Genomic DNA, 57,671 nt, shown 5'->3' with positions numbered 1-57,671 from the left:
TCGTCAAGTAAAGTTTCCTCCTAACTCCAAAGCCCTGCAGGTTTTCGCCTGTGGGGCTTTTTTCGTATAGAAGCCGCAAAACAAGCGCAAGATGGCCGCAGGTTCAGCTTTTTCGCGCTCGCCCGGTGTGGACAAATCCGGCGGTTTTTGTCAACACCCCGAGGCGAAAAATGTCCTTTTTGCGCCAGCGATTTATAGTTTTCGGGTAAACGCCTCCGAAGGGGCGTTTTGAGGAGTTATATGAAAAAATTGAGTTTTGCGGCTCTTTGCGGGGCCTTTTTGCTCAGTGGAACCGCTTTTGCGGCTCCGGGCCTCACGGTGAGCGGCACCGATTTGCTCTATAACGGCAAGAAAATCTTCTTTTCGGGCACAAACCTCGCCTGGAGCGACTACAATTCCGACGTGGGAGCTTCCCCGCTGAACGAGAACGCCTGGCGCAAGGCTGTGGAAGGCACGCGCGCCGCGGGCGGTAACGCTATCCGCTGGTGGCTTTTCAACAACATGAGCCAGAGCCCGGAAATCGACCAGACGACGCACCTGGTTTCGGGCCTCAAGGAAAACACCATCAACAACATGAAGAAGGCTCTGGACATCGCCGAGGAATACGGCGTGATGGTCTCGATGTGTCTCTTCAGCCACAACCTGATGGAACCCAACCAGTGGGGACTTTACGACGAAAAGCTCGACATCACCGCGAATACGAACCTGTTTGAGGACGAGGGCACGCAGGCGTTTATCGACAACGCGCTCATCCCGGTGGTGAAGGCGATTGGCAACCACAAGGCGCTCATGACCTGGGAAGTTTTCAACGAGCCCGAGGGCATGACGAGCGAATGCAGCGGCTGGACCTCCAAGAAGATGGCGCTTTCCAAGATCCAGGCATTTACGAACAAGGTAGCGGCAGCCATCCATACCGAAAACCCGGAACTGCTCGTTTCTACGGGTAGCGTGAACATTCAGTATCAGAAGCACTGGAACGACGCGGCCCTCGTGGCGGCGGGCGGCAAGGCGAACGGCACGCTCGACTTTTTCCAAACGCACTACTACCCGTACTGGCAAAACGATGCCGTGAGCCCGTTCGTGAATACGGCGGCCCAGATGGCAAGCAAGTACGGCTACGACAGCAAGCCGATGATTATCGGCGAGTTCCCCGCAAGCGGCTGGAAGGGCGATACCTATACCGCAAGCATGGCGGCAAAGACCCAGATTTCGACCGAGGAATGCTACCGCAAGGCGTTTGACGGCGGTTACGCAGGCGCACTCGCCTGGCAGTACATCGGCGACAAGACCGAATCGAACTTCGGCGGCTACACTTACACGATTGACCCCGCGCTTGACGCCATGAAGGCACTCGCCGCAACGGAAGAGGCGAGCATCAAGATCAAGGATGTAGCAATCAGCCAGGAAGGCGGCGACGGCAAGATGTCGGTGACCTACGGTGGCGACAATGCGCAGATTGAATACCAGAAGACGTGGGACCTGAGCAAGGCCAGCACGTTCACGTTCGAGGTGACGAACACGGGCGCCACCAATGCGCAACTGCACCTAATTTTCAAACTGACTAGCGCATGGACCTGGACTCCGGTGAACGACGATGCCGGCGCATGCGTTGTGCCCGCGGGCGAATCGACCGTCTGCTCCTTCGATATTTCCAGCTTTGCAGATCGCAACCAGACTCTGAGCGTCGTCATCGCGAACTACGCCGCAGGCTATACCGGCACGCTCCTTTATGACAATTTCAAGGCGGGCGACCAGGTTCTCTGGGACTTCAACGAAGACAAGTACGATGCCTTCAGCCGCGGTTTCGAGAACACCGAAGAGATGATCCCCGAAATCAAGATCGTATTCGGCACAACATCCATCGGGAAAGAACCGCATGTGGCCGCAGTCAAGGCGGGAGCATCTTTCAAAATTTCCGGCAGCACGATTTCGCTTGTGACCGCGAAGGCGGGCGACGTGAGCGTGGACGTTTACGGCATGAATGGCAGGCGCATCGCAACCCTCTTCCACGGCGCGCTTGCGCAGGGCAGCTACGCGTTTAGCCTCGAGAACATGCCCAAGGGAATGTACATCGTGCGAGCGAAGGGAGCAGGCATCACCGCGACGCAACCCGTACTTGTGAGATAACGGATTTCTGACTCCTCGCCCCTGCGGGTTCACGCCTGCGGGGGCATTTTTTTTTGACATTGTGCGCCACGCAACAGGTTTTCTTTCTTTTTTCTTGTAAAAAAACAACCAGCCCTTTTTTAGGATATATTTAGAGCATAAGATGTATGGAGTGCTTATGGAATTCAAGTCTTTTGTGGCAATAGCCGCATTCTCCGTGACGGCATCCGTTTTTGCCGCCCCCACTGTCTACGAAGCCGAAGCGCAGCCGGGCGTAAATGCCGGAGACGTCTCGGCGGATTCCACCGGAGCGAAGTTCGTGACGAAGTCCTCCGGTACCGAGTTCACCTTCACGGTGAATGTCGAAGAAACCGCGATGTACGACATCACGACCAAGGTGCTCATCAAGCAGTACGACTGGACGACCTCCAAGATCCTCGTGAACGGAGTCGAGGCGGGCTCGATGCTCACCACCCCGCGCAACTGCGATTCCAGCTACGTGGTGGCGGCATCCGCCAAGATGCGTGCCGGCGAAAACACGATTACCGTAGGGAACGGTGCCATCGGCGTGGACTACATTACCGTGGAACGCCATCCTGACCCCGTTTTCAACATCAGCGAATTGCCCGTATCGCCCAACGCGAGCGAAAGCGCCCAAAAAATATACACATTCCTCCGCAACAACTTCATGAAGAAGACCGTAAGCGGCATGATGATTAGCGACCAGAACTTCAACTACGACTACGGCAACATGAAGCTTTTGAAGGCAGGCGAATGCACTCCGGCGGATTCCTGCAAGTTTAGCGACGAGGAAGTCTCGTGGAAGGGTCAGACCGACATCGCCGAGTTCTACAAGCGCAGCGGCCACTACCCTGCCGTGGGCGGGTTCGACATGCTCTTTGCCGCGGGCGGGCATCACGAGGAAGGCTGGTTCCGGGGTTATACCGAGAACAACCTGGTGATGACCGAGCAGCTGTGGGAAATGGGCGGCATCCCGACCTACACATGGCACTGGAAAGTCGGGGAAGACACGATTTTCTACACGCAGCAAGAAGGCTACAGGAATGCGGGTTGCACCGAAGGCGTCACGAAGACGGCCGACAACAACACCTGCTTCAACTACACGAAGGCCTTCAAGGATTCCACCTGCAAGGAGATTGACTTGACTTCGCAGGTCTACAAGGACATCGTCGCCGACGTGGACATTGTCTCGGGCTATTTCAAGGAACTCGAGGGAAAGGGAATCTCCGTCGTGTGGCGCCCGCTGCACGAGGCCAGCGGTGGCTGGTTCTGGTGGGGCACGGCTAGCCCCAAGTGCTACGTGCAACTTTACCGACTCGTATTCGACCGCATGGTGAACACAAACAAACTCACAAACCTCATCTGGGTATGGAACATCAACACCGACCCGAAATTCGGTTACGACTACAGCGCGCTCAATGCGGAATGGTACCCGGGTGACGAGTACGTGGACATTGTCGCGGTCGATATCTACGACCCGCTTAACAACCACAATTCCGCCGCCAACTACTTCAACAAGATAGTGAGCGACGTCGGAACCAAGAAACTCATCGCCCTGAGCGAAAACGGCGCCATTCCGGATATCGACAGCATCGCCGAAGACAAGGCCTATTGGAGTTACTGGATGACCTGGAGCCAGACGTGGAGCGGAAACTTCCTTGAAAAGACTCCTACCGACATGTGGAAAAGGAACCTCGACGACGAACGCATCATCGCACTCGACGACATGCCCGGCTGGGACAAAGTAATCACCCCGGACGTCATCCGCGCAGGCCGAAACATTGTCAGAAAAGCAGAAATCTCCTTGCAGGGCAAAGACCTCGCCATTGCATTACCGCAAGCGGGCGTAACCGCCATCGCCATTTTCGACATTACGGGACACCGCATCAAGACGCTGAACATAGGCGTTCTCGATGCCGGCACGCACGCATTCTCGCTGCAGGGCCTTGCACAAGGCAGCTACATCGTGCAAGTCAAATCCGGCAACGAGAGATTCGCGCAGAAGATTCAGATAAAATAAGGAAGCCTTATTAGGCGCCGAGCTTCGCGCGAATCCAGTTGTTGGCGTTCGCAATGGCACCGGCAATCTTGTCGACTTCCTTGGTGCCGGCCTGAGCACGGTCCGGGCGTCCACCGCCGCGGCCACCGCAAGCAGCGGCAAGGTCCTTGACGAGGTCTCCGGCCTTGATGCCCTTGGCCTGAACGTCCTTGCCCACCATCACGGCGATGCTTCCGTTACCGTTCACCTTGTTCGCAATCACGGCAACGCTGTCGGTTGCAAGCTTGTTCTGGATGCCGTCGAGCAAGTCCTTGTACTTGTCTTCGGGCATGTTGAGTTCGCGCACAAACAGGTTCACGCCCATCACGTTGATGCCACCGTTCAACACTTCGGCCGCAATGAGGGTCGCAAGTTCGAGCTTCACGGACTGCAGGCTCTTCTCGAGGCTCTGCGTCTTGGAGAAGGTCTGCTGGATGCGGTCGAGAACTTCGACGTCCTTGCAGCGGAGCTGTTCGCGGAGAGCCGTCAAAATCTGCGTACCGGCACGGAGGAGCGAGAGAGCGCCTCGGCCAGAGACGGCTTCGATACGGCGCACGCCAGCAGACACGCTGGATTCGCTGATAATCTTCACGAGGCCGATGTTGCCGGTGTTCTGCACGTGCAAGCCACCGCAGAGTTCCTTGGAGAATTCTTCATTGGCGCAGCCCATCTTCACGACGCGGACTTCGTCGCCATACTTTTCGCCGAACAGAGCCATGGCACCACTTGCCTTTGCTTCGTCCACGCCCATCACCTGGGTGTTGACCGGCAGGCATTCCATCACCTTCGCGTTCACGATGTCTTCCACCTTCTGGATTTCTTCGGCAGTCATCGCGTTGAAGTGGCTGAAGTCAAAGCGGAGGAGTTCGTTCGAAACGAAGCTACCCTGCTGCTGCACGTGAGTGCCGAGCACCTGGCGGAGCGCAGCCTGCAGCAAGTGAGTCGCGGAGTGGTTCTTGCGGATGTCGTTACGGCGGTCGTTATCGACGGTCGCCATGAACACGGCACCCATCGTCGTTTCGTTGGCCGTACCCTTCTTCACCTTGCCGCGGCAGAGGGCGGTGTCGTTCACCTTCACGGTGTCGAACACGTCAATTTCCAAATCAGCAGAAACCAGCGTTCCCTTGTCGCCGACCTGGCCACCCATTTCGGCATAGAACGGAGAAGTTTCGAGCACGATGGAGAGGACTCCCTTGTCTTCACGCCAGCGAACAACCTTCGTTTCGCAAGCGGAAAGTTCATAGCCCACGAACTTGGTGCTTTCTTCGCTGTACTGCGTCCAGCCTTCGGTACCCATGGTGTTGATGCCCTGCTTCATGTTGGCGCGGGCACGGGCCTTCTGTTCTTCCATGCACTTGTTATAGCCTTCTTCGTCAATGGTCAGGCCCTTTTCTTCGGCAAGAATGCCGGTGAGGTCCGGCGGGAATCCGTAGGTATCGTAAAGCAGGAAGACTTTATCACCAGGAATTTTGTCGCCCTTCTTGAGTTCGGCGGAGATTGCGGCAAAGCGTTCGAGGCCGGCGTCGAGCGTGCGGATAAAGCTTTCTTCTTCGCTCTTGATCACAGAGGCAACAAATTCCTTGCGTTCGCGGATTTCCGGGAAGGCGTCGCCCATCGTGTCGGCAAGCACCTGCACGAGCTGGCAAATGAACGGCTTCTTCTGGCCAAGCAGGCGGGCAAAGCGGCTCGCGCGGCGCAAGATGCGGCGGAGCACGTAGCCACGGCCTTCGTTGCTCGGGAGAGCGCCGTCGGCAATAGCGAAAGAGATTGCGCGGATGTGGTCGGCAATCACGCGGTGCGGAGTACCGGCTTCGCCATCGTTGTACGGCACGCCACTAAGTTCAGCAACCTTTGCGATAATCGGGGTGAACACGTCGGTGTCGTAGTTGCTGGTCTTGCCCTGCAGAATAGCGCAGATACGTTCGAAGCCCATACCGGTATCGACGTTCTTAGCCTTCAGCGGAATGAGGCTGCCGTCGCTCACGCGTTCGTACTGCATGAACACGTTGTTCCAGATTTCGATGTAGCGGTCGTTTTCGCCGTTCACGCCCTTGATGGGATCCTTGAACGTTTCGGCCTGCGTAGCGAGGTCGCCGCGGTCGTAGTGGATTTCGGAGCAGGGGCCACACGGACCGGTGTCGCCCATTTCCCAGAAGTTGCTGTGGGCGTCAAAACGCATGATGCGGTCATCCGGGAGGCCGGACACGTCCTTCCAAATCTGCCAGGCTTCGTCATCGTCCTGATACACGGTTGCAAACAGGCGTTCCTTCGGGAGCTTCCACACTTCGGTCAAAAGTTCCCATGCCCAGGCGATGGCTTCTTTCTTGTAGTAGTCGCCGAAGCTCCAGTTGCCGAGCATTTCGAAGAAGGTGTGGTGGTAGTTGTCGCGGCCCACCACGTCGAGGTCGTTGTGCTTACCGGACACGCGGAGACACTTCTGGCTGTTGCATACGCGCTTCCAGCCCTTCGGATTGTCGCCCAGGAAGATGGCCTTGAACTGGTTCATGCCCGCATTCGTGAACATGAGCGTCGGGTCGTCATGCGGGACCACCGGCGAAGAACGCACAAAGAGGTGGCCCTTGGATTCAAAGAACTTGATGAAAGATTCGCGCACCTGCGCAGAAGTCATTGTAGGCATAATGTGTCCCTTTTATTTTTCGGGCGTAAAGATAGAAATTTCATCCAAAAAAAAGAAACCCCCGGACAAGTCCAGGGATTCCTTTAGGAGGAGAACATTTAGTATGCCTTAAAAATACACATTTTTTTTCCTCTCAACGTAAAAAAAACGTAAATTTCCAAACTAGACTGTATCAACAGTATCACATATCCAAAACTTCGCATTTCAATATATCATTATGGTTCAACAAGTTACAAAAAAAAGACATTTCCCGGTTGCAAATTTATAATTTATTGTTTATATTTGTAATAATTACAAAAACAAGAAAACCGAGAAGCAAGGCCCGTAACACCCCAGAACTGCCCTTTGTTTTTTGGTAAATTTGGAAAAAACAAGGACTTTTTGAATAAGGATGCAAAGAAGGTAAAGCATGATTGTCAAGGAAGAATGGGATGGCTTCGTAGGCCAGCGCTGGAAAGAGGACATCAACGTCCGCCTGTTTATCCAGAAGAACTACAAGCAATATGACGGGGACAAGTCGTTCCTCGTAGGGCCGACAGACGCTACAAACAAGCTCTGGAACAAGGTCCAAGACTTACAGAAGCAGGAGATTGCGAAGGGCGGCGTGCTCGACATGGACACCGACGTGGTTTCCAGCCTCACGAGCCACAAGGCAGGCTACATCGATGACGCCATGAAGGACCTCGAAAAGATCGTGGGCCTGCAGACGGACAAGCCCCTGAAGCGTGCGTTCATGCCGTTCGGCGGCATCAAGATGGCCGAAGAATCGTGCAAGAACTACGGCTACACGCCGAGCGAAGAACTGCACCACATCTTCACGGACTACCACAAGACGCACAACCAGGGCGTGTTCGACGCGTACACCCCGGCCATGCGCGCGGCCCGCAAGGCGCACATCATCACCGGGCTTCCGGACACCTACGGTCGCGGTCGAATCGTGGGCGATTACCGCCGAGTGGCACTCTACGGCATCGACTACCTCATCGAGAAGAAGATGGCCGACAAGGCCCTCACCGACGAGACCGACATGTCCGAAGAAGTCGTCCGCCAGCGCGAAGAACTCGCCGAACAGATCAAGGCGCTCCAGGGCATGAAAGAAATGGCAAAGATCTACGGCTACGACATCTCGCAGCCCGCGAAGACCGCCCGCGAAGCCGTGCAGTGGCTCTACTTCGGATACCTCGCCGCCATCAAGACACAGAACGGCGCCGCCATGAGCGTGGGTCGCGTTTCCACGTTCCTCGACATCTACATCAACCGCGACATGCAGAAGGGAATCCTCACCGAAGAGGAAGCCCAGGAACTCGTCGACCACTTCGTGATGAAGCTCCGCATGGTGAAGTTCGCCCGCATCACGAGCTACAACGAACTCTTCAGCGGTGACCCGGTGTGGGCGACCCTCGAAGTCGCAGGTATCGGCCAGGACGGCCGCCACATGGTAACGAAGACGGACTACCGATTCCTCCACACGCTCGTGAACATGGGCCCCTCGCCCGAGCCGAACCTCACCGTGCTCTACAGCCCGCGCCTGCCCGAGAACTTCAAGAAGTTCGCCGCCGAAATCTCGGTGAAGACAAGCGCTATCCAGTACGAGAACGACGACACGATGCGCCCCATCTGGGGCGACGACTACAGCATCTGCTGCTGCGTGTCCGCCACGCAGACCGGCAAGGAAATGCAGTTCTTCGGCGCCCGCGCGAACCTCGCGAAGACGCTCCTCTACGCCATCAACGGAGGCAAGGACGAAGCGATTTGCAAGGGGCAGCAGATTGGCCCCGAGTACCCGCCCATCACGAGCGAATACCTCGACTACGACGAGCTGGTGCACAAGTTCGACCTCTACCTCGACTGGCTTGCCCGCCTGTACGTGAACACGCTGAACCTCATCCACTACATGCACGACAAGTACTACTACGAGGCAGCCGAGATGGCACTCATCGATACCGACGTGCGCCGTACGTTCGCGACCGGCATTGCAGGTTTCAGCCACGTGGTCGACAGCCTCTGCGCCGTGAAGTATGCAAAGGTGAAGGTCATCCGCGACAAGGAAACGGGCCTCGCCCAGGATTTCCAGATCGAAGGCGATTTTCCGCGTTACGGAAACGACGACGACCGCGCCGACGATATCGCCGTGTGGTTGCTCAAGACGTTCATGGCGAAAATCCGCCAGAACCCCACGTACCGCAAGTCCGAGCCGACAACCAGCATCCTCACTATCACAAGCAACGTTGTCTATGGCAAGGCGACTGGTACGCTCCCAGACGGACGCAAGGCAGGCGAACCGCTCTCCCCGGGTGCGAACCCGAGCTACGGAGCCGAAAAGAACGGCCTGCTGGCAAGCCTCAACTCGGTGGCGAAACTCCCCTATGAATACGCCCTCGACGGCATCAGCAATACGCAGACCATCAACCCCGCCGCACTCGGAAGCAATGACACCGAACGCACGGAAAAGCTCATGCAGGTGCTCGACGGCTACTTCGGCAAGAGCAGCCACCACCTGAACGTGAACGTATTCGGCATCGAAAAGCTGAAGGACGCGATGGAACACCCGGAGAAGGAAGAATACCAGAACTTCACTATCCGCGTATCCGGCTATGCGGTGCGTTTCATCAAGCTTACGCGCGAACAGCAGCTCGACGTGATTGCCCGCCAGGCTCACGGCGTGCTGTAATAACGCTTATCGCAATTATCAGGAAGCCCCCGAAAGGGGGCTTTTTTCGTGCAAACAGATTCCGGTTTGCAAAAACGGGAAGGCAATCTCGCTACAGCTCTATCAGCACGCCAATCTGCAAGAAGGCGTACCCGTGCCCATCGTGGTTGAGAAATTCGTAACCGCCCATGACCAGGATGGAGGAATAGTCGCCGTTCTTGATATCAACGCCGCCGCCTGCCCGCCAGAACATCTGGTGGCGCTCGCCTATCATGTATCCGACATCGCCCGTCGCAACCGGCATCACCTGCCGCCCAAAAGGAAGGCGCATCCAGAGACTACCGGAAAGAGGGACATAGCCCACGTTATCAAGCTCCTGGTAACCGCCGCCAAAACCCACAAAGAGCATCTGGTCGATAGGATACCACAGGTGCCCGTAAAAGCTCATGTTGAACTTCGAGAGTTCACTCACATGGTTTACAACTCCACCCTGAACATCCATCGTGAAGGCGTTCGCCGGAATCGCGGCAAACGCAATCGCAAACAAAATAGCAGTCAGGAATTTTTTCATAAGCTACTCGTCGCTGCGGGCTTCACGAGCCCAGCCGCCGCTCTTTTCGCGGGAGAACGAAAGGAAGAACCCCTTGAGGAGAGCGAAATTCATCGACATGAAATAATAGGCGCTGGGTACGGCCTTAGTGACGCAAATGAGGAACGCGAGCACAAGGAGACCGAACGACACCTGGTAAAACAAGCCCAAGGGTAGCAGCAGTGCATTCAGCACGAACAGGAGGATAATGATATGCGGGGAGAACCAGCGCAGAATCTTGTGCGAAAAGAAGAGGTAGGCAAGCAGCGGTCTGAACGGGTTCAGGAGCGGCAGGTAAGAAAGCAGGTAGTTGAAGTTCGCCCGCCCAATACGCACCTTGCGGCGGAACTCGCCGCTCCCTTCCTTCGACGTCTGCTCCGTTCCGATGGCGCTCGCGACAAACGTGCAGAAATAACCTTTCTGGAGAATCTTCGTCGTAATGAAGAAGTCGTCCATGACGCTCTTCTTTACGGGCAGTTCCGTATAGAGTTCCCGGCGAATGGCGTAGAGGGCGCCGTTACCGCCGATGAGCCGATCCAGGATCCCCTCGAATTTCTTGATTTCGGATTCCAGGTCCCAGTACGAACTTTCGCCCTGTCCAAGCATGGTCCCGCTCTTGTCCGAAAGAATCAGGTGACCGCAGGTGCAACCGATTTTCTTGTCCTTGAAGGGTTCCACCAACTTGCGGACCACGTTCGGGAAAAACATCGTGTTCGCGTCACAGAATACAAGGATATCGCCCTTCGCAATTTTCTGCAGACGGTTGAGCATCGCCGCCTTGCCCGCGTTCTTCGGCGCCTTCACGAGGGTAATGCCCTTGTCGGCGTAGCGCGCGACAATCTCCGCGGTGCGGTCGGCAGAGCCATCGTCGCCAATCAGCACCTCGAGTTTTTCCTTGGGATAGTCGATTTCGAGGATATTCTGGATTTTCCTCTCGATGACGCCTTCCTCGTTGAACGCAGATATGAGGAGCGAGACATTCGGCAATTCGAAATGTTCGTCTATGTGGCGACGGCGGCGTTTGAACAGTTCACTCACGAACGGGAGCGTCACCGGGAATATCCCGTAACAAAGCGCAAGCAAGAAGAACAGCACCCAGTAGGCAACCTGTATGTAAAAAAGGACCTGTTCGTTCATCGCTTGCTCCATTCCTCTTCCTTCGCCAAAAACTGGTACAGGAGAGACTGCATTTCCTGCGGACTCATGGAATCCGTCACTGTCAATATAGAAAGCCCCTTGGGAGCGAGCAGCACGAACGACGGCAAAGTGCTCAATTCCCACACCTGGGTCATGCAATCCTTCACAATCTTATGCTCGCCGTCACACGCAATCTTTTCCTTGGATTCCACGTCAAGCTTCACCGCATAGAACTTGTCGTTCAGGAGAGAGGCGACCGTCGAGTCGGAATAGACGTTCGCATCCATGACTCGGCAAGGGAGACACCAGTCCGCATACAGGTCCACGAAGATGAGCTTCGGATTCTGTTTCGCCTTTTCGAGGGCCTTGGAATAGCTCATCCAATGGACTTGGGGCTTCTGCATGGGCACGGCCGACAATGCCGGAACCGAAGGGACCAGCAGAACCGCACAGACGAGGCCAGCGATGGAGAGGCGGCGCGGGCTCACTTTTTCTTCCCCTTTTTCTTGTCATCCTTGGGCTGTTTCGGAATCCCAAGCAGGGAATCGACATGTTCCACCACGGCCTGCTGGAACGGGACCCAGCTTTCGGGATTTTCAAGCACCTTGTCGCAGGCAGCCGCAAACGACTCCGTGTCGTAGCCGTATTTCTGAAGGATAGTCCGGCGCGCCAGTCTCACGTTCGGAGCCTCCTTGCCATAGGCCTGTTCGGCCATCCGCACCTCGACGAACGCCTTCACCAGTTTCTTATCGACCGAAGGGGCATCGTCGGAGCAGCCCGCCAGGAGCGCAAATGCGCAGCATAGAGGAACAAGGAATTTTCGCACCGGCAACGCCATCGCAATCCGCTCCGTCAGTTTTTCTCTTCCAGCGCGTTCTCGAAAAGGCCTTCCACGTATTCGGCCTTGCTGAAGGGCACCAGCTGGTCGATGCGCTCGCCCATGCCAATCCAGCGGATGGGAATCTGGAGCGAACTTGCGATGCTGAGCACGGCACCTCCACGCGCAGTCCCGTCGAGCTTGGTGACCACGAGGCCCGTCAGGGGGAAGCTCTGGTTGAAAATCTTCGTCTGGTTGATGGTATTCTGTCCGGTGTTCCCGTCTATCACGAGCCACATGTCGTGCGGAAAATCCGGGTTCACCTTTTTCACCACGCGGACTATCTTCTTGAGCTCTTCCATCAGGTAGTCCTTGTTGTGCAGGCGGCCGGCGGTATCAATCAGCACCACGTCGCACCCGCGGGCGACGGCGGCCTGGCACGCGTCAAACGCGACGGCTGCCGGGTCACTCCCTTCCTGGTGCTTCACGAATTCTGCACCGCTACGCTCGGCCCAAGTTTCCAGCTGTTCGATGGCCGCGGCGCGGAACGTGTCGCAGGCCGCAATCATCACCTTCTTGCCTTCGCCTATCCAGCGGGCGGCGAGCTTGCCAATCGTAGTCGTCTTGCCGGCGCCGTTCACGCCAATCACGAGAACCACGTGCGGCTTGCCCTTGAGTTCAAACAGCGGCGGGTCCTTCAATAAGCGCTCCGCCTCGCTCCGCATGATGTCGAGCACCTGCTCGGTGGTGAGCGACTTGCCCAGCGCCTGTTCACGGAGGGCATCCGTCAGCAGGAACGCGGCTTCCACGCCCACGTCTGCCTTGATCAGGTGTTCCTCGAGTTCCTCGAGCGTGTCGTCGGTAATCTTGCCCGCGCCGACAATGCCCTTGAGTTCGCCCATGAGGGCGTCGCGCGTCTTTGCAAGACCGCTCTTGATGGCAGAAAAAAGTCCCATTATACCAAGCTCTCGACCTTGTCGACCAGGCCGTAGGCCTTGGCCTCTTCGGCACTCATGAAGTTGTCGCGTTCGGTGTCGCGGTCGATTTCCTCGATCGTGTGGCCCGAGGTCTCGGCAAGGATCTTGCCCGTGATGCCGCGGATACGCAGCATTTCTTCGGCCTGGATCTGGATGTCGCTCGCGGGAGCCACAATCTCGCCGTGAATGAGCGGCTGGTGAATCATGATGCGGGCGTTCGGCCATGCGACGCGCTTGCCCTTCGCACCGGCAGTGAGGAGGACCGCCCCCATCGAGGCAGCCTGGCCGCAGCAGACCGTAACCACGTCGCTCTGGATGGCGTTCATGCAGTCGTAGATGGCGAGACCGCTAGAAATCACGCCGCCCGGGCTGTTGATGAAGAACACGATGTCTTCGTGGTTCAGGGAATCCAGGTACAGAAGCTGCTTCACGATGCGTTCGGCGCTCTCGTCATCGACACCGCCCCACAAGAAGATGCGGCGTTTGGAAGCGAGGAACTCTTCCGCCTTCTTCATCATTTCCGGAGTCTGGTTTTCTTTCTTTTCGTTGCAATCGGCCATAATAAATCCTTTTTGTTCGGGTATAATTTAGAAATTTCATTTTATTATCGTCCCGGAAGCACGGATTGTAAAGCGCCAAATTCCTATATTTAACGCATGCCCGCGAGCAACGAAAAAATCCTGGTCGGCCTCATCGGCCCCGAAGTCCTCTCCGCCATCGAAGAAGACTCCATGAACCCCGTGTTCCTGGACATCGAGGCATGCAACGCGCTCGAAATCCGCTACGACTTCTTTCCCGAAAAGGAATGGCCCGCGCTTTCAAGGCGCGTGAAGAAGATTGCCCCGGGCGCCATGCAGGTAGGCACCATCCGCCTGGAACGGGACGGCGGCAGGTTCCCCGACAAGGACGCGTACTCGCGCATCCCGCTCTGGTCAAAGATTCTTGCCGAAGGCGATGTGCCCGAATGGCTCGACCTGGAGCAGGACTGCCTGTACGACTTCAAGAACCTCAAGAATCTCGCCGACCTCCGCAAGACAAAGATTCTCGTATCGCAGCACAATTTTTTGCGCATTCCGAACCTGCAGGAACTGGACGACTTCGCCCGCGACTGCCTGCGCATGAAGGCCGACGGCCTGAAGATTGCCGCCATGAGCAACAGCGAAACCGACTGCGAGCGCCTGTACAAGTTCGCGCGCATCCATTCGCAGAATTTCGAGCTCTTCGCCGCGTTCGGGATGGGCGAAACGGGCAAGGCGAGCCGCATCTGGTCGCTCAAGGAGGGGGCGAACCTCACGTACGGGTCAATCGGGCAGGCGCAGGCCCCCGGCCAGGTGGACGTTGCGCACATGGAAAAGGCCATCAAGGCGCTCGAAGACCTGAATTCGCCTTTCGAAACTGCAGATTTGCTGTCAAAATTCTAATAATTCGACATTTCGGCCCCTCTTCGCAGGGTCCAAAAATTATTTTATGAATACAATCTCGAAATTTGTGTTAAATTTTTCTAAAATATAAGTTTGGTGGGATAGAATAAGGAAAAACAAAATGCGACTTTCTGAAAGATTCGTAGACAACTGCATCTTGATCAACTCCGCGAGCAAGACGAAGGAGGACATCCTCAACGAGCTCGTCGACACGCTCTGCAGCGCCTACAAACTTGAACACCGCGACGAGATTTTCGAAGCCGTCTGGAACCGCGAGCAGAGTCGCTCCACCGGTATCGGTTGCGGGCTGGCCGTCCCCCATGCAAAGATCGACTACGTAGACCGCATGTGCATGGTGGCCGCCACTGTCGAGAACGGTCTCGACTTCGCTTCCTTCGACGGCGAACCGGTCTACCTGCTCATCCTCATCGTGAGCCCGGGCAACACCGTGGGCCCCCACCTCAAGGCGCTGTCTTCCGTGAGCCGCCTCCTGGCCGACGGCAACGTGCGCAAGGACCTCATCGCCGCCAAGACCCCGGCCGAGTTCCTTACCATCCTCCGCGGCGCCGAAGACAAGTACCTGTAGTCACCCCTTGACAAGGTCAAGCACCTTTTTTATATTTGCGCTACCATTTTGGACGGTTAGCTCAGTTGGTTTAGAGCGCTGCTTTCACACGGCAGAGGTCACTGGTTCAAATCCAGTACCGTCCACTCGAAGAGGTCCGGCATCGTCCGGGCCTTTTCCGTTTCTGTTTTTTTTATCTTATACACCCCGGACACGCAACGCACCGTTGCATCCGCGCATCTAAATGGCATGAACAACAGAAAGGCTATCATTCTCGCGACCCTCATGACGGCAACCCTCGCCCAGGCCGACACCTGGACGCTTGACGCATGCCTCAAGCAGGCGAAGGAAAAGAGCCTCTCGCTCGAGACCGCGAAACTCCGCGAACAACAGGCCGAAATCAACATCAAGCAGGCAAGCATCGGCAACCGCCCCACCGTTTCGGCCAGCATCCAGAACACGCTCTACGACCACCCCTTCGTCCACAACGAAGACCACTACCGCCTGAGCCTCGGAATTTCGGGCTCGTACACGCTATGGGACGGCGGGGTGAGCGGCGCCACCGTCGAAGTGAACCAGCTCAAGAAGCAGTCCGCCGCACTCGCCACAAAGCAGACCGAACGCAGCATCCAGGAAGGCGTGCTGAACGCCTACATGAGCCTGCTCGCCGCACAGGAGAACCTTCGTACCGCAGACGCATCCGTGGAACTCTCGCAGGCGGAATTCGAGCACTACGGCAAGCTTTTCGAGGCGGGCTCCATCACCAAGAAGGACCTCACGCAGAGCCAGTCCAACGTGTTGCAGAAGCAGGTGGCGCAACTCTCGGCGCAGCTTGCGGTAAGTACCGCGAAAACATCGCTCCGGCAGCTGCTGGAACTGGGCGACGACGCCGAATTCGACATCTCCGCACCGGAATCTTCCATCGCCTCCCCCGATTCTCTCGAACCGCTACCCGCGCTCGCCGACCTCAAGAAGGCGGTCAGGGAGCAGCACCCGGGCCTCAAGTCCGACAGCATCTCGGTTCGCGCGGCGAAGAAGAACACCGAGGTCGCGGGCAAGGGAAGTTCCATCACGGTAACGCTCGGGGCAAACTCCAGCACGGGCCTCCAGGCTTGGGAGTCGGGCGCATACGGCGACCAGCTCAAGTACGGCTGGCAGAATTCCGTATCGCTCGGCATCAACATCCCCATTTACGACGGTGGGTCCACAAGCAACAAGGTGCTCCTCGCGCAGGTCAGCGAATCGGAAGCGCAGCTCGGCATGCAAGAGACCGCAAAGAACCTCGAGAACAACATCGAGAAGCTCTACCTGAACGCGGTGAGCGCCGACATGCAGTGGAAGGCGGCAATACTCCAGGTGGAAGCCGAGAACGAGGCGCTCCTGGTGGCCGAGGAACAGCGGAACGCTGGCGCCCTCACCTACACCGACTACCTCACCCAGAAGAACAACCTCGAGAAGGCGCAGGTGACGCTCGTGAACGCGAAATACACAAGCCTGCTCGCCCGTAAGGTGCTCGACCTGTACCAGGGCAAGCTGGACTAGTTCCAAGGCACCGAAAAAAGTTCAGGAACGCCGGAAAAAGCGGCGTTCTTTTTTTCATGTTTTTCTTTTTTTCGCGTTTCGATTCTCAAAATAGCGTGGACAATTTATCCATAAACTAAAATTTACATGCAGTGGATTTAAACATAAATATGGGTAGATTTGAGGGTGGAGTATTGGGATATTCTAAAAAAAGGAGAGTTGAAGATGAAGAATCTTCTGGTTATTGGAGTAGCCCTCGCGGTATCTGCCGCATCCGCATACACCCTAAGCGGCACCGTCACCGACGGTAGTATAAACGGCCCCGCCATCAGCGGAGCCAAGGTCCAGCTTCTCAAGGAGAACAAGACCGCGACAACAGATGCGGAAGGCAAGTTCACCATTCACGAAGACGAACAGGATACAATTACCCCGCCGCCCGACGCGCTGCACCCCATGCAGGCCCCCGGCTACATCAGCATCAATTCGGGAATCCTCTCTTACTCCCAGAACGGGGGCAACCCCATCCAGGTCAAGATTTTTGACGCCATGGGCAACAACGTGTTTGGCCAGACCCTCTATGGCGCAGGCCAGGTGGACCTTTCCTCCGGAGTGAAGGCGAAAGGAACCTACTTTGCGAAGGTTTCCATGGGCAGCGTGAAGCAGACCATCCGCTTCAGCGCAAACGGAACCTACACCAATTCCTTCGATAGCAAAGGCCGTGCCCTGCTGAAGGAAGTCCAACCGGGAGAAAAACTCATCATCTCCGCCGACGGCTACGACACGCTCTCCATGGCGCTCAGCACGCTCGACACGAATCTCAACATTTTCCTCAACAAGATAACCAGCGGCGAAGAACAGTTCACCTTCGGCTACGCCCTGAAGAACGAACCGCGTCCGAGTAAAGGTTGCGGCACGACGTCAAAGCTGCAGAAGACCAAGAGCGTCGAAAACGGCGACCGCTTCGAAATGAGAGTGGGCAGCGACAACCGCGAATACTTCATCACGCTACCGAAGAACTACGACAACAAGAAACCTTACAAGCTGCTCTTCGCCATGCACTGCATGGGCTCTAACGCCGAGGACTTCGTCCACCACTATCCGGACCAGGACCATCCGTCTCCGTACTACGGCCAGCAGAAGCTTGATACGGAAGGCAACTACATCTTTGTCGCCCCGCGTGGCGATACCGATGGCATGCCGTGGAGTGTCAGCAGCGACAAGGACCACAAGTTCATTGACCAGCTGATTACGACTCTCGAAGAGAATTACTGCATCGATACCACCCGTATCTTCATGACGGGCTTCAGTTTCGGCGCCATGGTCACCAACTCCATGGCCCAGGACATGCAGCACCGCCTGCGCGCCGTGGCCGTGTATGCAACGGCCGACTACAATATCTACCTGCCGCAGAACAAGGGCAAGCCTATCGCCTGGATGGCCGTGCACGGCAAGAACGACGGCACCTGCCAATACAACCGCGCTCGTGACAGTGCACTCAAGCGCATCCTCAAAAACAACGGTAAGGCCGATGCAGATGGCAACTTCACCGATGCCAGCGCAGAAAAGCCGAAGGAAGTCGGCGGCGCCGGCCACCTCTGCTATGATTTCACAACCGTCGACGAACGCTTCCCGGTCAAGTTCTGCAGCTGGAACGGTCAGCACCAGTGGACCGCCTACGACAACGGCAACTGGCAGAACACCTGGGTGCCCGAAGAAGTCCGCAAGTTCTTCGAACAGTTCTAAAGAGTACCTCCATAACCAACCCAAGCGGTCCCCCTTCATCGGGGGGCCGTTTCTTTATCCCTGTAAATTTGTTTTTGTAGACAATTCATCCATGAATAGGGCGGGCGAGCACACGACATTTCATATGTCACGATTTAGATTAGTTTATTGCAAGGTGTAGTTCCTAATAGTTTTTTGGGAAAAGGAGTGTTCATGACAATCAAGGGTTTCAGTCTTTTCACGGCAGCATGCCTCTTCGCATTCTGCGGGACCGTTTCTGCATATACCGTATCGGGAACCGTTTCCGATGACCAGGGCAAAGCCATCAAGGGCGCCACAGCGAGCCTCCTCAAGGAAGGCAAGACCGCTACGACCGACGACCAGGGCAAGTTTACCATCCACGAGGACGAGGAAACGGGAATCAGGCCGGTTACAGGCGCCACCGCCGGCTACATCGGCATAAGCAACGGAATCCTCTCTTATGCGCAGAGCGGCAGCAAGCCCGTCGAGGTCATGATTTTCAACTCGCTCGGAAACCGGGTGTTCGCCCAGACCCTCTATGGCGCAGGCCAGGTGGACCTCACCTCCGGCGTGAAGGCCAAGGGCACGTATTTCGCCAAGGTGACCCTGGGAAGCGCGACACAGACCCTCCGCTTCAACGCGAACGGCTCCTACACCAATTCCCTCGACAGCGAAGGCCGCGCCCTCCTGAAACAGGTGCAGCAGAGCGAATCCATCCGCTTCGTGGCCGAAGGCTTCGACACGCTCACGGTCCCCCTCGGCACTCTCGACACCACGCTCGATGTCAAGCTCGTAAAGACCGCACCCCAGTTCAAGTTCGGCTATGCAATCGGTAACGACCCCACGCCCAGCAAGGGCTGCGGCTCCAATTCCAAGCTGCAAAAGGTCAAGAGCGTCGAGAACGGCGACCAGTTCCAGATCCGGGTAGGCAGCGACAACCGCACCTACTTCGTCACCCTGCCCAAGAACTACGACAACAAGAAGCCGCACAAGGTGCTATTCGCGCTGCACTGCTACGGCAGCAAAGGCGAAGACTTTGTGCACCACGACCCCGACTACGACCACCCCACGCCCTACTACGGCCAGCAGGTGCTCGACAAGAACGGCGACTACATCTTCGTCTCTCTCGATGCGATTGGCGGCCTATGGAGCAAGGGCCAGGCCGACCATGACTTTTTCGCCCAGACACTCACCACCCTGAACGAGAACTACTGTATCGACACGAGCCGCGTGTTCATCACCGGGTTCAGCTACGGAGCCATGTTCAGCTACTCGCTGATGCAGGACATGCAGAGCCGGGTCCGCGCAGCGGCCACCTACGCCGTGGCCGACTACAATATTTGGCTGCCCGAGGGTAACGCGATGAAGAACCTGCCTATCGCCTGGATGAACGTGCACGGCGTGAACGACGACCGCTGCGACTACAACCGCGCCAAGAACAGCGCACTGCCGAGAATCCTGAAGAGGAACGGCAAGGCCGATGCGAACGGCGACTTCACCGACGCGAGCAGCGAAAAACCGCAGGAAATCAGTGGGAACACCGGCCACGTGTGCTACGATTTCAAGAAAGTGGACGAACGCTTCCCCGTCAAGTGGTGCAGCTGGCCCGGAAACCACCAGTGGACCGCCCACGACACGGGCAACATGAGCATCGGCTGGAACTGGGAACAAACCTGGGTGCCCGAAGAAGTCCGCAAGTTCTTCGAACAGTTCTAAAGAGTACCTCCATAACCAACCCAAGCGGTCCCCCTTCATCGGGGGGCCGTTTCTTTTTTACTTCTGCGACTTTTCAAAATGATAAATGCCGGCGTTTCGCACGTGAAACCGGCATGTTTTTTTATGAAATAGGCTGCCATGGTTTTGGCACGGCTTTAGCGCAAAACTGTCGATTTTCTTCGAAAAATGGCAGATTTTCGTTTCCGGATGCATCAGTCACCCGTTTTGGCACGGAGTTCGCTTATAGTAGTGCGAAGACAAAAAACAATGGGTTCCCGCCAAAAGGGCCCGCAACAAAAGAGGTAAAATTATGATCAACGCACAGATTCTCCCGACCGCATTCTATGGCATCCAGAACTTCCTTGACAACTTCAACGCCGAAGCCGCCAAGGGCGAATGCACCTACACGCCGAAGGCCGACTACTACGAGACCGAAAACGGGTTCGCATTGGAAGTCGAGCTCCCGGGCGTGAAGAAAGAAGACATGGACATCCAGGTCGAAAAGAACATCATCACCGTCAAGGCGACGCGTGTCCGCAGCAAGGACGAGAAGTTCACCTTCGAGCGCAGCTTCCGCTTGGCCGACGACATCGACACCGAGAACATCAAGGTATCGCTCGAAAACGGCATCTTGAAATTCGACTTGTCGAAGAAGGCCCAGGCCGCAGCCCGCAAGCTGACCGTCGGCTAATCGATTAAGAATGTACTCCAATCGTTGTTCTCCTTAGAGGGCTCCCGGTTTACGCCGGGAGTTCTTTTTTTGGACTTTCGCGCACGAATTTTGTATATTCACATGAGAAAATGGAGATGCCCTGTCATCCTGGAGGCCAAAGGCCGATAGGATCAAGGCGGGCATGACAAAATAATGCTTGATAAAGAAGTTCTAAAGACCGTGAGCCGCATCGAACTCAGCGTTCGCGGCACGCTCGACACCGTGATGACCGGCGCCTACCACAGTTCGTTCAAGGGAAACGGTATGGAGTTCAGCGAGGTCCGCGAGTACATGCCGGGCGACGACGTGCGTACCATCGACTGGAACGTGACCGCTCGTACCGGCACGCCCTACGTGAAGAAGTTTATCGAAGAGCGCGAAATGACCATGCTTTTGATGGTCGACGCCTCCAGTTCTTCGGAATTCGGTTCCGGCAAGCAAATGAAGGGCGAAGTCATGGCGACCCTCACAGCGCTCCTTGCCTTTGCCGCCATCAAGAACAACGACAAGGTCGGCCTGCTCATCTACACCGACCAGGTCGAACTGTTCATCCCGCCGGAGAAAGGCCGCAAGCACGTATTGCGCCTCATCCGAGAAATCCTTTATTTCAAGCCGCAGCATCACGGCACCAACACGCAGGTGGCGCTGGAATATGCCGGCAAGATTCTGAACCGCCGCGCCGTGGTCGTGGTGATGAGCGACTTTCTGGACGAAGGTTTCGAGAACGCGTTCAAGATTTTGCGCAAGCGCCACGACGTGCTTGCGGTATCGGTGGTGGACCCGCGCGAAATGGAACTGCCTCCCGCGGGACTCGTGGAACTCGAGGACCCCGAAACCGGCGAGACGCTCCTGATTGATACCGGCGATGCGGCATTTCGCGAGGCGTTCGCCCGCGAGGCAAAGCGCCAGGGCAAGGCGACCAAGGAACTGTTCCAGCGCATGTCGATTGACTTCGTGCGCATCGAGACGCACGACGACTTCAAGGAAACCGTCGCCCCGCTTATCGAGCACTTCAGGCGCCGCGCGAAAGCCGCGAGAATGTAGGACTTACACCATCCTTTTTTTCAACTCCCGCTTTACGGCCTCCAAATCGCCGTTCGTCAGCAAGGGAATCAACGCGTTGATTTCTTCAACGGGTTTGTTCCACCATTTGAACTTTAGCAGCAGCGAAGTCAATTCGCCGTCAAAGCGGTGACGGATTGTTTCAGCAGGATTCCCGACCACGACCGCGTAGGGTTCCACGTTGCTGCCGACGACGCTGTTTGCACCAATGATGGCACCGTCGCCAATATGCACGCCAGGCAAAATAGTCGCGTTCTGCCCAATCCACACGTCGTTCCCAATGACGGTATCGCCCTTGAACGGCATGTCGCCAGCGGCAGGCGGTTTCATGTTCCAGCCTTCTAGCGTGTAGAACGGGAATGTGGAAACGGCGTTCATCTGGTGGTTCGCCCCGTTCATTACAAATTCTACGCCCGCGGCAATCTGGCAGAACTTCCCGATAATGAGCTTGTCGCCGATAAAGTCGTAATGGTGCGTCACGTGGCTTTCAAATTCCGAGTCGGCGATGTAGGTAAAATCCCCGACGATGATGTTCGGGTTCTTGATGGTAGGCTTGACGTAGATTTCCTTGTCGTAGCCAGCAATCGGGTGGACTGTATTTGGATTGGGGATTTTATTGTTCATAGTCTAAATATATATCAAACCGTCGCAGGCTTGTAACCAAGCAGTTTCATGCTGTAGAGCGCAGTGCCCTTGCTGATGCTGCGCACGCCGGTAGCGTAACCGAAGATTTTCCGCAGCGGCACATCCGCCTTCAAGAAGTGTATCTTGCCATCACCGCCGATTTCCTTCACCTTGCCGTCGCGGGCCTGGATATCGCCGGTGACAAGACCCGCAAAGTTCACGGGGCATTCCAGCGAAAGTTCCATGATGGGCTCGTAAAGTTCCACATCGGCAGGCTTGATTAGCTTGGTCACTGCATCGGCACACGCCTTCTTGATCATGGGCGGCAAGGCCCCCTCGGTCCATGTAAATTCATGGACTTCGAAGCAAACACCGACAAGGGCTCCCTTGCCAAGGATTCCCACCTCGGTTGATTCCAGGAGAGCCGAACGGACGCCCGCCAGAATTTCGCGTGGAGCCGTCTCAAGGAACTCAGCAGAAAGTCGGATGTCATGAGCATCGCCATCAAGCGGGGAAGCGGAAAGCTTGATGGAAATCCTGTGGGGGCCAAGCTGGAAGGTATTTTCGACAGGGCCCACGTTACGGCACAGGCGCTCCTGCCAGCGGACTTCGGGGCTACCTGCTTTGACTTCGCAACCGAATTCGCGCTTGAGGCGGGCAAGCAACACATCGAGCTGCACCTCGCCCACAGTATGCAGGTACCAGAATCCGCCATCGTCCTTCTGCACGCGGAAACTGGGATCCATGCGGCCAAGCGTATTGAGGCTCTTTTCCACATGGTGGTAGTCTTCAGAGCCGAGGCATTCCACGCGCGTCTGCAAAAGCGGCTGGTACTTGTCGCGGATGGAGGTCGGCATGTCATCGTCGGACGCCGCTTCGGCCTGCGGCGAGGGCGAAGTGCCATCCGCATAGATGACCTGTCCGAGTTCTGTCTCGAACGGGGTGCGCATCGCGTAAATATCGCCCGAACGGATTTCGTCGACAGGCTGCAGCAAGTTCGCCTTGAGGCGCGAGAACTCAAAACCCGCGGGCCACTCCTTGCGTTCCATGTCCGTATGGCTGCGGAATAGCGAAATTTCGCCCACGCCCTTGAAATGGCGCAAGCGAATCACCTGTCCGAGTTCACCATCGGCAAACACGGGCGGTTCGGGCAAGAAGAAAGAAAGCGCTGTGACAAGGCTCCGCACGCCGTAGCCTTCCATTGCAGAACCCGCATAGCAGAGCGCAAAATCATCGCTATTGGCAAGCGCCTTGAGGCCTCGCAGCAGCGTCTTGGGCGGAACGCGTTTACCATCAACGGCAAGCTTCAGCACCTCGTCGTCGAAATTGCTCGCGAACTCGGACGCTTCGACATAATGCTTTTTCAGTTCCTGGGAACCGTCCCATCCGTCTTCGACATTCCAACCGTCATCGACCACTTCCTCGCCCGTTTCCGAATGGACGAGTCTGCTCTGGCTGAGCACATCGAGCACCCCCGACATACGGCCGTTCTCGTATTGCGGAAGTGTCATCAGCACCGGACGCACGCCCAGGATTTCTTCGATGTTGATGAGAGTTTCGTCAAGCGAATAGTCGGGATTATCCAGCTTGTTCACGAACAGGATGGTTCGCACTCCCGCCTCGCGCAACTTTTTGAACGCGGCGACCGTCTGCGTTTCGACCCCGCTTGCCGCACTCACCACGAGCACGGCGCCTTCCACGGCCGAGAGCGCCATGTCGACTTCGGCACCGAAATCCACATGCCCCGGCGTATCGATAAAGTTGAACCAGGTGTTCTTCCACTCGAAGTGCGCGACTCCGCTCTCGATGGTGATGCCGCGTTCCTTTTCTTCGGGCATGTAGTCCATCGTGGCAAGGCCCTCTTCGACCTTTCCCGGCCTGCGCACCTCGCCCGCCGCAAACAATATACGCTCGGAAAGGGTCGTCTTTCCGGCATCGACATGCGCGAGTATAGCAATGTTGCGGACAGATTGCGGCATCGTTTCAAATCTAACAAAAAAAGAGATTCCCCATTCCGGGGAATCCCTTTATCAAGCTTTGCCGTTTAGACTACTTGCGGATCTTCTTCGACATCTTGTTGAGGAACTTGGCAAATTCCTTGCCGCTCCTCTTTTCGACCTTCTTGCCCTTGAAGAGCGGGGCGTCCATGTAGAAGTCGTCGAGGAGGTTGTCGAGGCAGCGGAGGCTCTCGGTTTCGAGGCTGTAGCTGTAATCGTTCATGTCGAAGCGGAGGCCCGGTTCGGCTTCTGCGTCAATCAGGAAGTCATCGTAAGCGGCCTTGCAGTCATCTTCATAGAAGGCAAAACGGAGCGTTTCGGTGAGGTCACACTTGTTGCCTTCGAACGAAATGGAGTAAGAAACGGAAGTCGGCTTGTTGGACACGAGCTTGATATCTACGCCAGCAGCAGTGACCGTATTGCAGTTGTAACTTACCTGGTCATTTGCGTTGATCTTGAGGAAGTCCATGATTTCGTCGGCGAAATCGAGATCTTCGACCGGGCATTCCGTGTTGATGAAGCCTACGCTAGCATAGGTGTCGTAGCCGATAACGAAACCGCTGATGGCATCCTTGTTAATCTGGTCGGCCTGGTAGATACGGCCTGCCGGATACGGATTGCTCATGTCGGCATCATAGTACATGCCGAAGCTTGCAGCACCAATCATCATTTCGAGAGAGTCACGAGAGGGGTAATCATAGAAGGTGACGACATATTCCTTCTGATTGTCGGCCTTCCAGACGAGTTCATAATTCTCTTCCTTACAGGTCGAGGAATAAACGGTTGCCTGACCAGCACCGTCAGACCAAGTGTAGGCCATCAGGTCCTTGATATAGTAATCCTTGGGAAGCTGACCAAGAGATACCGGAGTGTCAGAGGGTTCGCTAATTTCGGTGTTATCCGTTACCGTAATTTCACAGCCTGCGCAAAGCAGGAGGGAACCAAGGAGGGGGAAAAGTTTTTTCTTCATATGTTCTTCCTTTTTTTGTGTTTCCATAAAAATAAATAAAAAAAGAAACATTGCGATGCTTTAACCCAAAAAACGTTGTAAAAGCGATTGAAATTTTACAATAAAGCAAGGAAAAACGCTCTATTTGACGCAACGCACCGAAAAACCGAAAACTTTTGATTTCGAAGTGTAGCCGAAAGCCATCGACTTGTTCGTGAGGTACCAAACGCGGGCTTCGCCCTGCCCGATATCTTCCAGAGCATCGTCGGCACTCCAGAAAAAGGCGAACTTGGCAAGGTTGCCGTAGGTGGCGTCGTCAAAGCGATTGCCGGCAGGCATGGCACCGAACTTGAGCGTATCGTTGCCGTTGGTGTCGCCCTTCCATCCATAGTTTGTCTTGAGCAGGTAGCCTGCATTGTAGTCGCCACCGGCTGCGTTCCAGAGGCTCTCGAAATCTTCGTGCTTCGGCAGGCGGAAACCGGAAGGGCACGCACTGCGGGCGGCATCCCACGTGTAGAGGCGGCCATAAGCCATGCAGTTGTTGTCGTCGTCATCGAAGCAGAAACTGCCTTCGGACTCGAAATTCAGATTGTCGCCGAACCAGGTGCGGTCCCCGATTTTCACGAGGCGGTAGGTCTGCTTGTCGCGCGGGTCCTTGAACTCGAGAGCCTTGGATTTAGAGGCCGTTTTCGCGGGCTTCGACTTTGCGGACGATGCTTTTGCTGGTTTAGATTTTGCGCCGGACTTCGCCGCAAACGAATTCGTGCAGGCAAGCGCCACCGCCAAACACATTACAATCAAACGCAACATCAGCATTCTCCGCACCGAGTTAGCATTTACTCCTCGAACGGACGCACGCGTAGCGTGACGCCGAGTTCATCGCACAGTTTGCGGCAAATCTCGATCTTTTCTTCGGGCATCACCTTCTCGACGACGGTCATGACGACGTTCTTCACGTGGGCCTTCGCTAGCACGGCGAATTCCTTGAGCGCATCGTAAGACTTGATGCCGAACTTGGAGCGCGTGAGTGCGAGGAATTCTTCGGCGTTGGGGGCGTTCAGCGAAATGGAAACCGTGTCGAAGCGGCCTTCGAGTTCGGGCGTGATATCCTTGCCGTGGATCAGGTTCGCAAGGCCGTTCGTGTTCACGCGCACCTTGAGCTTCGGGTACTTCGCCTTGAGCCGATCAATCACCTCGCACACGTCGTGCAGGCGTTCGAGCGGTTCGCCGAACCCGCAAAAAACCAGGTCGTTGATTGCGTTCAGGTCGTATGCGTCGAAAATTTCCATCACGCGCTCGACGCTCGGTTCACCTTCCTTGAGCCAGAGCGAATTGCCTTCCATCATCTTCTTCGTCTGGCGCAGGCAAAACACGCAACTGCACGGGCAGCGGTTCGTCATGTTCACGTAGATGTTCTTGCCAGCAATGTCGCCGCTGTTCGCGATATCCAAATAGCCGGCCTGGCCGACTTTTCCTGTCACGGTATAAACTATCATTTGGCCCCCCTTTAATCTTCTATGAGGTCGCGAAGGTACATCTCGACGCTCAGGCCCCAGTGTTCGGGAACATTATTTTGTACACAATATTCAATACACTTGGACGCGAATTCGGCAGCCTTCTTCACCGACTCGTAAAAATCGTGGCCGTTCAGGTACATACCCGCGATTACCGCGCTTATCACGTCGCCCGTTCCGCTGCGGTCGCCACCGATGCGGTCGGCCATCACAATTTTCGGTTCTTCGCCCCTGCTATAAACGAAATTCATGATCTGCTTACTGCTGTAATGGACGCCCGTCACCACGATGTGTTCAGGACCCTGCTCGGCAAGTGTTTTGCACATGTTCTCGATTTCTACCGGAGTGAGTTTCCCGTCGCGGTAATCGGAACCTGTAAGCGAGCAGAGTTCGGTGAGGTTCGGCGTGAGGATGTCGGCGTAATGCACGAGCGCGCGCATCTTTTCGCAAAGTTCCGGCGTGTACGTGGTGTAGAGCCTGCCGTAGTCGCCCATCACCGGGTCGACAAGCGTGAACACGCCCTTCTTCTTGAAAGTCCTGATGAAGTCGATGACGATGTCCACCTGCTCTTCGGAGCCGAGAAAGCCCGTCGCGATGGCGTCAAAACTCATGTCCAGGTCCTTGTAGGTCTGGATGTAGTCGCGCATTTTGGAGGTGTAATCGTCAAAGAAATACTTGGGGAACTGCGTATGCGTAGAAAGTATTGCCGTAGGTACCGCGACCGCCTGGATTTTCATGGCCGAGATGACTGGCGCCATGACGGCGACCGAGCAGCGGCCGAATCCGGTGATATCGTTGATGAGGGCAATCTTCTTCTGTGGCATAGCGAGTTATAATTTAGAAATTATTGCCTGCCATGGATGCCGCGGAATAGCACGCGTGCATAGGCAAATACGGCCGATACGATAACGGCGAGGAGTGTGGGGCCGAGCGGCACGGAATCAAGGTGCTCGGCGACCTGATAGACAATGAAACCCGCAAGCCAAGAGAAAAGGTTCCAGAGCCAGAATCCGAGAGATGCGGCGCGTGCGCTGTTTTCGCGGGCATCGACTGTGCCAACCTTCCCGAAGTAGAACGAGACGAGCAACACGGCTGCCATGGGCGCGAATACCGAGGCAATCAGGTAGAGGAAGCTGATGTAGTGTTCCATGATTCCCGAGATGGCAAGCGCCGCACTCAAGAGGCTCACGATAACGCCTGCAATCTTCGGGTTGATTTTGCCGTAAATCGCCTTTGAGGATTCGCCTGCGGAATTGGCCGCAAGGAAGTTTGTCGTGACGGTAGAGAGCACCACGATGATGATTCCCGGGATGCCGAGGCCTGCAAGGAGAATGGCCTGCGCGATGTTGTTGTTCGCACCGATGCCCGCAATTTCGATGCCGAGAATGTACATCCAGAGGCTTGCGAACGTGTAGGCCGCCGCGGAAACCGCCGTCGCCTTCACCGGATTTTCAACATCCTTCGTATAGTCCGAAATCACCGGCAGCCAGGAGATGGGCATGGCGATGGAAATCTCGAAGATATTCCAGAAGCCGAGTAACGCTACGGAACCCGCGGCGGCCCCGGCGGCAGCGCCGGCGACGGTCGTGCTATCGGCGCCATTGAGCCCGAACAGTTTAACAGAAAGAATCGCAAGCAAAACCGCAAGCGCCGCCATCACGACCGTCGTCACGTTCGCGGAACGCTTGAGCCCGACAAACACCCAGATGGCGATAAACACCGCAAGAATGGCGCACGTAAGCGGGAAAGAAATAGGCAGGTTGAGCCCCGCCAAGGCGGAAGCGCCCTGCGCGTTCAGCACGGCCACCCACGCGAGCAGCTGGAAAACGTTCAGCGCGGCAAAAAACTTGGAGCCGTACTTACCGAAGGCGGAGGCGGTCGTTTCCATCGCGTTCACACGCACGCGCGCACCGATGAGGCCCACGAAAAAGAGCAGGATGCCGCCCAGCACATGGCCGAGGATTAGCGGGAGCCACAAGGAATCGCGTGCAGCCGCGGCACCGATTTCGATGCCCGCCTCGATTTCGGAAACAGAAATGGCGACACCGAACCAGATGATTCCATTCGAAAACAAGCCTGTACGTTTTTCCATAAAACGCCTCCATGTAGTTTAAAAGACGGCGCAAAAATAGAAATGCGGCCCCCGCATTACAAGGCCCCGCGACAATACTACTTTCTTATGCCAAGCTATAAATTATAACTATATCAATAGCGTTTTCACTATCTGTAAAATCACGCGCCAAAATCGTCATCGTAGCCAAACTCGTTTTCCACTGCATCCTGTTTCTTTTCGGCAGTCGCATCAAGCGCTTCCGCATGTCCGCGGAGAGCAGCGAAAGGATGAAAAAACTTTGCTCGGTCAACCACGGCCATACGCGGATGCTTCATGAGGAAGTTCCAATCGTCGCGCGGATACGGCAAGTTTATTATGTCGCTGTAGTCGTCACGCACGATGTCCTCCAATCTGCCCGTTCCGCTCGATGGTGGTAGCCCCCTCCTGCAAATCCATGCCCTTCACGATGGCGTTCTTGCCAAAGCGCTTCTTGATGAGGAGCTCCGCCTTCAGGCGCTTCTTTTCGCGCTGTTGTTTTTGCACGTCGGTAAACAGATCGTACTGTTCGTAGCTCGCATCCACAATGTCCGTCGCTACAAGGTTCAGACGTCGCACTGTCAAGTTCGGATCCACGATGCGGTCGAAGAGCTTCATCACGGCTTCCGCCATCACGGCCTGCGAACTCGTGTAGTAGCCGATATTCGCCGTCCCGTGAGCAGGCTTCGGGATTGTCCGTCCGTAGAAATCCACTACGGTCTCGCTGCGGTAAATTCCCTTGTCCACATTTTCGCGGTCGTAACCCACAGTAAGCACCATGGCATTTGTCACCAGGTCGTGCGAAACCAGCGCCATCGAGACTGTATCGACCATCTCGCGCACCACGAGCCTCGCCTTGTCAAAAGGGTACGGGTCCTGCAGCACCTGGCCCTCGCCGGTACTGCGACTCCGGGGTTTCGCCTTCTTGATGTCGGCAATCGTGCAGGGTTCGTAACCCCAGGCATGGTCTATCAATATCTCCGCATTCACACCGAGCATCTTGTAAAGTGCATCGGGATTCTTGACGCTCACACGGGCGATATCGCCCATCGTACGGATTCCACGCCCACCATTCAAGTAGCACTTTTCCAGGCGAGCAGCAATCCCGCGCCCCACCTGCCAAAAGCTCGTTATCGGCTGGTGCGACCACAGCTGCCTGCGGTAGCTCATCTCGTCAAGTTCCGCGATGCGCACGCCATCTTCATCAGCTTCCACATGCTTCGCCATCACGTCCATCGCGACCTTGCACAAGTAAAGGTTCGTGCCTATCCCGCCTGTCGCCGTAATGCCCGTAGTCGTGAACACATCCTGTATAATCGTCTTCACCAGTTCGCGCGCCGGTTTCTTATACAACTTAAGGTAGCGTGTCAAGTCCAAGAAACATTCGTCAATGGAATAAGCGTGGATATCCTCGGCGCTCACGTATTTCAAATAAACGTTGTAAACCCTCGTGGAAAACTCCACGTACTTGGCCATCTGCGGTTTTGCGATGATAAATTCTATCTTCTCGCCCGTCTTGCGTTCGACTTCACGAACCTTCTGGTTCACCTCGAAAAGGCGGGCACGCCCGGGAATCCCGTAGGCCTTCAAGGCTGGCGTCACCGCAAGGCAAATCGTCTTCTCGGTACGGCTCTCGTCGGCCACCACGAGTTTCGCCTTCAACGGGTCAATACCCCGGAGGATACATTCCACCGAAGCAAAGAACGACTTGAGGTCTATGGCTGCATAAGTTCGCGATTGCACGATGAAAATATAGGAAGCGACGGATGAAAAAAGACACCCCGCTATCGCTAGCGGGGCGCCATCCGTTATAAAAGACCTTTACTTCACCATCACGCGAAGGGGCCTGGAATGGTCGACACCGCGCATGATATAGATGCCGTTCGCAAAGCCCGCCTGCTTGAGGGTTGCGGAGAGGTCCGCACCCGCATTATCGATATGGCCGAGGAACTTGCCCATCGCGCTGAACACGTTATAGGCAGACGGATGCTGGGGAGCAACACGAATCTCCTGACCGAGAGCCACCGTATTCGGATCGGTAAACTGAATCCAGTCCACGTTCAGGTAGGCGCCCGTAATCAGGAGCTTGAGCACGTGTTCGCCCTTCTTGAGTTCCGCGGAGCCCACGTCAATTACCTTATACGTAGTCCACACGGAATCGACCTTCGGGGCAACCACCGATTCGGTGATTTCCTTGTCGTCAATGAACAGCTGCATCGCAGATGTTTCGAATGCGGTCGCCACATTCGCGGTGATATCGTACTTGGCATCGGCAGCGACATTGATGGTGTATTCCATCCATTCGCCGTCATTGGTGTAACCGATGGCATAACCCGTGCAGGCAGCATCACCGCACTTGGAATCGCTAATGTCGACCACGTCAACTTCGTCTTCGCGGTAGGCCTTGCCCTGATTTTCGCGGTCGTTATCGTAGAAAGCCTTGTTGTGGCCGCCTTCGTCATAGTTTTCAGCCTCGATCTTGCCCGGAACCGTAGCGGCAGTGCCCTTGTAAGGCGTCTGCGGAACGGCAGTCTTTTCGCTTTCCATGTACCAGTAGTCGAAATCGAACCCGCCCTGCTTTACCACAAAGAACAGATCGTCGACGCCGGCAGCATCGGTCACATCGAAGGTATGTTCTTCCCAAGCAGAACTTGCAGGGATATTCATGGACGCAAGGAGAGCGCCGTTTTCGGAACCGGCATGCAGTTCAAGCTTACCACCATTACCCCTGGTGCAAACGATAATGCGGTCGGCACCGTCGCCCATGTCAACAGAGCGCACCTTCGTGTAGAATCCGCTGTTCATCTTGGTGAGGAACACATTGCCGTATTCGGCACCGACATGCTCGATGATGGTGTAACCGCCCGACGTATTGACAGTCATGCCGCCAACCCAGGCCTTGGTTTCGGCTTCCACGCGCACGAACGGGTCAAGGTTCTTGATAGGCTTCACGACGCCATTGTTGGTGGCACGGATTGTGGGAATGGTACCGTCGGCATTCCAGGTGAATTCTTCGATGGCGGTAGAACGGCTGTAGCCGCCGCCCTTCACGTTCTTCTGGTTATGGTAGAAGAAGAAGCTGCGGCCCTTAAAGTCGACAATGCCGGAGTGGACGGTGAACGCGGAACCCGGTTCGCTACTCGGCATAATGACGCCCTTGTAAGTCCAGGGGCCCGTCGGAGAATCGCTCCAGGAATAGTCAATGGATTCTGGAATGCCACCGGCAGCGTAAATCATGTAATACTTCTTGCCGCGCTTGTGAATCCACGGGCCTTCGGTATACTTGCCGTTAAAGGTGCTCATATCGGAGACCTTGATTTCGCTTGCGCATTCAATCATGTTCTCCTTGAGGGGGCAGTAATAGAGCTTCGGGTTACCCCAGTAGAGCCATGCCTGGCCATCGTCGTCAATAAATACGGTGGGGTCGATGTAGTCCCAGTTGGGGCCCGCCAGGTGCTTGCCGTTCAGGGCGTCCTTGAAGGGGCCTTCCTTCTTGTCGGACACGGCTACGTTGACGGCGCGGCCTCCGCGGGTGGATTCCACGGTCACGTAATAATAGTACTTGTCGTTGCGGCGAATGCATTGAGAAGCCCAGTCGCCGTTTTTCTTGGCAGAACCGTTAAAGTCACCCGCTTCCAAAATGAGGGTGTTCATGTCGGTCCAGTTCACCATATCCGTGGTGCACGATACGCGCCAGCCATGCATTGTGAAGAAGCTACCGCCCTCGTCGTTGCCGGAATAGGTGCAAAGCGTATCGCCAAACACGACAGGCGCCGGGTCCGGAGAATAATATGTCTGGATAAGCGGGTTTTCGGCCATGGCCTGCGTGCAGAGCCCAAAACCGATGACGGTAGCAGCAATTCTTGCAGTCTTAGCGAACTTCATGTTACATCCCTTTCGCCCCGAGAGGCATTTATATAACTCACCACTCTAAAATTATCCACAAATCATGAAAAAATTCCATGCGAAAAGCATGTTCGCATGGATAAGTTGTCAATAGCCAAACTGGCGATTTTGGTCAAAAAAGCGGGATTTTTACTTCAAATTTGAACTAGTACCTGATTTTCCCTTCAGCGACCTTGCGCAGGTGCTGACCGTAGGGAGACTTCCCGTACTTGGCGGCAGACTCGAGCAACTTTTCCTTGCTAATCCAACCGTTCACGTAGGCGATTTCCTCGACCGCAGAAATCTGGATGCCCTGGCGGTTCTCGATCATCTTCACGAACTCGCCCGCTTCAATCAGGCTGTCCATCGTGCCGGTATCGAGCCATGCGAATCCACGCCCGAGCAGTTTCACGTCGAGTTCTCCCCTGTCGAGGTACGTCTTGTTCAAGTCGGTAATCTCGAGTTCCCCGCGGGCGCTCGGCTTCTGGGCCTTCGCAAATCCGCTCACGCGGTTGTCATAGAAGTAGAGGCCCGTAATCGCGTAGTTGCTCTTGGGTTCCTTCGGCTTCTCTTCCACAGAAATTACTTTACCTGCCTTGTCGAATTCCACCACGCCAAAGCGTTCGGGGTCTTCCACGTAATAACCGAACACGCTCGCGCGGCCGTTCTCCTCGGCGTTTTTCACCGCAGCCTTCAGAAGCGGGCTGAAGCCGTTGCCGTAGAAGATGTTGTCGCCCAGCACCATCGCGCAGCAGTCGTTACCGATAAATTCCTCGCCCAGGATAAACGCCTGCGCCAGGCCATCGGGGCTCGGCTGCACCTTGTAACTGAGCTTGAGACCCATCGCGGAACCGTCGCCCAGCAGGCGCTCGAAATTCGGCAGGTCCGTCGGTGTCGAGATGATGAGGATTTCGCGGATGCCCGCAAGCATCAAGGTCGAAAGCGGGTAGTAGATCATGGGCTTGTCGTAGACCGGCAAGAGCTGCTTGCTGGTGACCATGGTCAGCGGGTAGAGCCTTGTGCCGGAGCCCCCGGCGAGAACGATTCCTTTCATGCTAGGTTCCTTTTATTTTTTCAAAATAATAGAAATCTTAAAATTACAGTCGGGACAAAAGAACTATCTTTGCGCATTATGGCAGAGCAAAACAAGGCCACACTCAAGGATTTCATTGCAGGATTCACCGCAAACCCGGCAGGAGGCCACTCTGCGCCCGCTTCTGAGGACATCCTGGAAGCATTCATGGAATGGGCGCAGTCCCGCGGAACCACGCTCTACCCTGCGCAGGAAGAGGCCATCCTCGAACTTCTGGACGGCAAGAACGTTATCCTGAATACACCCACGGGTTCGGGCAAGTCGATGGTCGCCCTCGCGCTCCATTTCGACAGCATCGCGCATGGCCGCAAGAGCGTGTACACCTGCCCCATCAAGGCGCTCGTGAACGAGAAGTGGATGGCGCTCTGCAAGGAATTCGGGCCCGAGAACGTGGGGCTTTCTACCGGCGACGCGACTGTGAACCGCGACGCCCCCATACTCTGCTGCACCGCAGAAATTTTAAGCAACATGGCTCTCTGCGAAGGCGAGAAACTCACGATTACCGATATAGTGATGGACGAATTCCACTACTATTCCGACCGCGAACGCGGAGTCGCCTGGCAAATACCGCTCCTGACGCTCCCGCAGTCTCGATTCCTCCTGATGAGCGCGACCGTCGGTGCAACGGAATTTTTCGAACGCGAGATGACGAAGCATACCGGCAGGCAGTCGGTCACCGTCCGTTCCTCGCAGAGGCCCGTCCCGCTCGATTTTACCTACAGCACCACGGAACTTTCGACCGAAGTGCAGAAACTCGTGAACGAGGGCAAGGCGCCCGTCTACGTCGTTCATTTTACGCAGGCCGCAGCCGCCACCAATGCGCAGAACTTCATGAGCCTCGACCTGTGCACCCGCGAAGAAAAGCAGGCGATAAACGAGGCCATCAAGGAAGTGCGATTCTCGAGCCCGTACGGCCCGGATGTCAAGCGCTGGCTCAAGCAGGGAATCGGCCTGCACCACGCGGGGCTATTGCCCAAGTACCGCATCCTCTGCGAAAAGCTCGCACAGCAAGGTTTACTGAAAGTCATCTGCGGTACCGACACGCTCGGCGTGGGCGTGAACGTCCCCATACGCACGGTTCTCTTTACGCAGCTCTGCAAGTACAGCGGCGACAAGACCGCGATATTAACCGCACGCGACTTCCACCAGATTGCGGGCCGCGCAGGGCGCAAGGGATTCGACAACATCGGATACGTGGTGGCGCAAGCTCCCGAACATGTAATCGAGAACCTGAAACTCGAGGCGAAGAGCCGCCAGACAGGGAAGAAGTTCCAGAAACGCAAACCGCCCGAGCACGGCTACGTCCCCTTCGACGAGAGCACGTATAGGCGCCTGATTGACGCGCAGCCCGAACCACTCACCTCGAGCTTCCGCGTAGATCACGGGATGCTCCTGAATATCCTGAGCCGCGAGACCGACGGCTGCAAGGCGATGCGCACGCTCATCAAGGACTGCCACGAAAGTGCAGCGAGCAAGAAGCAGCTGCAGCACCGCTCCTTCCAGCTTTTCCGAAGCCTGGTGGAAAAGAACATCGTGGAGTTCGTGAAGCCCGTAGCCGAAGGCTACAGCCACCTGCGCGTGAACATGGACCTGCAAGACGACTTCGCGATGAACCAGCCGCTCTCGCTCTACCTGGTAGATACGCTCCCGAAACTGGACAGCGAAAGCCCGGAATACGCGCTCGACGTAATTACGTTGTGCGAAAGCATCGTAGAGAACCCGGAGGCGATTCTTCGCATCCAGCAGAACAAGGCCCGCACGGCAAGGCTCGACGAACTCAAGGCGCAGGGCATGGAATACAACCAGCGCATGGAAGAAATCGAGAAGGTCGAGTACCCCAAGCCGCTCCGCGAGTTTATCTACGGCACGTACAACGAGTTTGCGGAACAGCACCCGTGGGTCGACGTGAACGTGGAACCCAAGAGCATCGTGCGCGAGATGTTCGAGAACTTCAGCACCTTCAGCGGCTACGTGAAGCAGTACGGCCTGCAGCGCATGGAAGCGATTTTGCTCCGGCACCTCAACTACGTATATAAGGTTTTGAGCCAAACGGTGCCCGACGGCTACAAGAATGACGAACTCCACGAGATGGAAGACTACCTCGGCGACATGATACGCCGCACCGACTCGAGCCTGCTGGAGGAATGGGAAAAGATGGCCCACCCCGAGGACTACCAGAAGCGACTGGATGCAGGACTCACAGAGGACGAAGCGGAAAAAGCCTTCGGCGCCGACAAGGCTGCCGCCGACATCACCTACGACAAGAAACGATTCCTCGGCATGGTGCGCCAGCGCATTTTCCAGATTATGGGCAACCTCGCGAAGCAGGACTTTGCCGCAGTTCTCGACAGCCTCGCAGACGACCTGGAAGAGGGCCAGATGCTCGTGGACGGCGAAGGCAAGCCGTGGACCGAGTCGATGCTCACCGAGATCATGGCCGCCTACACGGCAGAGCACCACAAGTTCCGCCTCGATGTGGAAGGTCGCGCACTCGCCCACACCATCGTGACCTACGAGGGTGACGTGATGCACATACAGCAGATGCTGCAGGACGAGGAAGAATTCAACGACTGGAGCATCGACTTCGAGATAAACCTCGCCGACAGCCGCGAAGCCGGAATCCCGCTCCTGAAAATGCTACGCATCGGCGAAGCGTAATTTTATATCTTTACCGACATGCAGAACTTGAAAGGCAGATTCGCGGCAGTCCTCCCCGCAGGGGGACTCGGCAAACGCATGGGCGGCAACATTCCCAAGCAGCTGATGCTCCTGGGCGGCAAGCCCGTCTACCGCTACAGCCTCGAGACTTTCCTCGAGATGGAAGAAATCGCAGAAGTCGTGATGGCCGTACCCGCCGACTGGAAGGATCATTTCGAAAAGGAAATCTCGCACCCCAAGCTGAAAATCGTCGTGGGCGGCGCAGAACGCTGGCAGTCCGTCGAGAACGGCGTGAACGCACTTACAAGCAATGCGGAATTCGTTCTGGTCCACGACGTGGCACGCCCCTTCGTGAGCAGGGAAATCATCCGCGACGTGTGCGAAACGCTTCTAACCAAGGGCAGCTGCCTTGTGGCAAAGCCCGCCGTCGATACCATCAAGATTGCTAAAGACGGGCGCGTCGAATCCACCATCGACCGCAATACCGTCTGGATGGCGCAGACCCCGCAGGCAGCCTCCATCGCGCTAATGAAAAGGCTCTATGCGCGCATCGCCGCAGAGCCCCTGAACTTCACGCCCACCGACGAGGCGAGCATCCTCGAATACTTCGGCGAGAGCGTCTACATCGTGAAGGGCAACGCCGCGAACGACAAGCTCACCACTCCCGAAGACTTCGAGATTTTCGCCAGCCGCGCGAAATAGGTTCTCGTCATGCCCGGCTTGGCCGGGCGTCTTTTCTTCAAACCTTCCCGCCGAACTCGAAGCCGGCTTCTTCCACCGCCTTCCTGAGCGCACCTTCATCGATATCGTGCGCATCGTGCCATTCCACGCGAAGTTCCTTCTTCGAGACATCGGCCTCGGCAAATTCCACGCCGTCCAGCACGCGAACCGCCTTCTCGACGCACGCCTTGCAGTGGCTGCAGCTCATGCCGTTCACGCGGTAAGTCACGTGAACGCATTCATCGCATTCCTCTTCGTGGTCGTGGCAGCAGTTTCCTTCGTGGTCATGGCCGCACCCGCAATGTCCACCATGTTCGTGCCCACAGCCGCAGCCCTTGTGTCCGAACTTCGCGTAAATCATGAATGCAGCGAGCAGGCCCGCACATACATAGTCAAACACGCCAAGCGCACCATGCCCGTGACATTCCGCAGAGCCATGCGGGAGCATCGCCGCAAGGAACGTGTCCATGAAGAACGTATCGACAATCAGCCCGAAGCCAATCGCGCCGACCGCAATCGAGACAAGGTATGCCACGAGAGTCCGCTTGCCAAACGCCTTCCCTACCACAAGCATCGAGGCGATACTCGTCGCAGGGCCCGCCATGAGCAGCACGAGGGCCGCCCCCGGAGTAATTCCCTTCGCCACGAGCGCAAGCGCAAGCGGAATGGAACCCGTCGCACACGTGTACATCGGCATCGCGAGCATGAGAACGGCAAGCATACAGAGCAGCGGATATTCACGCAGGGCAAGGAAGAGCTCGTTCGGGACAAACGCCGAAATCAAGGCGCCCAGCAAAAGGCCAATGAGCAGCCACTTGCTCACGTCGCCCACCATGTTCACGAGCCCGTAGCGGAAAGTTTCCACAACCTTCTGGCCGAAAGACATGCGGTGCACATCGCGCGATTCGCAACCGCAGCCATGTTCGCCACACCCGCAATGATCGTGATGGTCATGTTCGACGCATTCGGTTCCTGAGCCCGTCGAAGGGTCGCGGTGGCCGCAACCGCAGTGATGATCGGTATCGCAGTCGTCAAAGTCGATAGTTTCGGGGTGAGCCTCACCTTGCGCCGCAGCATCTTCCCCGCGAGACACGATGTTCGTGAGCACGCCTCCGAAAAGCGCCGTCACGAATGCCGCAATCGGGCGCAAAATCGCAAACGGGAGCCCTAGCAGCGAATACGTCGCGAGGATAGAATCCACACCCGTCGCAGGCGTCGAAATGAGGAAGCTCACGCTCGCCCCCTTGCTCGCCCCCTCCTTCCGGAGAGCAATCGACGTGGGAATCACGCCGCAACTGCAAATCGGGAGCGGCACACCGAACAGGGCCGCCCATAGCACCGACATGAAATTCGATTTGGAAATCTTGGGCACGTACAGATGGTTCGGCACCCACACGTGCAAAATGCCCGCAAGCAAGAAACCGAGCAGCAGGAACGGCGCCATCTCGGAAAACAGCGTGATAAACTCGTGTACAAAGACCTTAAAGATATCGACGAAGGAATCCATGTCTACTTTCCCTTCTTGTGGAGAATGTGTGTGAGGCCCGTATTGAAAATGAGCCCGATATGTTCGTCATCGAGCGAATAGAAAATTTTGCGACCTTCGCGGCGCGGCTTCACGAGATTCGCCGTGCGGAGGATGCGCAGCTGGTGGCTTACCACCGACTGTTCGAGGTTCAATTTTTCGGCAATCTCGTTCACCGAAATTTCACCCGAAAGCATCAGGTGAATAATGCGGATGCGCGTAGTATCGCCAAAGAACTTGAAGAATTCAGAAAGTTCGAAAAGGGTATCGAGAGACACGTCCATCTTTTGGATTCCCGTAACAGCATCGTGACGATGAGTTTTGTTTTTAATACATGAACAGTTATTCATATTTTCATATATACATTTTAAACGACGGTTTGTCAAGAGACAAACCGCCCTTTTTCTAAAAAATTTTCTATTTCTGCCTAAAAAGCGCGAATTTTTAGCGTTTTTTGCAGATTTCCGCTGGTAACGACAGCAATGTAGGTGCCCTGGAGCAGACGACCATTCTTGCCGAATTCAACAAGCCCATCACCGCTACCCCGGCTTTTTGCGACCAGATTCCCGTTAGCCGTATACAGGCGCACTTCGAAATCCCCGTTCGACTGCACCATCAGAGCCACGGGCGCTCGCGCCATCCGCACCGGACGCACATCAAGCGTCGTGGCAACCCGGCGCGTCGCCGGTACCGCATCCGTCCCCTTCGCAATGCTGAACCAGTCAAAATTCAAGAGGTAAGTGCTTTCGCCGGAGTAATTGAAACGGAGTTTCTGCTCGCCCTTTTCTAGCGCGATTGTCGTCGAAGTTTCATACCAGTCGTTCCAGCCCTTCGTCTTTTCGGGGTCTACCGTAAACGTCGCAAGCACCTTGCCAGTAGAATCAACCACCGTAACGGTAGATTTCGCTTCGGCGGCAGATGCCACGCGGGCCGTAAGCGTGTAGGCGCCTGCAGTCGGGACCTTTACCAGGTATTCGCTGAAATCACCGTCGTTGATCCAGCCAAGGTTCGGCTCGCCCGATTCGTCATCCTCAATCTGCACGCCGTCCATCGCGATGTAGCTTTCGGCCTGAATCTTGCCCGGAACCGTTACCGGTTCGAACGGCTGGTTCGTGAGCTTGAGGTTACCATCGAATTCGTAAACCTTGCCCGGAACCGTCGTGGTCGTGAACTTGTTGGAGCCGTTCACCAGGTTGAGCGTCTGGCCCACATCGGACTTGATGGCGACATACGTGAGCTTGCCGCCCTTCCAGGCCATGGAATCAATCTCGAAACCGCCGCGGGCACGAATGCCCTTGATGCTACCGTCTTTCCACTGCGAAGGCAATGCCGGCAACAAGTTGATTCTGCCGTTATGGCTCTGCATAAGCATCTCGTTCACGCCCGAGACCGCACCGAAGTTGCCGTCAATCTGGAACGGCGGATGCGCATCGAAGAGGTTGTTGTAAGTCTTGTTTGGCGTGAGGAGCATGCGGATCATCGTGTATGCGTGATCGCCATCGTGCATGCGGGCCCAGAAGTTGATTTTCCATGCGAGAGACCAACCGGTCGCATCGTCGCCGCGCTGCTTCAGCGTAACGCCCGCACCCTTGATCAGGTCGGGAGTTTCTTCGGGCGTAATCTGCGCGCTCGGGAAAAGGCCGTACAGGTGCGAAATATGGCGGTTCTTGTTGTTCGGGTCGTCCCAGTCCTGCAACCATTCCGTAATCTGGCCGTACTTGCCCGTCTTTGTCGGCGGCAAGCGCTTGACAGTCGCTTCCATCTTGGCACGAACATCCTCGTCAACGCCGAGAATCTTGGAGGCCTCAATCGTGTAGTTCAGCACGTCGCGAATAATCTGGTTGTCCATCGTGGGGCCAAAGCAGACGTTGTAACCGCCGTGGTCGTTTTCCGGAGAATCGCTCGGAGCCGTCACCAGGTACTTGTGGCCGGTTTCAGGTTCTTCCACAAGGCTGTTCACGAAGAAGAGCGCAGCCCCCTTCATGGTGGAGTAGACGTCCTGCAAGTAAGCCTTGTCAGTCGGGTTGAACAGGAAATGTTCCCAGAGGTGCGTGCTGAGCCAGCCTGCGCCAGAGGGCCACAAGCCCCATGCGCCGTCAATCGGGGCGGTACGGTTCCAGAGGTCGGTATTGTGGTGTTCCACCCAGCCTTCGTCTACGCCCCAGTGCACCTTCGCGGTCTTTTCTCCCTGCGGGACCATGCTCTTGATCTTGTCAATCAGCGGCCACACGCATTCGCCGAGGTTCGCCGTCTCTACCGGCCAGTAGTTCATTTCGAGGTTGATGTTGGTCGTGTACTTGCTGCCCCAAACCGGGTTCGTGTCCTTGTTCCAGATGCCCTGCAGGTTTGCAGGCTGGCCGCCCTTGCGCGAACTCGCAATCAGCAGGTAACGACCATACTGGTAATGCAGTTCTACGAGCGAGGGGTCGTTCGTGGAATTGAAATTCTTCACGCGGGTGCTGGTAATGTCGCCCGCACTGTTGTCGGCAGGGCCCAGGTCAATTTTCACGCGGTTGAAGATCGTTTGGTAATCCTTCAGGTGCGCAGTGAGCAGGTCGTCGTAAGACTTGCCCTTCACCTTGCTCATGATATCGGCCGCAATGGCGCCCGGGTCACCGCTCACGTCATTATACGATTTGAAGTTTGTCGCAATCGTGAGCACGAGCATTGCGGAATTCGCGCCCTGCACATTGATGTTCCCGTTCGAGACAGAGACCGTACCGCCATCGGCCACCACGTTCAGGCGGTTCTGGAACTTGATGGAATTGACCGTCACGTCGTAAATGAGCGTGTTCCCGCTATTCGACATCTTGTTGTTGCGATGCGGAGTCGTCATGGTCGCCCCGAAACTCACCGAACCCGACTTGTCTGCAGACAAACGAACAACAATCACGTGGTCCGGATAGCTCGCAAAGTATTCGCGGGTGTACTTGACTCCCCCGCTCGTATAGGTCGTTTTCGCGATGGCCGTCTTGAGGTCCAGTTCGCGGCGGTAATTCGTGGCCCCCGAATGCGACGTGGTAATCACGAGGTCGCCCACCGGCTGGAAACTCGCCGGGCCAGGGCCAATCATGTAGTTAGAAACGATGGATTCCGCCGTGCGGTAGTCCCCGCGGAACATGGCGTCGCGGGCATCTTTCAGGTGGCTTGCCGCGCCCTGCTTGTTGTTGTCGCCCGGGCCGCCCGACCATACCGTACTCTCGTTCAGGCCGATAATATCCTTCGTGACGCCACCGTAAATGATGCCGCCCATGTAGCCGTTCCCGATGGGGAGGGCGTTCGTGAATTCGCCCGCCGCATCGCTGTTGTACCAGAGGGTAAGCGGGTTGTCCGTCGACGCGAAAGCGAGAGTCGCCACGCAAGCGAGAGCGCCAAACATTACACCAAAGGATTTCATACGTTCTCCTTTTTTAACATCCAACCTAAAACTACCCCAAAAAACGGCGAAAAAGGCATCCAAAAGGCCAATTCTCGTTGACTTTTTATCAATGCGCTATTGACTTTGTGACTTGTTTTAGATATATTTACAATGACATAATTTTGAGTTCGCTCTTATTCTTGTAGTTGAAAAACGACCAAAACTTTCGAAGCAAGAGAAAAGAGCAGACACTCGCACCCCAGTGGTGTGGGTTGTTTGCGTTTGTTTTGCTAAAGGTTTACTTGGTCGTTACCTCAACTACGACGGGCGCGGACGATTCCACGCCTTTTTTGTGGTTATTGAAAGCGCCCCTAGGTGAGACGGACTCCGAGATTAACAAAGGAGCCCTCATGAAACGCCTTGTCAGCAGCTTACTGATTCTCGCGGCAGCATTTCTTGCCGGTTGCGCGCATACCTACGGACTGCGGGAAAACTGGATCGACGATGACGACCTGAAAAAAATTCAAACCGACCCCAACATCCACAATATCGCCCCAACACTCGGGACTCCCGTATTCACCGAAATCCATGGCGACACGCTAGAGCTTGTCTACAACTACAGGGCACACCTCTACAAGTCCGCAAAAGACATGAAGGAGTACAAGCCCAACGACAAGGATCGCACCAACCTCTGGAGCAAAAAGACTGATGTCCTCGGGCTGCTTGTCGTAGGCAACAAGATCGTGGGAATCCGCCACAGAGGCGACTATGCTCCAGACAACCAAAATGTAAAGGCCGAAGGGAATTCTAACCTATGGTTTATCCTAGGGGGGATCGCTATCATCGGCGGTTTGCTAGTCATCATTCTTACTGGCGAATAAGGTTTTCCCATGCGAAAAATTTTCACCTTCATAATTACCCTGGGACTTATTTCTACAGCATTTTCTCAAACTGGAGAAATCCCCGCACCGGGCCATTCGGCAACCGACCTTGAAGATGACTGGGAAAAAGAAATAGTACCAGATTCAAAACCGGAATCAGAACCAGAACAACCACCCAACCAAGCCAAGGAGGACATGCAGACAGGGCCCATTGATTTCGGCGAGCTCGTCGAAGAAGAGGTCTCCATCAAGCAAGAGGCGAAACAAGAAAAAGAAACGCTCCCTCTTTTCATGGGCATATCGCTCGCACTGGATATGTACTCCGAAAACTTCATTGACGGAGCCAAAGCCAAGCATGGCGGGATATTTGCCGACCATTACGGATTTGACATAGGCTTCCTTGTCGGTTTTGACATATATCGCTGGCTGTCCTTTCAGACTGGCCTCAACTTTATCTTCCACCACGCTAAATACGAGTTTCCAGACCGTTGGGACAACTCCACCCTGGAGCTCTATCGTTACATGCTGGAAATTCCGGCACAGTTCCGTTTTGCCATTCCGTCCAACAACGACATCGTCCGGCCATTCGCAAGCATCAGCCCCCATATTCGCAAGCCCATTTACGCATACATCTACAAAGAGAGCATAAACAACGGATTGGATAAGAGCGACTTCTACTCCATTATAGACTGGGACTTCATGGAATATCTAGGCTTCGGCGCCGAGTTCTACAGGCACTTCACCATCCAGTACCAGCTACTGCTCCTATCCATACGCACCCATAGTGATAAAGTTTTAGGTGTGTATGACGCGGGGTTCAACACTTGGCGTCTGAACCTCGAATACTCATGGTAAAGAGGGACCATACAAAGACCCCTATCTTACGGTGTTGACCTTGACGCTCCTGTGGCTTGTAAGACCGCGGACCACATAGATGCCGGGATTCACGCCCTTCATCTTGAGTGCCGACTTGATGCCGCCCAGCGCCTCTGCGCCCTCGATGCGGCAGACGAACTTGCCATCCATGCCGAACACGTCGTAGCCGCGTTCACCGAGGCCCAGGCGCATTCCGGAAACCTGACGGACGGGAGCAAGTTCCTCGGGAGTGAGCGCGAACTTTATCCAGTCCAAATTCACGTAGCTGCCGGTGAACTGGATTCTGAGCACATGATCGCCCTTAGCAAGTTCGCTTGTCTCGCCGTCGATTGTGGCATAGGTATTCCAGTCTTCGCCCTGCGGCACAGGAATCGTATCGGTAACGGCCTTGCCGTCAAGGAACAGGCGGAAGCTGCCGCCTTCAAGCCCGGTCGCCACGTTTGCACGGAACACGTACTTGCTTGCCGTAACAACATTCACGCTGTATTCAAGCCATTCGCCCGCCTGCGTGTAACCGATGGCATAACCCATGCAGTTCTGCGTCATCGCGGAATCGGCACAACCGAATCCCACCACGTCCACGCCGTCTTCGCGGTAGGTGTTGCCCTCGTTCACGAAGTCCTTGTCGCTATACGAAACGCTCTGACCACCCACATCGTAGTCTTCGGCCTGCACAATACCCGGAACACTCATCACGGCCTTGAACGCGGCCTGCGTCACGGTGTTGCTGAAGTCCGCCACAGGAATATCCTTGATGTCACGGATGTAGCGGAATTCCTTTTCGATACCGGCGTTGTTCACGACTTCGTCGCTGTAATAGTTGTTGGACTGCTGGAGATTATTCTGCCCCGCCTGATTCTGGCCCACACCTGCAGGGGAATTCTTGAACACGTTTTCTTTCACGGTAAAGCCGCTGGAGCCTTCGTCCAGGTAAATAGGCACGTTCCAGTAGTCGGCCCACTTGGAGGTTCCATTGTCATGGATATAGTTGTGCTGGATTTCGCTACCGGTGCCCTGGTTACTCAGCGTGTAAATCGGGCCGGAGTCGCAAAGCAGGCGGGCAATATGGTGAATTTCGTTCCAGTTCACATGGTTGTTGGTCATGGCGGTCTGAGCCTTTGTCCAGCCAAAACCGATGGAAATGCCGGAGTAGTAGGTATAAGAGACTTCGTTATGCTCGATCACCACATAGCGGGGGTAACCGGCGCCAATACCCACGGCACCCTGATGCTCATTCGTCACGTTGGTGACCAGGTTATTCTTGACCGTATCGCGGGTGCTGATTTCGTCCTTGTCGCTGGGATTATAGGCGATGTGGATTTCGGTCGTGGAGTCCTGATAGAACTTGCCGAGCATAATGCCCGCTGCACCGATTTCGAAGAAGGCGTTGCCCTGAATCATGTCGTCGTTGGTACCAGAGACAAAGTCCAGGCCCGTAGCCGCAATCTGCGAGAACACGTTACCCTGCACCAAGAAATGATGCGCATTTTCAACGCGGAACGCCGCATCGGGGCGCCACAGCAAATACTTGTTACTATTCAGCTTTTCCCAGTTTCCGCGACTTGGATCCGGAAGCACGTCTACGTTGAAGTTTGCCGCCTGCAAATCCAGGAAGCCTTCTTCGCTAGGGCGTGTAAAGTTGGAATGGGCGAAGGTCAGGCCTTCGAAACTCATGTAGCCCACCTTGTTCTTGGTATCCTTACCCAAGACGCTGAACAAGGTATTGAGGCGGGGAGCAACCACGTGGGCAGTCGCCATGCTTTCGCCTTCACGGGGCTTGTAATAAAGCGTTTGATTCTTTTCGTCCAGGTACCATTCACCCGGAGCGTCAATCAAGTCGTAGGAATTTTCGAGATAGAAAACCTGTTGCTTGGGCGGATTACTCGCAAAAGCGGTACCGAGCATCGGGTAAGCGCGGTGGAACAGTTTGGTACGTTCAGGATCCTTGGGAATGAGCTTTGCGGTACCACCGTTCACCTGGGCTTTTTCAAGACGCAGGATGTTTTCGGACCAGGCAATCATCAAGTGAATTTCGACATCTTCGATGTTCTTGATATTCTTGACGTAGTCGGCAGAGACATCGAAGGCGCGGCCCGTAGAGTCCACCTTCGTGAGGCGCACGAAATCGTGGTCGAAACCGCCGTTGCCTTTTTCTTTTGCATCAATCACGTTGGGGAAGCAAGCACGAACCGCCTTGCGGTTGTTCACGTAAAGCTGGCGGAATCGGCCTTCCACGCCTTCGGCTTTCCAGATGTTTTTCGCTTCGTCGTGCAGAGTCCAGCCCGTAATGGGCATACCGCCGGTAATCAGCGGGCGTTCGCCTTCGTAGGCTTTATAACGCACGTAGTGGCCGTCCTTACCGCCGTCGCGTTCATCAAATGCAATGGTTGCGGGGAGCGCGTAGGTGCCTTCGCGGAGAATCACCTCGATGTCGCCGGTCATGGTGCCGTTAATGGCGCGCACGGCCTTTTGGGCCTGCGTAATCGTCTTGAAGGGTTCGGCTTCCGTACCCTTGTTCGAATCGTTGCCCGAAGGGGACACGTAGAAGGTTGCCTGCGTCGCGGCAAGAGACATGCCCGACATCACCAAACAGAAGGATAGTAACGACTTCGTTCCCATAATTTCCTCTTTTTCCCGTTTTTACACCAACAATATCATCCCTTACCCAAAAATACCCCCTAAAAGCCCGATTTTTCACCCTAATAAAGGAGTTTGCATGGATAAGATGTCCACAATTCCCCAAAATTTTGCAAAAAAAGAGAGTTTCCTATAACATTTTTCTTCAAATCGCAAGGGTCCTTACAATACATTTCAACACTTTCCGGACACCCCCGTAAACAAAACTCATTTTGTTTTCAAGCGAAAACACTTTTGCTCGAGAAAAACATTCCCTGCACTTCGAGAGGGATTTAATTTTAGGACAAACCAAGGTATGGATGTATGGATTCAAATAAAATTCTTCTCACTTCGATGCTTGCCGCAACAACGGCTTTCGCAGCAACGGCCTACCAGAACCAGGTCGGCTTCTTGACCAACGGCCCCAAGCACATCGCCGTCACGGATGCCGCAGGCAAAGAAATCATTTTCAAGGATGCGGACGGGAAAACCGCATTGACCGTGACCGCACCCGACGCCATCCTATGGGAAAGCGCCAACGAAGAGGCCTCCCTCGTAAACTTCTCCGAACTCACGACGCCGGGAACCTACCAGGCCTACCTCGACGGAGAAGCAATCGGGCACCCGATTATCATCAGCGACAACGCCCTGGAAGGCGTCACCAAGGCTTCGCTCAAGTTTTTCTACTTCCAGCGTTCCTCCACGGAGCTCACCGAAGAATTCGCAGGCAAGTACGCACGTGCCATGGGAACCCCGGATACGGCAGTCATGTACCACCCTTCTACCGGGCGGACGGACCTCACCTCCACATTCAACGGAGCCAAAGGATGGTACGATGCAGGCGACTACGGCAAGTATATCGTGAACTCCGGCATTTCCACCTACACCCTGCTGCAACTCTACCAGCATAACAAAGACTATTTCGACACCCTGGACCTGAACATCCCCGAAAGCAAGAACGACGTTCCCGACATCCTCGACGAAATCCGCTGGAATATTGAATGGATGCTTACGATGCAGGACAGCGACGGAGGCGTATTCCACAAGCTTACCACGAAGCAGTTCGCCGGCATGGTGCTCCCCGAAAAAGTGGTCAAGCAGCGCTATGCCATCGGTAAGAGCGTCACTGCGACTTGGGATTTCGTAGGCGTAACCGCGCTCGCAGCCGACATCTACAAGCCCTTCGACCCCGAATTTGCAGAAAAATGTGCCAAGGCCGCCGCCGGAGCCCGCTGGTGGGCCACGGAAAATCCCCGCGTCTACTACTCCCAGCCTAGCGACGTGGGAACAGGCACCTACAGCGACGGCAACGCCATCGACGAAAAAATCTGGGGCTCCGCCGAACTCTACCGCATCACCGGCAACCCGGTCGCGCTCGAGGATGTCGAACGCAATCCCATCTCGAAGCAACGCAGCAAGCTTCCCGCCTGGCAGACCGTATATGCGCTCGCCGCATTCACCATCGCCACGAATCCGCACCTCTTTGGCGAAGCGGAGGTGGATTCTTCGAGAAACCTGATTTTCACGCTTGCCGACAGCTATATCGACATGCCCGACAACGGCTACGGCCTTGCCATCGACAACGCGGACTTTTACTGGGGTTCCAACAGCGTAGTGGCGAACAAGGGAATGGTGCTCATCCACGCCTACATCCTGAGCAAGGAAAAGAAATACCTCGACGCGGCGCAGGGCATCCTCGACTACCTCCTCGGCAGAAACCCGCTCGATATCTCGTACCTCACGGGGTGGGGCATAAATCAGGTCTTGCACCCGCACCACCGCCCGAGCGAGGGAGATACGATCGAAATGCCTGTCCCCGGGATGCTCGTGGGCGGCCCGAATTCCTCTGCAAACGACTGCGCCAAGAGCCACATCGATGCCGACGCGCCAGCAAAATCCTACTACGACAATTCCTGCAGCTATGCGACAAACGAAGTGGCCATCAACTGGAACGCCCCCTTCGCCTACCTCGCAGGTTCCCTGCAGGCGATTGCCGCAACAGGCAAGGTTTACGAAGTCGGAGCCTCCAAGCCCGAGCCCTACGACCTCGACGCCATCGCCGTCACGAAGCCGGGCGCCAAGATTCGCGCCGCAGGAAACAGGCTTATATTCAAGAACGGAGCTGTCCAAGTCGAAAAGACCCTACGCGACGGCAGCATCCGCTACTTCAATCTAAAAGGCGCTATTTCAAAAGGGAATCGATAACGCTTTTGTCCTCAATAATGCGGACAACTTTGCCATTAAACCGCGCGGGTTCAAAAAGCCCGCGCTGATTGTCTATGCGGCGCAAGGCTTCTTCACGCGTCATTCCGCGGGTCGCGAGCCTCTCCAGGCGAATTTCCTCGGCAGCCTCCACAATCCAGACTTCATCGAGCATTTCGACTATCGCAGGCGCACGAGAAAGGACAGCCGCCTCCACGAACCGATATTTTTCGTTCATGGATTCCGCAGGCGATCCGAAAAAATCCGTAACCTTTCGCGCCAAGAACGGATAGACAACGTTTTCGAGGCGTTCACGCGCCTGTGCGTCCTTGAATACGACATTCGAAAGGAACCGCCGGTCCACTCCGTCTTCCGTTAGGCATTCCTTCCCGAATGCTTTTGCAAGTTTGTCGCGGAGGTCCTTGTCGTGCGCATAGAGTTCATGGACGGCGATATCGGCATCGAGCACGCGGAACCCGCGCGCCACAAGCATCTTGCCCAGGAAGGACTTCCCAGCACCGATGCCACCCGTAATGCCAATCTTTTTCATGCCATGCATTATAAAAAAATTTTCTAACCCTTGCCAAGGGAGATGAGGCAGAGCCCGAGCACCACGCCCAGAAGCGCAACGAACTTGAGCTTGCTCTTCCTTTCACGGAAAATGAGAATTCCCGCCAGGAAGCTGATGAACACGCTCGAACGCCTGAGCACCGTGATGATCGAAATGAGGGCTCCCTCGTGGCTTACGGCGAGGAAATAGCAGCGGTCCGCAACAATCAACAGGGCTGCCACAGCGATAAAGCTCCAGCGGAACTGGAACGGGGTCGTCTTTTTACGGGTCGGGTACCATGTGAAGGCGGTCGTGATGAACTGGACCCCAAGCATGTAGATACTGAACCACACCTGCACCGTCATCGGCTCGAAGTTCATTCGCTGCAAGATAAACTTGTCGTAGACCCCGCTGCAACTGGCAAGGATCGTCCCGATGAGCATCGACACCACCCAGCCATTGCTGAAGAAATGTCCCATCTCCTTCCTGCCCGCAAGGCTCAGCCCGATGTAGGAAAAAATGCAGACGGCAATCCCCACCCACTGGAGCGGGAAGGGGCGTTCGCCCATGAAGCCTACCGCAATCATGATGGTAAAGAGCGGGGCCAGTGCGCGTATCGTGGTCGAAATCGAAAGCGGCATATGCGCGATAGCATTGTAGGTAAAGAGCCAGCTAAGGCCCACGATGACCGCCTTCGCCATCAGCAGCAGGTGGTCGTGCAGCGAAAGCGGCTCGCAGAAGCCCAGGGGCAGGAGCGGGAGCATGAACAGGGCGTAAAAGGCGCTACAGAGGCAGAGAACCGGGCGGACGGCATTGTCCTGCACCGATTTTTTCTTCGCAAGATCATAAAGGCCCAAAAAAACAGCCGAGGCGAAAGCCAGAAACAACCATGACATAGCGCACACAATTTAGAAAATGCCTTGCCAAACTGCACGACAATACTATTTTTTCAAAAGCAACATCAACAAAAGGAGCCCACATGGGTATCAAAGGTAAAGCATCGTCCCTTCTCGAAGAGTTCAAGGCCTTCGCGTTCAAGGGCAACATCGTCGACATGGCCATCGGTGTTATCATCGGCGGCGCATTCGGTAAAATCGTCACCTCCTTCGTGAACGACATCGTGATGCCGAGTGTCACGGCCATCATCTCCATGGCCGGTGGCAAGGACGCGGGCGAAGGCCTCAAGGCTCTCGCCTACACCACCGCTAACGGCGTGACCATCCCGTACGGCAACTTCATCGGCGGCATCATCGACTTCCTCATCGTCGCCATCGTGGTGTTCATCGTGATGAAGAAGTTCCTCGGATTCATGCAGAACATGCGCAAGAAGGAAGAAGCCCCGGCTGCTCCTCCGGCCCCTCCTGAGCCGAGCGCCGAAGAGAAGCTCCTCACCGAAATCCGTGACCTGCTGAAGAAGTAAAAAAGTTCGCGCGAACCTTTCCAAATTCAAAACAAAGACCGCTGCAAGGCGGCCTTTATTTTTGTTTTAGGGAGGGTCTTAGGGAGGAGGAACTCCTCCCTAGTCGCTTAAAGAAATTTCCGAATCCGCCTTAAAAGGCAGTTCCTCGAACTGCGGGGTGGCAATCAGCACCTGGCAATCCTTCTCGCGAACAAGCGCGGCGACCGCATCGCGGCGGTTCACGTCGAGTTCCGCGAAGATATCGTCCAGCAAAAGGACCGGCTTCGCGAGATAGCGGGAAGCAACATCGACCGCGGCAAAACGCATGGCGATAGCCGCCGAACGGCATTGTCCCTGCGATCCCACCGAACGCATCTCGTATCCCGAGGCGCAAAGCGCGAGATCATCCTTGTGAGGTCCCGACATCGTGATTCCCTGCAGTTTTTCTACAAGTTCAAGCCCCGCAAGCTTTTCCGCGAAGGCATTCTTCAGCATATCTTCGTTCGGGATTCCGGACGCATCGAATTCCCTAAGAATCGAGCTCTTGTAATCGCAGGTAATCTCGTCTACACCACCGGAAAGGCGCCTGTAGTAACCCGTGATGATGGGAGAAATTTCCTTGGAAAGTTCCAGCCGTATCGACCAGAGTTTCGCCCCGAGTTCCACCAGCTGGCCCGTCAGCACCTGGAAAAGGTCTTCACCTCCGACCGCATTCCCATCCTTCTTGAACTGCCTGAGCCACTGGTTCCTCTGCTGAAGCACGCGCTTGTAGTTGCGCAGCACGCTTGCGTTCGCCGCCGAACGGAAGCAGAGGATTTCATCGAGCCAACGCCTGCGCACTTCGGGCGCACCGCGCAAAAGTTCGATATCGGACGGCTGCATGATTACCGCGGGCATCTTCCCGAAAAAAGACGACGCCGTTCGAAGCGGCGAGCCGTTTTCCTTTACGACCGTTCCGGCATTTCCCACCTGCAACGCACGGTTCCATTCGTGGGATTCGTCATAGAACGACCCGCGTAAAATCATCTCGTCGGCATTCCAGGCAATCAGTTCCTTCAGGTCCCGCGCCCGGAACGAGAACCCCTGCAAAAGCAGGTGCACAGCCTCAAGCACAGTCGTTTTGCCACAGCCGTTTGGCCCATGGATAACGTTCACCCCATGCGAAAAGGCGAACTCGCGAAAATCGGAAGCGCCTCCAGACAGGCTTCGAACGTTCCGGACCGACAGCGAGCTTATCACGGGATAAATCCCCTCACGCCGAAGCTCAGCGGATTAAAGAGCCCGGCGCTAGATTCGTAAGTCAAGGCATAGTTCACGTCGAACAGGTAGCGTTTCTTGCCTATGCGCACATCGAACTTGTATCCGAGGCCAAGCATCGCATTCAAATCATCCATGCCGATACGCACGGTTCCCGCGGGAATGATTTCGCATTCGAAACCCACACGGCCCGTCCACACGTGATGCTGCGGGTCGAACACGAGAAGCGTATCCGCCACCTGGTAGTCAAGCGCTTCCATCCATGCATACACGGGCTTGCCCATGATTTTAGAACGGTAGCCAAGGCCTACCTGCAGCACCTTGGGGCGCACGCCCTCCGTCGACGGGATGCGGTTATCGGAACTCGGGCTGCGAGTCCAGCGCGCCGAAAGGTTCTTGCTAAAGCTGATATTCCGGATGACGACGGACGACGACCACTTTTCGTTCCACTGGCGAAGCCACCCGAAATTGAGCGCCATCGGACTCGTGAACCCGTCGGTCATGTCCAGGTCATCATAATACTCCGCGATGTCCATGTTGTCATAGCCAAACGAAAGCGACACGCCAAAGGCATCCCGACGCGTTGCCCTGAAGGAGAACCCGAGATACATCATCGAGAAGAACGGGGTCGCCGATCCAAGAGTCTGGTCATCCTCGTCAATCACCTCGAAATCGATATCGCCGCGGTAGAGCATGGCAAAGCCAATCCCCATGCGGTTTCCGACGGAGGTTTCAAGCCCGAGCGAACCGCCCGTGCGGTCCAGGCTGCGGCGTTCTGCATTGAGCGTGTAATTGAAATTCTGCCGGAATCCGAGAATGGCCGGGTTCCAATAGGCACCGGGCATGGCAGATGTATCCGCAGAACCCGTATTGCCGCGGCCGAGTTCGCGGGTTCCCGCCCCCATGCGTTCCACGAATCCGTCGTAGCCGCCAAGCGCAGCCTTCTTGTCCACGACTCCAGCGACAGCCGAAGACGCAAACAGGGCAAGGGCAAACAAGGCACCAAGGGAAATCTTACGCATAAGCATCAGCGACCCCCTCCGAGCGACATGACCTTGCCCCAGCCCACATGCCCATGATTGTCCTTCACGCGCACGTAATAGACGCCCATGGTGCAGGGATTGCCGTAGTCGTCAAGGCCGTCCCACACGTCTTCCCTCGCATTCGTACTGCGAGACTTGTCCGCAAAGCGCGGAGCCGACTTCACGATCTTGCGCACCTTCCGCATGTCGTAGCTGAACACCTCGATGGTAATCTTCGAGTCCTTGCTTACCTTGTACGAAACAAGCGATTCCGAGCCCGCCGTGATGACCGAAGGCACCATACGCACCGTCCCCAGGTCGCCGCCCAGCTTGGCTCGGTTCAGGACCGGAGTCCAGGTTTTGCCCGTATCGGCCGAAACGGAGACGCCGTTCCCGTCCGCAGCGACAGCAAGCCCCGTCATCCCCTTCGCCAGCGGGAACGAAGTAACCGACCAGATAACCACGTCACGGTCGGTGACGCCCATCTCGAACCCGTAAAGCCAGGCGAGTTCGTCCTCGTCGACTTCGTAGGCCCGGAATCCAAGGGAATCGAGCTTCAGCAACCCGCTAACGGAGCCGCCCACCGTCCGGACGCCAACGAACGCCATGCTTCCGACAAACGCGATGTCGCTCACCGTGTAGTCGGCATTGTCATAGACATCCTTTTTCTGGGCCTTGCCGTCAAGGTCAAGGAACGGGATCTTCGCAAAGTCACCGGAGGCGCCGGCCTTCTTGCGCCAGAGCGCACCCACGACCGGATCCTTGCCCTTCGACTGCGTTTCCGCAATCACCTGCAGCGGCGAGCCCCCGACCCAGACACCCGTCACCCGCATGGTATCGAGCGCTTTGGAAGCAAGCGAGAGCTTGCCGTCACGGGCCATTTTCCAGAGTCCGCGCGAAGTCGCAAGCCACAGGTCTCCCGCATCGTTATCCATGGCGACATCGAGCACCTCCGTATATTTCGAGATATCCTTCGTCGCGTTCAGCTTGAGCGTATCGAGCGATTTGGAATCTCGGTCAAAAATCAGCCGGAACTCCTTCGGGTCGTTCGCCCCCTTCGAAATGTTGTAGCCCGTAAGCCCCAGGATCCCGCGGGCAATCCACAATGTCGAACTCGAGGAATCGAAGGCAAGCCCGCTCACGGCATAGTCCATCGCCGATTCGACATCTTCCGCCGCTACCGGAAGTTCCAGCGGAGTCTCGACAACGTTCCCGATCCCGCGAACCGAGATGAACCCCTTCGGCTGAAGGAAGCTGCTGTCGCGCTTGAGCCCATACATCGGGAATACGGTCCCGAGCCTGCCGGCAGATGCGACCGGGATGCGCCTGCGTTCCGCATTGACATCGATAAAGATTCCGTCCTGGACAGCCGTCGTGGAATCCGAGACCGCATCCTGGACGGCATCGTCCACCTGGACCTGTCCCGAAGCCGACACCTTGAGACTCAGAAGCGTCACGCCGCTATTCACGTTTCCGCGGGAAAACACCCACAGGGCGCCATCCGTTCCGCCGGGAGCGACAGAATAGGTCCAGTTGCTGAAAAGCGTCTGGTTTGCGGCGAGGGCACCGGCCGAGGCCAGCGTCACGGCAGCAAGAGAACGCCGCAGCGCCTTGTACAAGTTCACATCCATCATCACCTCATGTCGATTTCGTCGACGCCCTTTACGGGCTTGTACCTGAAGTCATCGGGCGAAACCTGCTTCACCACCTTCAGGTTCATAATGTTGTACCAGGTCGCGTTCCCGGACGGGTCGACCGTAAAGAGCCTCACCGGCGAAAAATCCTTCTGCGAAAGCCAGACTTCCATCTGGTCGAACTGCCCCGCGTACTTGGACGGGTCGAGCTTCAGCACCCAGAGTTTCTGCTTGTTGAACTCGGCTTCCTTCAGTTCGCGCGCCTTGCAGCCAAGATACTTGAACAGGAGCTCCGACGGGTGGAACGCCGACGACAGGTCCTCAATCGCCTTGATGAGCACCTGCTTCTGTTCCGGGTTGTACTGCCACATGCTCTCGCCATCGCTATAGAACTTGATTCCAGCGACATCGAGCGTGAAGCGGTCCCCGTCGGCCACCAGAAGCTTTCCCTTCTGGCTTACGATGTCGGGAGATTCCGAATAGAACATCTGCACCTGGAACTCGAGTTTCCACGCCTTGCCCGACTTGAACCAGGTTTTCGACTTTTCCATGGCCTCGTCGGCGGTCAGCGCGAACGCCTGCGCACAAAGGAACGCAAGGACACCCATTGCAAAAAAGAATCTGCGAAATTTCATAAAGCTCCTAAATATCCACAAAAATACAAAACAAACGGCTTCTGGACATTGGGTTTTTCAAAGATATATTTCTATCTTTTGCCAAGAAACTTTTTTAGAAGGATTTTATGCGCAAACTCATTCTGCCCATCGCCCTCATGTCCGCAAGCTTCGCGCTCGCCGTTGATGTCGAACTGCACGGATCCGTCAACTTTGACTACGGTAGCTATTTCGACGAGCATTTCAGCCCCATCAACGCCGCAAACCAGGACATCGACCTTTCCGCCAAGGCGAACATGGACGAGAACGTTTCCGTGACCGTCAAAGCGAACACCCACACGAGCTACCAGGACACCCTGGGCAACTACCAAGCCTCCGAAACCAGGCGCCACTTCTACGCGCACTCGACCGCTATGGGCGACGGCGGCAAGTACACCGAATTCAATTTCGACGGTGTCGAGCTCCGCTGGGACATCACCCACGACATCGGCCTCGTGTTCGGCGACCTCACCTATAGCGCAGGCGCCTTCAACTACTACTACTGGCGCGACCCCGCCCGCTACGCCGTCATCGTCCGCGAACAGAACCTGCGCGGTGCCGGTATCGAAGTCGGCAACGAAAAGTACGGCTCGGGCAAGGTCTACTTCGGCGCTTCCGAGAACAACGAACATTCCGCGGCGCTCTTCGCCACCTATTCCTACCCGCTCGTCAACCACGTGGACCAGCACCTCGTGCTCACCCCGAGCGTCGACTGGGTATTCGGCAAGGACATGGGCCGCAGCCACACCTACGTGTTCGGTCTCGAAGTCGACTACACCAAGAGCCTCGAGAACATGAACTACGGGGTCTACGCCGTATGGGGAATCCACCCCTACAAGGGCAAGGGGGTCCACTCCTTCCTCGTCGAACCGAGCTTCAACTACGACTTCTTCAACCTGGGAGCTAGCTTCTTCGTGGCCCTGGCCGACGACCGCTACGATGCCGACGTGCAGATTTTCACCGAAGACCAGATGATGTTCGCCATCGAACCCAGTTTCATCATCCACAAGAAGTTCAGCATGGGCGTGGGCTACGAATACCACAACAAGGACCTCGAAAAGGAGGACGACGACTACCATTACCTCGGCCTGAACCTCTACCTCTATCCCACAATGAAGACCGAACTCGTGTTCTGGGGTGGCTACAACTTCGCCGACCAGATCGAGACCGACTTCGCGATGGGTATCAGCGCAAAGGCGAGCTTCTAGCCTCCGGCAGGCGCAACGCCACGGGATAATCCGTGAGGATAAGGGCACTAGATTCCATCCGCGGCCTGCTGCTCCTGCAGATGACCCTCGACCATTTCGGAAGGCCCATCTCCTATTACCTTTACCAGTGCTTCGGCTTCTTCAGTGCGGCCGAAGGCTTTTTTTTCCTCTCCGGATTCGTGGGGCTGCTCGCCGCCGCAAGCAAAAGCGCAAAGGACCCGGGCCAGCGCTGGATGTTCGCCCGCGCCTTCAAGACCTGGCGCTACCACATCGCAACGCTTGCAGCCCTCGCCATCGCCGGGCTTGCCATAATGCCGCAGACCGCCACGCTGTTCAAGTCCATCTACGGGCACCCCGTCGCAGGTAGCTTCTGGAGCCTTACGCTCGTAAACACACCCGAATGGCTCGACGTTCTGCCGCTCTATGTCATCTTCCTCATGCTCGGTCCCGTCGCCATGCCGCTGTTCCTGAAGGCAAAACGCAAGCGCGAAGTTTTCGCGCTCTGGCTTCCGTCGCTTGCCGTCTGGATTGCCGCACAGTTCGGGCTCCGCGACCTGGTCAATTCAGCCTTCCCGCAGTGGATCCACCACGGGGACTTCGACCCCTTCGCCTGGCAATGCGTCTACTTTTCGGGAACGGCCGTCGCCGCCTGGTGGAAGCTCGCACGCAAGGACGAATCCGCCGGTCACCCGCGTACCGTCGCCCTGGTCCGCTCACTTTCGCCGGCCATCGTCATAGCGCTCGTCTTCTGCTTCCTGTGGTCGCACCAGTTTATCGCGCTCCCGCTTCCCGCAGAAGCGTTCACGAGCAAGGTCCACGTGGGGCCGCTCCGTTTCGCAAACTTCTTTGTCTTTATGCTCGGCATCTGCGCCATCGTCCGTAAGTGGCCGAACCTGCTGGACTTCAGGCCCACGAACGCAATGGGCCGCTGCAGCATCGACATCTACACCGCCCACATCGTGTTCGTCTATATCTGGATGAATATTCCCGGGAGCATCCGCTACCACGGACCGTGGAACATACTCGTCCCGATTGCAGCCTGCGTTTTGCTGTGGGCCCTCGCTAAGATACGATTAGGGAGGGTGGTCCCTCCCTAAGACCCTCCTGACACTCGAAATAAGTAAAAAACTTCGGCAAGCACTGCATGCCTCGCGCTTACTCAAGCGTAGGCGATGAACAAGTGTCTTCGCGGGCACCTTCGGTGCAATGAAAAACCCCGGCGGATGAGCTGAACCCAAAAAGTTGGAC

At 55.8% G+C, this 57,671-nt stretch carries 47 protein-coding genes and 1 tRNA gene (1 of these 48 running past the window's edge); 20 read left to right on the top strand and 28 right to left on the bottom strand.

Annotation, left to right across the window (positions count from 1 at the left end):
• The 3 genes from B2952_RS08010 to B2952_RS08000 form a co-directional block, all read left to right on the top strand.
• On the top strand, positions 1 to 11 hold the 3' end of the coding sequence (locus B2952_RS08010; RefSeq protein WP_290729876.1) for a glycosyl hydrolase. The gene continues 2,284 nt to the left of window position 1, outside the view; the window shows 11 of its 2,295 coding nt (coding positions 2,285-2,295); its start codon lies beyond the left edge, outside the window; its stop codon occupies positions 9 to 11.
• A gap of 229 nt (positions 12 to 240) precedes the next feature.
• A complete protein-coding gene (locus tag B2952_RS08005; protein WP_290733296.1) occupies positions 241 to 2,127 on the top strand; it encodes a T9SS type A sorting domain-containing protein in 1,887 nt (628 codons plus the stop codon).
• A 157-nt stretch (positions 2,128 to 2,284) separates the two neighbouring features.
• Entirely contained in the window at positions 2,285 to 4,147 is a 1,863-nt protein-coding gene (locus B2952_RS08000; protein WP_290733295.1) for a glycosyl hydrolase, read from the top strand.
• Between the two features lie 10 nt (positions 4,148 to 4,157).
• On the opposite strand, the gene alaS is transcribed toward B2952_RS08000, so the two are convergent.
• Positions 4,158 to 6,803 (bottom strand): alanine--tRNA ligase, encoded by a 2,646-nt coding sequence (alaS, locus tag B2952_RS07995; RefSeq protein WP_290733294.1) that lies wholly within the window; start codon positions 6,801 to 6,803, stop codon positions 4,158 to 4,160.
• 409 nt (positions 6,804 to 7,212) lie between these two features.
• Between alaS and pflB the strand changes: the two genes are divergently transcribed.
• Complete coding sequence (pflB, locus tag B2952_RS07990) at positions 7,213 to 9,474, top strand: formate C-acetyltransferase (protein ID WP_173382905.1); 2,262 nt, start codon at positions 7,213 to 7,215, stop codon at positions 9,472 to 9,474.
• A gap of 91 nt (positions 9,475 to 9,565) precedes the next feature.
• Here pflB and B2952_RS07985 read toward each other — a convergent pair whose 3' ends face one another.
• Genes B2952_RS07985 through B2952_RS07960 form a run of 6 tightly spaced genes read right to left on the bottom strand, consistent with a single transcriptional unit; the run spans position 9,566 to position 13,533 of the window.
• Positions 9,566 to 10,024, bottom strand: a complete 459-nt coding sequence (locus tag B2952_RS07985) for a hypothetical protein (protein ID WP_290733293.1) — start codon at positions 10,022 to 10,024, stop codon at positions 9,566 to 9,568.
• 3 nt (positions 10,025 to 10,027) lie between these two features.
• Positions 10,028 to 11,179 (bottom strand): glycosyltransferase family 2 protein, encoded by a 1,152-nt coding sequence (locus B2952_RS07980; RefSeq protein ID WP_173366089.1) that lies wholly within the window; start codon positions 11,177 to 11,179, stop codon positions 10,028 to 10,030.
• A complete protein-coding gene (locus B2952_RS07975) occupies positions 11,176 to 11,667 on the bottom strand; it encodes a thioredoxin family protein (RefSeq protein WP_290729864.1) in 492 nt (163 codons plus the stop codon). The genes B2952_RS07980 and B2952_RS07975 overlap by 4 nt, the downstream gene beginning before the upstream one ends.
• Positions 11,664 to 12,005 carry a hypothetical protein gene (locus B2952_RS07970; protein WP_290729862.1) on the bottom strand — a complete coding sequence of 114 codons (342 nt, stop codon included), beginning with the start codon at positions 12,003 to 12,005 and terminating at the stop codon, positions 11,664 to 11,666. The genes B2952_RS07975 and B2952_RS07970 overlap by 4 nt, the downstream gene beginning before the upstream one ends.
• A 26-nt stretch (positions 12,006 to 12,031) precedes the next feature.
• Positions 12,032 to 12,952, bottom strand: coding sequence for a signal recognition particle-docking protein FtsY (gene ftsY, locus B2952_RS07965; RefSeq protein ID WP_290729860.1), 921 nt, complete (start codon positions 12,950 to 12,952; stop codon positions 12,032 to 12,034).
• Positions 12,952 to 13,533 carry an ATP-dependent Clp protease proteolytic subunit gene (locus B2952_RS07960; RefSeq protein WP_072809322.1) on the bottom strand — a complete coding sequence of 194 codons (582 nt, stop codon included), beginning with the start codon at positions 13,531 to 13,533 and terminating at the stop codon, positions 12,952 to 12,954. Before B2952_RS07960 ends, ftsY begins: the two co-directional genes overlap by 1 nt.
• A gap of 96 nt (positions 13,534 to 13,629) precedes the next feature.
• Between B2952_RS07960 and B2952_RS07955 the strand changes: the two genes are divergently transcribed.
• The 8 genes from B2952_RS07955 to B2952_RS07920 all read left to right on the top strand — a co-directional run bounded on the left by B2952_RS07955 (position 13,630) and on the right by B2952_RS07920 (position 21,695).
• Positions 13,630 to 14,394, top strand: a complete 765-nt coding sequence (locus B2952_RS07955) for a type I 3-dehydroquinate dehydratase (protein ID WP_173381142.1) — start codon at positions 13,630 to 13,632, stop codon at positions 14,392 to 14,394.
• 121 nt (positions 14,395 to 14,515) lie between these two features.
• On the top strand, positions 14,516 to 14,980 hold the full coding sequence (locus B2952_RS07950) for a PTS sugar transporter subunit IIA (protein WP_173366093.1): 465 nt from the start codon (positions 14,516 to 14,518) through the stop codon (positions 14,978 to 14,980).
• Positions 14,981 to 15,030: 50 nt separating this feature from the next.
• Positions 15,031 to 15,105 (top strand) — tRNA-Val (locus B2952_RS07945).
• Between the two features lie 103 nt (positions 15,106 to 15,208).
• Complete coding sequence (locus B2952_RS07940; protein ID WP_290729858.1) at positions 15,209 to 16,501, top strand: TolC family protein; 1,293 nt, start codon at positions 15,209 to 15,211, stop codon at positions 16,499 to 16,501.
• A 204-nt stretch (positions 16,502 to 16,705) separates the two neighbouring features.
• The gene (locus B2952_RS07935; RefSeq protein WP_290729856.1) at positions 16,706 to 18,223 is read left to right on the top strand and encodes an esterase; all 1,518 of its coding nucleotides are present in this window, start codon (positions 16,706 to 16,708) and stop codon (positions 18,221 to 18,223) included.
• Positions 18,224 to 18,415: 192 nt separating this feature from the next.
• The gene (locus tag B2952_RS07930) at positions 18,416 to 19,939 is read left to right on the top strand and encodes a T9SS type A sorting domain-containing protein (protein WP_290726102.1); all 1,524 of its coding nucleotides are present in this window, start codon (positions 18,416 to 18,418) and stop codon (positions 19,937 to 19,939) included.
• Positions 19,940 to 20,249: 310 nt separating this feature from the next.
• Positions 20,250 to 20,630, top strand: a complete 381-nt coding sequence (locus tag B2952_RS07925) for an Hsp20/alpha crystallin family protein (protein WP_173381139.1) — start codon at positions 20,250 to 20,252, stop codon at positions 20,628 to 20,630.
• 174 nt (positions 20,631 to 20,804) lie between these two features.
• Positions 20,805 to 21,695, top strand: a complete 891-nt coding sequence (locus B2952_RS07920; RefSeq protein WP_073115520.1) for a DUF58 domain-containing protein — start codon at positions 20,805 to 20,807, stop codon at positions 21,693 to 21,695.
• Between the two features lie 3 nt (positions 21,696 to 21,698).
• On the opposite strand, the gene B2952_RS07915 is transcribed toward B2952_RS07920, so the two are convergent.
• The 11 genes from B2952_RS07915 to rfbA all read right to left on the bottom strand — a co-directional run bounded on the left by B2952_RS07915 (position 21,699) and on the right by rfbA (position 33,825).
• Entirely contained in the window at positions 21,699 to 22,337 is a 639-nt protein-coding gene (locus B2952_RS07915) for a CatB-related O-acetyltransferase (RefSeq protein WP_290729853.1), read from the bottom strand.
• Between the two features lie 14 nt (positions 22,338 to 22,351).
• Positions 22,352 to 24,316 carry a GTP-binding protein gene (locus B2952_RS07910; RefSeq protein ID WP_290729851.1) on the bottom strand — a complete coding sequence of 655 codons (1,965 nt, stop codon included), beginning with the start codon at positions 24,314 to 24,316 and terminating at the stop codon, positions 22,352 to 22,354.
• A gap of 70 nt (positions 24,317 to 24,386) precedes the next feature.
• On the bottom strand, positions 24,387 to 25,304 hold the full coding sequence (locus B2952_RS07905; RefSeq protein ID WP_290729849.1) for a hypothetical protein: 918 nt from the start codon (positions 25,302 to 25,304) through the stop codon (positions 24,387 to 24,389).
• 120 nt (positions 25,305 to 25,424) lie between these two features.
• On the bottom strand, positions 25,425 to 26,093 hold the full coding sequence (locus tag B2952_RS07900) for a fibrobacter succinogenes major paralogous domain-containing protein (RefSeq protein ID WP_290729847.1): 669 nt from the start codon (positions 26,091 to 26,093) through the stop codon (positions 25,425 to 25,427).
• Positions 26,094 to 26,119: 26 nt separating this feature from the next.
• On the bottom strand, positions 26,120 to 26,779 hold the full coding sequence (locus B2952_RS07895) for a TatD family nuclease-associated radical SAM protein (protein ID WP_173381133.1): 660 nt from the start codon (positions 26,777 to 26,779) through the stop codon (positions 26,120 to 26,122).
• 11 nt (positions 26,780 to 26,790) lie between these two features.
• Positions 26,791 to 27,621: a pyridoxamine kinase gene (locus B2952_RS07890; protein WP_290729845.1), complete on the bottom strand. Its 831-nt coding sequence runs from the start codon at positions 27,619 to 27,621 to the stop codon at positions 26,791 to 26,793.
• Positions 27,622 to 27,641: 20 nt separating this feature from the next.
• On the bottom strand, positions 27,642 to 28,889 hold the full coding sequence (locus B2952_RS07885; RefSeq protein WP_290729843.1) for a cytosine permease: 1,248 nt from the start codon (positions 28,887 to 28,889) through the stop codon (positions 27,642 to 27,644).
• A gap of 140 nt (positions 28,890 to 29,029) precedes the next feature.
• On the bottom strand, positions 29,030 to 29,248 hold the full coding sequence (locus B2952_RS07880) for a hypothetical protein (RefSeq protein WP_173381130.1): 219 nt from the start codon (positions 29,246 to 29,248) through the stop codon (positions 29,030 to 29,032).
• The gene (locus tag B2952_RS07875; protein ID WP_290729840.1) at positions 29,241 to 30,629 is read right to left on the bottom strand and encodes a DNA methylase; all 1,389 of its coding nucleotides are present in this window, start codon (positions 30,627 to 30,629) and stop codon (positions 29,241 to 29,243) included. The genes B2952_RS07880 and B2952_RS07875 overlap by 8 nt, the downstream gene beginning before the upstream one ends.
• A gap of 78 nt (positions 30,630 to 30,707) precedes the next feature.
• The gene (locus tag B2952_RS07870) at positions 30,708 to 32,771 is read right to left on the bottom strand and encodes a family 43 glycosylhydrolase (RefSeq protein WP_290733292.1); all 2,064 of its coding nucleotides are present in this window, start codon (positions 32,769 to 32,771) and stop codon (positions 30,708 to 30,710) included.
• Between the two features lie 166 nt (positions 32,772 to 32,937).
• Positions 32,938 to 33,825: a glucose-1-phosphate thymidylyltransferase RfbA gene (rfbA, locus tag B2952_RS07865; RefSeq protein ID WP_290733291.1), complete on the bottom strand. Its 888-nt coding sequence runs from the start codon at positions 33,823 to 33,825 to the stop codon at positions 32,938 to 32,940.
• A gap of 78 nt (positions 33,826 to 33,903) precedes the next feature.
• Here rfbA and B2952_RS07860 point away from each other — a divergent pair, with 78 nt between their 5' ends.
• Together B2952_RS07860 and ispD are read left to right on the top strand one after the other, a co-directional pair.
• On the top strand, positions 33,904 to 36,522 hold the full coding sequence (locus B2952_RS07860) for a DEAD/DEAH box helicase (protein ID WP_290733290.1): 2,619 nt from the start codon (positions 33,904 to 33,906) through the stop codon (positions 36,520 to 36,522).
• Between the two features lie 18 nt (positions 36,523 to 36,540).
• The gene (gene ispD / locus B2952_RS07855; protein WP_173381125.1) at positions 36,541 to 37,224 is read left to right on the top strand and encodes a 2-C-methyl-D-erythritol 4-phosphate cytidylyltransferase; all 684 of its coding nucleotides are present in this window, start codon (positions 36,541 to 36,543) and stop codon (positions 37,222 to 37,224) included.
• A gap of 37 nt (positions 37,225 to 37,261) precedes the next feature.
• On the opposite strand, the gene B2952_RS07850 is transcribed toward ispD, so the two are convergent.
• The 3 genes from B2952_RS07850 to B2952_RS07840 all read right to left on the bottom strand — a co-directional run bounded on the left by B2952_RS07850 (position 37,262) and on the right by B2952_RS07840 (position 42,164).
• Positions 37,262 to 38,749 carry an SO_0444 family Cu/Zn efflux transporter gene (locus B2952_RS07850; protein ID WP_290733289.1) on the bottom strand — a complete coding sequence of 496 codons (1,488 nt, stop codon included), beginning with the start codon at positions 38,747 to 38,749 and terminating at the stop codon, positions 37,262 to 37,264.
• A 2-nt stretch (positions 38,750 to 38,751) separates the two neighbouring features.
• Positions 38,752 to 39,117: an ArsR/SmtB family transcription factor gene (locus B2952_RS07845; protein WP_290729826.1), complete on the bottom strand. Its 366-nt coding sequence runs from the start codon at positions 39,115 to 39,117 to the stop codon at positions 38,752 to 38,754.
• A 77-nt stretch (positions 39,118 to 39,194) separates the two neighbouring features.
• A complete protein-coding gene (locus tag B2952_RS07840; protein ID WP_290733288.1) occupies positions 39,195 to 42,164 on the bottom strand; it encodes a glycosyl hydrolase family 95 catalytic domain-containing protein in 2,970 nt (989 codons plus the stop codon).
• Between the two features lie 371 nt (positions 42,165 to 42,535).
• Here B2952_RS07840 and B2952_RS07835 point away from each other — a divergent pair, with 371 nt between their 5' ends.
• A complete protein-coding gene (locus B2952_RS07835) occupies positions 42,536 to 43,006 on the top strand; it encodes a hypothetical protein (RefSeq protein WP_290733287.1) in 471 nt (156 codons plus the stop codon).
• 9 nt (positions 43,007 to 43,015) lie between these two features.
• A complete protein-coding gene (locus B2952_RS07830; protein WP_290733286.1) occupies positions 43,016 to 43,861 on the top strand; it encodes a hypothetical protein in 846 nt (281 codons plus the stop codon).
• Between the two features lie 21 nt (positions 43,862 to 43,882).
• On the opposite strand, the gene B2952_RS07825 is transcribed toward B2952_RS07830, so the two are convergent.
• A complete protein-coding gene (locus B2952_RS07825; protein WP_290733285.1) occupies positions 43,883 to 46,501 on the bottom strand; it encodes a carbohydrate-binding protein in 2,619 nt (872 codons plus the stop codon).
• A gap of 321 nt (positions 46,502 to 46,822) precedes the next feature.
• On the opposite strand from B2952_RS07825, the gene B2952_RS07820 reads away from it, so the two are divergent.
• Complete coding sequence (locus tag B2952_RS07820) at positions 46,823 to 48,703, top strand: glycoside hydrolase family 9 protein (protein WP_290733284.1); 1,881 nt, start codon at positions 46,823 to 46,825, stop codon at positions 48,701 to 48,703.
• Here the strand turns inward: B2952_RS07820 and coaE are convergent.
• Together coaE and B2952_RS07810 are read right to left on the bottom strand one after the other, a co-directional pair.
• Entirely contained in the window at positions 48,681 to 49,250 is a 570-nt protein-coding gene (gene coaE, locus B2952_RS07815; protein ID WP_290733283.1) for a dephospho-CoA kinase, read from the bottom strand. The two genes, B2952_RS07820 and coaE, sit on opposite strands and share 23 nt — an antisense overlap.
• A 23-nt stretch (positions 49,251 to 49,273) precedes the next feature.
• Positions 49,274 to 50,146 (bottom strand): DMT family transporter, encoded by an 873-nt coding sequence (locus B2952_RS07810; protein ID WP_290733282.1) that lies wholly within the window; start codon positions 50,144 to 50,146, stop codon positions 49,274 to 49,276.
• Between the two features lie 83 nt (positions 50,147 to 50,229).
• Here B2952_RS07810 and mscL point away from each other — a divergent pair, with 83 nt between their 5' ends.
• The gene (gene mscL, locus B2952_RS07805) at positions 50,230 to 50,670 is read left to right on the top strand and encodes a large-conductance mechanosensitive channel protein MscL (protein ID WP_097036674.1); all 441 of its coding nucleotides are present in this window, start codon (positions 50,230 to 50,232) and stop codon (positions 50,668 to 50,670) included.
• A gap of 99 nt (positions 50,671 to 50,769) precedes the next feature.
• Here mscL and recF read toward each other — a convergent pair whose 3' ends face one another.
• The 4 genes from recF to B2952_RS07785 are packed head-to-tail and all read right to left on the bottom strand — an operon-like array spanning position 50,770 to position 55,197.
• Positions 50,770 to 51,888, bottom strand: a complete 1,119-nt coding sequence (gene recF, locus B2952_RS07800) for a DNA replication/repair protein RecF (protein ID WP_290729808.1) — start codon at positions 51,886 to 51,888, stop codon at positions 50,770 to 50,772.
• Positions 51,885 to 52,934, bottom strand: a complete 1,050-nt coding sequence (locus B2952_RS07795) for a hypothetical protein (protein WP_173366034.1) — start codon at positions 52,932 to 52,934, stop codon at positions 51,885 to 51,887. The genes recF and B2952_RS07795 overlap by 4 nt, the downstream gene beginning before the upstream one ends.
• Positions 52,934 to 54,559 carry a hypothetical protein gene (locus tag B2952_RS07790; RefSeq protein WP_290733280.1) on the bottom strand — a complete coding sequence of 542 codons (1,626 nt, stop codon included), beginning with the start codon at positions 54,557 to 54,559 and terminating at the stop codon, positions 52,934 to 52,936. The genes B2952_RS07795 and B2952_RS07790 overlap by 1 nt, the downstream gene beginning before the upstream one ends.
• A 2-nt stretch (positions 54,560 to 54,561) precedes the next feature.
• Positions 54,562 to 55,197, bottom strand: a complete 636-nt coding sequence (locus tag B2952_RS07785) for a LolA family protein (RefSeq protein WP_290726150.1) — start codon at positions 55,195 to 55,197, stop codon at positions 54,562 to 54,564.
• Positions 55,198 to 55,304: 107 nt separating this feature from the next.
• On the opposite strand from B2952_RS07785, the gene B2952_RS07780 reads away from it, so the two are divergent.
• Together B2952_RS07780 and opgC are read left to right on the top strand one after the other, a co-directional pair.
• The gene (locus B2952_RS07780) at positions 55,305 to 56,423 is read left to right on the top strand and encodes a hypothetical protein (RefSeq protein ID WP_173366032.1); all 1,119 of its coding nucleotides are present in this window, start codon (positions 55,305 to 55,307) and stop codon (positions 56,421 to 56,423) included.
• A gap of 32 nt (positions 56,424 to 56,455) precedes the next feature.
• Positions 56,456 to 57,520 (top strand): OpgC domain-containing protein, encoded by a 1,065-nt coding sequence (gene opgC, locus B2952_RS07775; protein WP_290733278.1) that lies wholly within the window; start codon positions 56,456 to 56,458, stop codon positions 57,518 to 57,520.
• Positions 57,521 to 57,671 lie beyond the last annotated feature (151 nt).

The organism is Fibrobacter sp. UBA7003, from assembly GCA_002449765.1.
Classification (GTDB): Bacteria; Fibrobacterota; Fibrobacteria; order Fibrobacterales; family Fibrobacteraceae; genus Fibrobacter.
Note: the sequence above shows the minus strand (reverse complement) of the source record. Positions and strands in the feature narration are given on the sequence as shown.

Coding starts and splice junctions, on each gene's coding strand:
- B2952_RS08005 (WP_290733296.1), top strand. CDS start 241: ATGAAAAAATTGAGTTTTGCGGCTCTTTGCGGGGCCTTTTTGCTCAGT.
- B2952_RS08000 (WP_290733295.1), top strand. CDS start 2,285: ATGGAATTCAAGTCTTTTGTGGCAATAGCCGCATTCTCCGTGACGGCA.
- alaS (WP_290733294.1), bottom strand. CDS start 6,803: ATGCCTACAATGACTTCTGCGCAGGTGCGCGAATCTTTCATCAAGTTC.
- pflB (WP_173382905.1), top strand. CDS start 7,213: ATGATTGTCAAGGAAGAATGGGATGGCTTCGTAGGCCAGCGCTGGAAA.
- B2952_RS07985 (WP_290733293.1), bottom strand. CDS start 10,024: ATGAAAAAATTCCTGACTGCTATTTTGTTTGCGATTGCGTTTGCCGCG.
- B2952_RS07980 (WP_173366089.1), bottom strand. CDS start 11,179: ATGAACGAACAGGTCCTTTTTTACATACAGGTTGCCTACTGGGTGCTG.
- ftsY (WP_290729860.1), bottom strand. CDS start 12,952: ATGGGACTTTTTTCTGCCATCAAGAGCGGTCTTGCAAAGACGCGCGAC.
- B2952_RS07960 (WP_072809322.1), bottom strand. CDS start 13,533: ATGGCCGATTGCAACGAAAAGAAAGAAAACCAGACTCCGGAAATGATG.
- B2952_RS07955 (WP_173381142.1), top strand. CDS start 13,630: ATGCCCGCGAGCAACGAAAAAATCCTGGTCGGCCTCATCGGCCCCGAA.
- B2952_RS07950 (WP_173366093.1), top strand. CDS start 14,516: ATGCGACTTTCTGAAAGATTCGTAGACAACTGCATCTTGATCAACTCC.
- B2952_RS07940 (WP_290729858.1), top strand. CDS start 15,209: ATGAACAACAGAAAGGCTATCATTCTCGCGACCCTCATGACGGCAACC.
- B2952_RS07935 (WP_290729856.1), top strand. CDS start 16,706: ATGAAGAATCTTCTGGTTATTGGAGTAGCCCTCGCGGTATCTGCCGCA.
- B2952_RS07930 (WP_290726102.1), top strand. CDS start 18,416: ATGACAATCAAGGGTTTCAGTCTTTTCACGGCAGCATGCCTCTTCGCA.
- B2952_RS07925 (WP_173381139.1), top strand. CDS start 20,250: ATGATCAACGCACAGATTCTCCCGACCGCATTCTATGGCATCCAGAAC.
- B2952_RS07920 (WP_073115520.1), top strand. CDS start 20,805: ATGCTTGATAAAGAAGTTCTAAAGACCGTGAGCCGCATCGAACTCAGC.
- B2952_RS07915 (WP_290729853.1), bottom strand. CDS start 22,337: ATGAACAATAAAATCCCCAATCCAAATACAGTCCACCCGATTGCTGGC.
- B2952_RS07910 (WP_290729851.1), bottom strand. CDS start 24,316: ATGCCGCAATCTGTCCGCAACATTGCTATACTCGCGCATGTCGATGCC.
- B2952_RS07905 (WP_290729849.1), bottom strand. CDS start 25,304: ATGAAGAAAAAACTTTTCCCCCTCCTTGGTTCCCTCCTGCTTTGCGCA.
- B2952_RS07900 (WP_290729847.1), bottom strand. CDS start 26,093: ATGTTGCGTTTGATTGTAATGTGTTTGGCGGTGGCGCTTGCCTGCACG.
- B2952_RS07895 (WP_173381133.1), bottom strand. CDS start 26,779: ATGATAGTTTATACCGTGACAGGAAAAGTCGGCCAGGCCGGCTATTTG.
- B2952_RS07890 (WP_290729845.1), bottom strand. CDS start 27,621: ATGCCACAGAAGAAGATTGCCCTCATCAACGATATCACCGGATTCGGC.
- B2952_RS07885 (WP_290729843.1), bottom strand. CDS start 28,889: ATGGAAAAACGTACAGGCTTGTTTTCGAATGGAATCATCTGGTTCGGT.
- B2952_RS07870 (WP_290733292.1), bottom strand. CDS start 32,771: ATGAAGTTCGCTAAGACTGCAAGAATTGCTGCTACCGTCATCGGTTTT.
- rfbA (WP_290733291.1), bottom strand. CDS start 33,825: ATGAAAGGAATCGTTCTCGCCGGGGGCTCCGGCACAAGGCTCTACCCG.
- B2952_RS07860 (WP_290733290.1), top strand. CDS start 33,904: ATGGCAGAGCAAAACAAGGCCACACTCAAGGATTTCATTGCAGGATTC.
- ispD (WP_173381125.1), top strand. CDS start 36,541: ATGCAGAACTTGAAAGGCAGATTCGCGGCAGTCCTCCCCGCAGGGGGA.
- B2952_RS07850 (WP_290733289.1), bottom strand. CDS start 38,749: ATGGATTCCTTCGTCGATATCTTTAAGGTCTTTGTACACGAGTTTATC.
- B2952_RS07845 (WP_290729826.1), bottom strand. CDS start 39,117: ATGAATAACTGTTCATGTATTAAAAACAAAACTCATCGTCACGATGCT.
- B2952_RS07840 (WP_290733288.1), bottom strand. CDS start 42,164: ATGAAATCCTTTGGTGTAATGTTTGGCGCTCTCGCTTGCGTGGCGACT.
- B2952_RS07835 (WP_290733287.1), top strand. CDS start 42,536: ATGAAACGCCTTGTCAGCAGCTTACTGATTCTCGCGGCAGCATTTCTT.
- B2952_RS07830 (WP_290733286.1), top strand. CDS start 43,016: ATGCGAAAAATTTTCACCTTCATAATTACCCTGGGACTTATTTCTACA.
- B2952_RS07825 (WP_290733285.1), bottom strand. CDS start 46,501: ATGGGAACGAAGTCGTTACTATCCTTCTGTTTGGTGATGTCGGGCATG.
- B2952_RS07820 (WP_290733284.1), top strand. CDS start 46,823: ATGGATTCAAATAAAATTCTTCTCACTTCGATGCTTGCCGCAACAACG.
- coaE (WP_290733283.1), bottom strand. CDS start 49,250: ATGAAAAAGATTGGCATTACGGGTGGCATCGGTGCTGGGAAGTCCTTC.
- B2952_RS07810 (WP_290733282.1), bottom strand. CDS start 50,146: ATGTCATGGTTGTTTCTGGCTTTCGCCTCGGCTGTTTTTTTGGGCCTT.
- mscL (WP_097036674.1), top strand. CDS start 50,230: ATGGGTATCAAAGGTAAAGCATCGTCCCTTCTCGAAGAGTTCAAGGCC.
- B2952_RS07795 (WP_173366034.1), bottom strand. CDS start 52,934: ATGCTTATGCGTAAGATTTCCCTTGGTGCCTTGTTTGCCCTTGCCCTG.
- B2952_RS07790 (WP_290733280.1), bottom strand. CDS start 54,559: ATGGATGTGAACTTGTACAAGGCGCTGCGGCGTTCTCTTGCTGCCGTG.
- B2952_RS07785 (WP_290726150.1), bottom strand. CDS start 55,197: ATGAAATTTCGCAGATTCTTTTTTGCAATGGGTGTCCTTGCGTTCCTT.
- B2952_RS07780 (WP_173366032.1), top strand. CDS start 55,305: ATGCGCAAACTCATTCTGCCCATCGCCCTCATGTCCGCAAGCTTCGCG.